The sequence below is a fragment of the Providencia sp. PROV119 genome (assembly GCF_028482435.1).
GTDB lineage: Bacteria > Pseudomonadota > Gammaproteobacteria > Enterobacterales > Enterobacteriaceae > Providencia > Providencia stuartii.
The window spans coordinates 1-54,686 of record NZ_JAMPQL010000030.1; the positions used below are offsets into that span (position 1 = coordinate 1).

The window sequence follows — 54,686 nt, forward strand, 5'->3', positions numbered from 1 at the left end:
GACATACCGTAAACAGTTAGAAATCTCTAATTTGAAGTGTCTTAATTAATGGGGAGTGGACAGGATGAAGTCATGATTAACTTGTACATCATTGAACTCCCATGCTTTTGAATGTGGATCCCAGTGTGTATCAGGTATATGAGGTATACCACTATTACAATTATAGGGGTCGTAGTTAGGCCGAATAGGGTGTCTTTTCATTTTAATTTCCTTTTATTTATTCCATTAACTATTTAAATTTATTAGATATTATTTTCAATAAACAAATAAAATAGTAGCCATGAAATTGCATAGAGTAAATAAACGAAATTTGTTTATATGTCATAGGAAAGTGTAATCGTAATGACGTTTACGATGCAGCAAAAAAGCATTTATAACGAGCTTGGTGTTCCTTGGTGGAAACGGAGCTGCCATTGGTTGTGATGATTTTTGCTCCAAATCGATGAACGTAGTGTTTGTTTAATACGTATCTCATTATCAAGTTGAAAACTTAAATAGGTGATGAGCACTGTATTCGCATCTATCTGTGCACATTGGAAATTTTCGGAGTGAATTTCCAATAAATTATTAGCTTGGGTGAGGGCTAAAAGTGTCTCTGTTTTATCGGCGCTCACACCAGAGCGGCAAAATTCTAAAAACGCTGGGTGCAGAATATTTTCAAGAAATTCTAAATTATCTCTATTTGAATAATGATGTAGCTTTTTTTCTAGCGTGATTAGGTGATCAAAGAGTTTCTGCATATCATGTTCTTTATCAAAGTTGTTCAAGCTGTCTTGCCAACCGTTCTGCTAACACCTTAATCGAGTCGGAACTATCGTGGACATGCATCGCTATTTCCATCTCTTCGGCGGCGGGGAAACCTTCTTGCTCCGTCAGGATCCGATGTTGTGGTAACTTAGCGCGTAACGGCAGTAAGCTGATCCCAAGCCCATCAGCAATGGCACTTTGAATACCTGCAAGGCTTGAACAGGTGTAAGTTATATGCCAAGGGCGCTGTTCAATATCCAGTAAGCGGAACATATCGTTACGATACAAGCCATTTTCAGGGAAAACAATCAAAGGCAAAGAATCGGCATTTAAATACTCATTATTGGCGCTCGTTAGCCAACATAACGGCTCCGGCCAGCGATAATCACTCTTAAATTCCCCCTTGCGCTGCTTAACGATAATCAAATCAAGCGCTCCTTGCTGGTAGTGTTGATATAACTGGCGACTAAGACCACTTGTGACCTCTAAACGAATATTGGGGTGTTCATGCATAAAAGCGGCGAGAGTCGGGGTTACTTGCCCTGAAGCAAAATCTTCCGGAAAACCTAAGCGCAGCGTTTGGATCACCGCATTTCCCGTGATTTTCATAAAAAACATATCGTTGAGAGCGATGATCTTCTTTGCATAACTGAAAAGTACTTCGCCGGTTTCCGTCAGTGTGAGCATACGATGACCACGGATAAATAAAGGCTGTCCAACCAAAGCCTCTAAGCGTTGGATTTGCTGGCTTAGCGTGGATTGAGTTGAGTTTAAATGTTGTGAAGCGACGGTGAAATTACCGGTTTCTGCCACAGTAATAAAGGTCTTAAGTAGAATAAAATTCAGCAATGTATTCATTTTATAGATACCTGACATTTAAATATTTAATTTTTAAATAGCATATATTTTCAGTAGATTAAATAGACGACAAAGGAGGAGCACAATGAAAAAATGGTGTTTAACGACCAAGTGGTTAGCTTATATGTTAGGTATTCTTAGTATTTCACTGATATTAATGGCCAAATCATTTGCACAAGTAGACTCATCGTCGTTGGTGACTCTTGCTGAAAAAGGGGATCTTTCTGGGGTGACTCAAGCCCTTAAGCAAGGTGCAAATATTGAACAGCGTGATTTACGTTTACGTACTCCTTTAATGGCAGCGACACATGCCAATCAAATCGAAGTGGCTCGCTTTCTAATCGAGCAGGGGGCTAACGTCAATGCCCGTGATGCAATCCAAGATTCACCTTATCTGTATGCGGGGGCCAGAGGGCTACAAGAAATTTTAGAGATGACACTAGAAAATGGTGCAGATCTAGCAAGTACTAACCGCTATGGGGGAACCGCATTGATCCCCGCTGCTGAACGCGGTCACGTGAAAACTGTGCAAACCCTAATTGATGCCGGTGTTAATGTTAACCATGTAAATAGACTTGGTTGGACGGCATTAATAGAAGCTATCATACTCGGTGATGGCAGCGAAAAATATGCCACGATTGTGACGCAACTTATCAAAGGCGGTGCTGATGTTAATTTAGCAGATGCGTCAGGCAATTCTCCATTGACGTTGGCAAAGCAGAAAGGATATAGCAACTTGGTTGAAATCCTTGAACGTTCAGGAGCGAAATAATGCAAGATAAACAATTTTTACAACAAGCTATTTCACTGGCTAAAGAGAATGTCAAAGCAGGTGGACGGCCATTTGGCGCCGTGATTGTGCGTGATGGCGCAGTGGTTGCAACAGGTGTTAATCAGATGCTTGAGCTGAACGATCCAACGGCTCATGCAGAGCTAATGGCGCTACGTCAAGCAGGCGAAACCTTAAAACGCACTCGGTTAGAAGATTGTGTGGTATATGCGAGTGGTCAGCCATGCCCAATGTGTTTAGCTGCGATGCGTATGGCGGGGATTTCGCGGATTGTTTATGCGTATTCAAATCAAGATGCAGAGCCATTTGGTTTATCGACGGAGGCTATCGCCCAATCACTGAGAGTAGAGCCACAGCAACAATGTGGGCTGACTTTTATTCAATTAAAACCCGAAAATGAGGCTCAATCCGCGCTTTATACTTTCTGGCGGGAACAACAACATTAATGGCTGGGTATAAAACCGCTTCATTAGGTTTGGTTATGACTATCGTATTAGTCGGGATCAATTTACGGCCCTTTATCACGGGGCCAGGTCCACTGATCGAGGGGATTATCCAAACTACGGGGATGACTTACCAAAGCATTTCATTACTGACGCTGTTACCGATGCTATTAATGGGGGTTGGCGCTTTAATTGTTCCTGCCTTAAACCAAAGGCTAGGTGAGCGAGTTGGGCTTAGCCTTGCGATGTTATTGTTGCTTATCGGCTCTTTATCGCGTCTATTTGTGACTAATGGAGAGCAGCTCTTAATCACCGCTTTTATTTGTGGTGTGGGAGCTGCGTATATTCAAGCGGTATTTCCGGGACTAATTAAATTACGTTTCCCACAAAAAATGGCCGCGATGACGGGGCTATACTCCGCGATGTTAATGGCGGGTGGGGCGATGGGTGCACAGTTGACCCCGATGCTTGCCAATATTTCTTGTAACGAGATGGCACAATCATGTACAACAGCCTCAGGACATTGGCAAATTGCTTTAGCATGGATGGCATTACCCGCTTTATTTGCACTAATCGCCGTTGTCGTTAATATCGATTCATCAGCCACGCATCAAAACCATGGGCGAGGATCGGTTTTTGTCTTTTTAGCGAAGCCGAGGGCTTGGCTACTCATGGTTGGTTTTGGCCTTGTTAATGCAGGATATGGAACGGTAGTCACATGGTTAGCGCCATTTTTTATTGAGCAAGGTATGAGCAGTGCTGATAGTGGTTCACTGGTTGCCTTACTGAGCGTGTTTCAAGCCCTCTCTGCTTTGTTAATTCCCATTCTTGCTTCTCACAATATTGACCGTCGATTTTGGCTGATTGTGACATTATGTAGCCAAATGATCGGGTTTACAGGGTTAGTGTTTTTCCCTCAGTTATTCGCTTTTTTGTGGGTTTGTTTAATCGGTATTGGGTTAGGCGGGTGTTTTGCATTGAGTATTATTGCTTCTCTTGATCATCTTCCGCACCCTGAGAGTGCGGGGGCATTAACCTCTTTGATGCAAGCTGGCGGGTTTATTATCGCGGCCTTTGGGCCTCTATTTGCTGCTTGGTTACATGAGGTAAGCCAAAGTTTTGCTTTGGTTTGGATAGCGCATATTTTGATGATCTTGATAACCTTGTTGTTATTTTTACGTCTTAATCCAAAGCATTACGCCAGATTATTCAATCTAAAATAATTGGCATTGCACAATTTGCAAATGATAATGATTGTTATTTTCTTATTTATTTGACAAGATAGTCAGCACATCGCCTTTGTTTCGAAAAAAATCATGCAGCAACGTTCTGAAGATAAACTTAATCAAGCGCATTCTAACCGCGAAGATTATACTGTTGGGCCTTTTGTGCGCATCAGTCGCGGTGAGTTTGTGATCCCACATGATCTGGGGATTAATGAAGAACAACAGGCAGGCCTGAAGTTAGTGGCCATACATCAAGGCGCAATGGGTTGTCGTAGCAGCTCTGGACATAATGTCGAGGTTAATTCACCCTCATTGATACTCTCTGGCAGCCAGAAAAATTACCAGCTATGCAACCTGTTTCGCGCCTGCCAACCGATGAAATATACGATGATCGATATTTCACCTGAATGGTTGGAACAACATCAATTAAAGCTACCTGAAAGCTGCTACCATCCAAGTAAAGCTCAATTATTACATTTTTCAATTCCTGCAAGTGTGCTAGCAATGACACAGCAGCTATTTGCCTGTCCTACTCATCCATCATTACATCAGCTCTACTTATGCGCTAAAGTAACTGAAATTACAGCGTTATGCTTAGATCACTTTTTACATGAGCCATCGCAAATAGCGCCTAAATTGCGTCAACGTGATATTGATAATTTGCAGATAGCGAAATCTATCTTAATGCAGGAGTTAGAATCCCCGCCTAGCTTGGATGAATTAGCGAAGCGTGTTGGTATGAATACTCGTAAGTTAACGCAAGGGTTTCGCCAACTGTTTGGTAATAGTATTTACGGTTGGTTGCAAGAGTATCGATTGGAAACGGCTTATCAGCTGTTGAGCGTCCATGATGCGAATATTTCTACCGTGGCTTATCAGGTTGGCTATACTCCCGCTCACTTCTCTGTCGCTTTTCGTAAGCGCTTTGGCATCTCACCAAATCAACTCAAAAAACGTTAGTTATTGCCGGATAGCGATAGACAAAATCCGGCATTCGAAAGTATCCCACCCCATTAATTGCTAAATTGATAACAATTATCATTTAACTTTTTAGGGTAGAAAATGTTGTCCGTTCATAATGCTAAGCGCTTAAAAGGGCTAAAACTTGCCCCTTGCGCACTGTTTTTAGCAACTGCTCCATGGGCTTTATCAGCAGGGGCAGAACAAAGCTCGCAACCTAAGCATGATGTCATGCAAGTAACAACGACCTCCAGTGCTGATGACGATTATGTGGAACCTGGCGTCACAACATTAGGCAAAATAGCCCTAAAACCAAGAGAAGTTGCACAATCTGTCAGTGTTATTGACCGCGAGCAAATCGAAAAGCAGAACCTACAAACCCTTGACGATGTTATGCAAAGAGCCACAGGGGTAACGAGTGCCCCTTACGTCAAGTTAACGACCGCCTACTATGTACGTGGCTTCCAAATTGACTCCTTTGAAATTGATGGTGTGCCAGCGTTGCTCGGTAATATGGCGAGTTCACCGCAAGATATGGCGGTGTATGAGCGTGTTGAGATCTTACGTGGCTCCAATGGGCTACTTCATGGAATGGGAAACCCTGCTGCGACGGTCAATATGGTTCGCAAACATGCACCAAAGGAAGATATGGCGAAACTCAGCTTAACAGCGGGGAGTTGGAACCGTTATCGCGGTGAAGCGGATGTTGGTGGATTACTCAATGAAGCAGGCAGTGTGCGTGGGCGATTTGTGATGGCGTGGGAGGATAAGGATTTCTTCTATGATGTATCCGATCAAAAAACACGTTTAATGTACGCGACGGTTGATGCGGATCTCACCCCTGATACTTTATTACGTGTTGGTGCACAATATCAAACTATCGATTCAGTCACCAATATGGCTGGCGTACCTATGGGGAAAGATGGTCGTGATTTGCATCTTCCGCGTAAAACCTACCTTGATGTGGATTGGGACCGTTTTAAATGGGATACCACACGCACCTTTGCTGCGATTGAGCACCAGATCAATGATGATTGGCAATACAAACTCAATACTGAATATCAACATGTTAATGCTCGCCTAATTTATGCAGGTGCATGGGGCAATATCGACCCTGAAACTGGGGATGGCGCCATGCTGATGGGGGGCGCTTATAAATTCCGCAATGAACAAATCAGTCTTGATACAAGCTTGAATGGTAAGGTTGAAGGCTGGGGGCAGAAGCATGATGTGATTATGGGGGTTAATTACTCGCATGCGAGTGAAAAGCAGTATAGCGCGGAATTTGACCCTTCACTGAATGTTCCCGTGAACGTCTATCGCTGGGATCCACACAGCGTACCAAAGCCTAATGTCGGGCCTTATAGCTCTCCAGGTGCAACGAAAACAACTCAAAAAGGCGTTTATGGTATGGGGCGCATTAAGGTTGTAGAGCCTGTCACGGTGATCATTGGGGCTCGCGATAGCTGGTGGGAATTGAAATCGCCAACGTCTAAATTTACTGAAAATGGCCGGATCACCCCTTATGGCGGTGTGATTTGGGATTTTGCAAAAGATTGGTCTTGGTATAGCAGCTATTCAACCGTTTATCAGCCTCAAACCGCGAAAACCTGGAGTGGTAAAATGCTGAAACCCGTTGAAGGGCAAACGCTAGAGACGGGGATTAAAGCGGGATTACTCAACGGTAGCTTGAACTTATCAGGGGCTATCTATCAGATAGATATCAAAAACAATCCTCAAGTTGACCCTGATCACCCGACGGGAGGCTTTGATAATTACTTTATTAGTGGGGGCAAAGTACGTAGCCAAGGTTTTGAATTAGAAGGTGTTGGCTATATTACGCCATTTTGGGATGTCTCTGTCGGCTACACCTATACAGACACCAAATATCGCGATGATAGCCAAAACAAAGGTAATGCCTACAACACGTTAACGCCTCGTCATATGTTACGTGTATGGACCAACTACGATCTTCCTTGGGATGAACGTAAATGGAGCATTGGGGGCGGTATGCAAGCACAAAGTGCTTATAGTACCACCAATGGCAATGTCACTTTACGTCAAGGGGGTTATGCACTCTTTAATACGCGTTTGGGGTATCAAATTGACGAAACGTGGAGCGCAGCGGTCAATGTGAATAACTTATTCGATCGCCGCTATTATTCAGGTCTTTTCTCTCCACAATGGAATAACCGTTACGGCGAACCTCGTAACGTGATGTTGACTGTAAAGGCTGATTTTTAATGAAATTAGTCAGTGCGATTTCCATTATTGGCACTTTAATAGGGGGAGTTGTTCTCTCCCTATTATTCGTTCGCATTTACCCTTCGGATGATCTTCTAAACCGCTTGTATGGAGCAGTTTTTCTTGCCGTTTTTTGCACCATGGGGATGTTTGTCTACAGCTTTACCGCGAGTAGCTGGCGACAAATGTTATTACGCAGTTACGGATGGTGGCCGCTTCCTCTATTGTGGTTATTGCTGTGGGGGGGAGGACAATGAAAGTCCCACTGACGCGCAGAATGTCCGATCTACATCGTAGTGCGGGTGCATTTTTGGGCGTTTTTTTATTTGTGATTATGCTAAGTGGCACTTGGAGCTTAGGAAGTGATGCTTTACGTCTTTGGTGGAATAAAGCGCCCCTTTCAGGAGAACTCCTGCCGCTATCACAATTACTAACGTTACAGCCAGAGGCTGCATTGGTGCAGTTACCTCAATCAGCCAATCCTACCATCACTTTTTGCCTTGGGATGGGGCAGTGCGATAACAGCTATAGTGCCATTACGGGCCAAGCTTTAGCGCAGAATACTCCTGCAATGTGGCTGGTCACATTGCATAAAAACCTATTTATTGATTTTCCAGGACGTATTCTGATTAGCCTATTTGGTTTTGCGTTGGCAGTACTGTTAATTAGCGGCTTTATTATTAACCGCCGCAAGCTAGCTTCGATGATGCGCTTACCGCGTCGGCTGAATTTACGCTTATTTATTCATGATCTGCATAATTGGCTGGGATTATGGTGCTATCCATGGCTAATTTTATTTGCTGTGACAGGGGCGCTTTCAGGGTTAGGTGCGTTAGGAACCGTTGGCTTGGCATCAAGTGTAAGCCCTGATAATCCACAGTTGGTCATGCAGCAATTGATGGGGGGCTTTCGTAAGGTTGATAACCACCAAGTAGTTCTACGCGAGCATCAACCAGAGCAAGTATTCGAGTGGCTTAAACAAACTTATCCCTCTTTTACGCCACAAACCTTGATGCGCCAAGGCGATTCATTGGTGATTGGTGGAGTACACGCGGGGCAACCGGGTAGTGCCAACTTTGAGCAATATCGTTTTGATTTGAATGAAGGGCGGCTTGTTGGTGTTCGAGACTCCTCTGATCACGCTTTCTGGACTCGTGCTTTTATCAGTATTCAACCACTGCATTATGGCCAGTATCAATGGCTACCAAACGTCGAAACGCTATTTAGCGTTTTGCATTTTATCGCGGGATTTAGTGGCTGTGTCTTGGTAGCGAGTGGGTTGGCAATGTGGTGTTGGCGGCATGCAGCCTCGCGGATTGCCGGGGGGATCGTTGGATGCTGTGGTGGACTGTTGCTGTCAGTAAGCGCATTGCTGGTTGTGATGTCTCTGTCATTAACATTGCCAATAAGTGCTTTTTTCCTGTGCTGGGGAGGCATTTTTATCCTCTGTCTAGTGATTAAAAATGCTCGCAAGATGCTGATTTTAATTGCTGCTTTATCAACTTTACTCTTTTTCATCGCATTTATTTTCTCGTTATGGCAGCAGCCTGCTGGCTTTAACCGTATTGATGTCATGCTGCTATTTTGTGGCTTGTTTTTGTTATTAACACTTGGATGTGTGGCTAAGTTATCTGCGACACAAAAAAGTGGTCGGAGTGGATATGAAAGATCTGTTACAGAATAAACAACTGGTGATGACCTTAGGATTGTTATACCTCGCTCAAGGTATACCGATGGGGATTGCGATGGATGCTCTACCTACCTTTTTACGACATGATGGTGGTGAGTTAAAGGTACTCGCATTTTTGCCACTTGTGGGCTTACCTTGGGTAGTAAAATTTTTATGGGCATCTTTTGTTGATAACCATTGGGGAAAACGGTTAGGACGTCGTAAGAGCTGGATTATCCCTATGCAGGTTATCGTGACACTCACCATGTTTGCACTTAGCTTTATTGGTTTCTCTGTGGAAAATGCACTGGCTTGTGTTGTATTGCTATTTATTGCTTCTTTAGCGAGTGCGACACAAGATATTGCCACCGACGGTATGGCGGCAGAGCAAGTCAGCGGCTCAATGCTATCAAAAATCAATGCCGTGCAGATAGCGGGCGTGATGGCTGGCTTTTTTATTGGTGGTGCAGGGCTGATGATTATGAGTGAGTCATTGGGTCAGCATATGGCATTAGCGATTTTGGCTTGTGTGCCGTTGTTAAGTCTGTTTTTTATTTCGTTGTGCCCATTAAAAACATCACAAGCCATTCAGGAAGATGAAAAAGCGAGCTTATTAAAAACCTTTAAGCGTCAAGGTGCACCTCGTCTACTGCTGCTAACCTTACTTTCTGCGGTGACCGCCGTTTCTGGTTTTGGTTTGGCAAAATTATTCTTAAATGATACAGGTTGGTCGCTGGCTCAGATTGGGAAAATGGGAATGGCGGGTGGCATGGTCACGTTAGTGTTAGGTTGTGGGGGCGGCGCTTGGTTGATTGGTAAAATCGGCGTCTGGCGCGCATTCTCATTTGGCCTATTATTCGCATTATTCTCATCGCTATTATGGACATTCCAGTCGATGAGCGGCGTATCAATGGCATTAGTGGCTACCTGTATCACACTTGGTTCATTATCTTCCGGTGTCACTTCTGTGGCGATTATGACCGCAGGTATGCAATTCGCTTCTCGCTATACGCAAGCAGGAACGGATATGACAGCAGTACAGAGTACTCGTGATATTGGTGAATTGGCTAGCTCAATGATGCTGGTGGGGCTAACGGCGGCGGTAGGCTATTCTGGCGGGTTTATGCTAGGGGCTGGTATTGCGTTTGTTGCATTGTTAGTCACCTTTTCTCACTATCGTTATATGAAAAAAATCGAAGCTTAATTGTCATCTTCCTGCCCACTCCTTGGGCAGGAATTGTTATTTAAAAGCGATAAGTAAAATCAACTGAAACCGTTCTACCTGGCGCAGGCATCAAGCTAAGCGCCATTGGATCAACATAGTATTCATTAGTGAGGTTAGTGACGGTAAGGTTGATATCCGCATTAGGGTTGAACTGATAATTAGCGTAAGCATCATAAGTCACGGTTGATAAATAAATTAACTGGGTTCCCGTCATCCCAACGGTATTCCATGAACGGTTTAACTTATGAGTAGGGCCGCTATTATAGATACGGCGAACGCCAATATCTAAGTTGCGTTCATCAAGTAGCCTCACCCCAAGTGTTGTATTGATGCTGTATTTGGGTGGGTTAGTGATATTAACTAACGAGGTGCCAAAGCCACCATTCACACAGTTTGGGGTATTAGGATCGCCATAAGCGTACTGACGAAAACGCTCAGCAGTTTTCGTATCACACGTTGTGGCTTCTAAATAGTAGTTACCCGATACATCAGCATAGAAGCGACCTTGATCATAAGCTAAGCTATATTCAATACCGGATGTTTTATAAAGATCCACATTCTCTATGAACCAAGAAGCGTTATTTGGGTGATAGCCTCGAGTGATCATGTCATGTAAGTCACTCTTAAACCAGGATACCTTAGCGGCAAGTTTATCTTCTTCGGTAAATAGTGAGTTTTGTACAGTTGATGCACCGATTTCAAGAACTTTGTTTTTCTCTGGTTTTAAATCAGCAGACGGCATTGAGGTCCAGTTGCCTAAAGTTGACTCAAAGATAGTTGGGTTCTTAACGGCTTCACTGTATTTAACATAGATTTGACTATTGTCATCAAGGTGAAATGCCAGCCCTACCTGTGGGCTGAAATCGCTTCCTTTCCGCTCAATAGGTTTGGTGTAAGCGTATTCTGTGGTGACTTCTTTTTTCAGATAACCTTTTTCCCCTCTTGGGTCAGGGTCATAACCATCAAAGTCATACTTTTCGCCAAGCGTTGTGTTTGCGTATGGGGTTTTCTTTAAAGAGTCTAACGTGTAGTTTCCTTGTTCATCAGGCCACCACTCCATATACCAGCTTTCAGGCCATTTGGTGAAATATTCACCGTTTTTCTTTAAGCGAGCAAACGTGTACTCTTGAGTGCGAGATTTCGCCGCATAAGCGGTGCTGTTTCTATCTCTAACATGATATTCGGTATAACGCCCTCCAACTTGAACTGTTAACCAATTCACGGGTTTATATTCTAGGGAGCTTGATAAGCTATACTCTTTGCGAACACCACTGCGCAAGAAATAGTTTTTTTGCAGATTTTCTTTTAGGACAGGTGAATTAGGGCCGGTATCTTCATACTGGAAAGCACCACCAATTGTTAAATTAAACTCACCAAGACGATTTTCGAACGTTGAGCGGTTGGTTAAATTCACGCCATATCTATCCGCTTTAATATCGGATAATAGCCCTTGTTTGTACTCTTCACTTTGTGGGTCTGGACGCTGCTCAGTACTTTGATCGAAAACAGGAACGTTACCGATATTTGCATTGTACATACGGCTGACTGAGTGGGTATACCACAATTCAGAGGTCAAATTGACCCAATCATTATCCGGATCAAAATTGTGCTTTGCTGATAATGAATCAATGGTAATTTTACTCGGGATAAATTGATTAGATTCCCCTTTGCTATTGGGGGTTGTAATCATCGATGGCATGATTTCACCCCATTTAGCGTCATAACGGCGATAAATTAACTCGAACTTTTGGGTATCAGTAAGCTCGCCAGCCCCTTTGACTAACCAAGATTCACTACGGCTATGGGTATCAAGAACCTCTTTTCCAGCAGGATAGGCGTCAATCACCGCGGCTGTTGTCATCCCCGTGCCACCCGTTGACGAATAATGGGCGTCACGATAGCGTTTCGCGCCGTTTTTACCTGCAAAATAGTTACCTTGATTACGGTAGGCGTAAGCTGCAAGTAATTGATAGCGATCCTGATCTGTTGCGATAGCGACACTACCAAAGCGGCTATTCATATTCGGCCACGGATTGGCGTCATTACTCTCTTTGGTTTTAGTATAAAAACCGGATCGTTCTGAGACCGTGTTATTGGCAAGCCCACCTCTTAAACGTACCCCAAAAGTTTCACCTTTCGGAATAACATCGGCAGGTTGTAAGGTTGTGACCCGCACCGCTCCCCCGATAGCTCCCGCGGCATCTGTCGCAAGGGTAGGACCTTTGTCGATGGTAACATGGCTAATCAAGTCGGGGTCTAAATAGCTGCGTTGCTGTACACCAGCGTAACCACGGTAAACATCAATGGATTGCTGCGTACCGTCGACAATAACGGGAACGCGGCTTTGGCCTTGTAAACCGCGAATATTGACATCTAACGCTCCGCCATTACGAATATCCCCAAGATGGACGCCACTGACGCCACGTAGAAAATCGGCAGCTGAATTACCTCGGAATCTCTCAACGGTTTTGCCATCAATATAGGACGAGGAGCCAAGCTGCAAATAAGGATATTCAGCATCTAGCTCCTTTTGTGATTTTGCGGAAACTTTGAGAGGGCCTAGTTGTGTTGGTTCTTGAGTTGCACTCTGTGCAGTCATCATGCCGCTTGCCATAAACGGACTCACACCAATCATTAATTGAAGAAGCCGAGTGACAGGCTTCATAGTGTCATTTTTCATAGCCATTATTGTTAAAGATCAATCGGTAATGAGATTGTAAATAATAATTATTATCATTCAATAAAATAACTAAACATTAACAATAAAAGATAGATTTGTACTAATGTATTGATTTAGAAAAATTATAAACATGACTAATTTGTATTTAGGCAGTCAATATAATTACATAGTGTTTGTTGGGATATTGAAAAAAAGAAGGGTGACTGTATCGGTAGGAACATATTGCTTAGAAAGGACTTTCTTAGCGTTGGATCAAAAAGAGGGGCTATATCGCATAGCCCCTCTAAGCATATTGATGGTTTAATCCGTTATGCGGTTACTGCTAATGTCTGGTGCATAACTGGGTGGAATTTACGTTTGAAGTAAATTAACCCGTGACCTTCTTCTCTCACGATAATCTGCTTCATTTCAACCAAATAAACAGAATGCGTACCAATGTCTTGCACTTGGGTTATTTCACCCTCTAGGTTAGCAAGTGCATCTTTCAATAATGGTTGTTGCAAAATACCTTTATCCCAGATGCTCCAAGCAAAGCGCTCTTCCATTGTAGAGCCTTTCATTCCCGCGAAGTGGCACGCCATCTCTTCTTGTTCATGGTTAAGGATATTGACACACAGGCGGCCATTTTCTTGAAAGACCGCATTCATAGCGCTGTTGCGGTTAACACACACCATCAAAGTGGGTGGCGTGTCCGTGACTGAACAGACTGCTGTTGCAGTAATACCGCAGCAACCTGCTGTGCCATCCGTGGTGACTATGTTAACTGCTGCACCAAGACTTGCCATCGCATCTCTGAAACGCAGGCGATGTTCATTTTCTAAAGACATATTGACCTCCTGCTGCCGATTATTTCAGCAGCGAATCTAACTTATTAATATCGTTGTTGTTATGCAGGTGTGGGCGTTTCCAACCATGCTGATCGTAATCAGACAGGCAGCGGTCAACCATATCTGTCATTGCTTTCATATTACCCGAACCATAAGCATGGCGTAGACATTGCAGACGAATTTCGTCCTGACTACCCGCATAGTTGATTTCATAAAGCTCATGACGTCCGCCAAACTCGCTTCCAATCGCATCCCACATTAGCTTTAACACCTTGATACGTTCTACATGATCCATACCGTTAGAGCCACGCACATATTTTGCCAGATACTTATCGATTTCTGGGTTGTTCATGTCTTTCACACTGGATGGTAGATATATCAAACCACTGGTGACATTACTTTCTATGATATTCTTGATTTTCGTATAGGCCATTGGTGCCATTACGCGATAAGTTTGGATTGCTTGCGTATCTGGCAGATAGGCTCCGCCTTCCCAAGCCTTCGCTTCCGAAGTCATTGCATCGGTAAGTGACCAGAATAAATTACGCCATGCTACCACTTCACCTAAGTCTGCTTGTACACCACGGAAGTCGACAACTCCAGTACATTCAAGGCTTTTTTGCAGTAAGCCTGTAATGAAATCCAATTTAACCGCTAAACGCACGCAGGCTTGTAATGGGAACAAGCGAGCGAAACCACCTTGTACAGCCCAATTACGCGCTCTATCAAAATCACGATAAATTAATACGTTTTCCCATGGGATCAACACATGATCCATGACTAATATCGCATCATTTTCATCAAAACGGCTTGATAGTGGGTAGTCAAAAGGTGCGCCTGTTACGCCAGCAACTAATTCGTATGATGCGCGTGAAATTAGTTTTACACCATCAGCGTCCATTGGTGCGACGAACATCAGTGCAAAATCAGGGTTATCCCCCATCACTTGTGCAGAGCCGAAACCGATAAAGTTGTAGTGAGTTAGGGCGGAGTTAGTGGCAACCACTTTTGCGCCGCTGACGATAATACCTGCATCAGTTTCTTTTTCCAGCTTGATATAGACATCTTTTACTTCATCAGCAGGTTTATGGCGATCGATTGGTGGATTAACAATCGCATGGTTAAAATAAAGCCCACTTTCTTGAATACGTTTATACCAATTACGCGCGTTATCAGCGAATTGGCCGTAATATTCTGGGTTAGCCCCTAAACAACTGGCGAATGCCGCCTTATAGTCTGGAGTGCGTCCCATCCATCCATAGCTTTGGCGTGACCAATCAGCGATGGCGTCACGTTGTTGGCGCAGTTCATCGGCGCTGGTGGCGAAACGGAAGAATTTGTGTGTATAGCCGCCGTTTCCGGTATCTGTTCCCCAGCAAAGGCTGTCATGAGTTGCTTTATCATGGAGTGCATCATATAACTGTCCTATTGAAGCGGCTGAATTACGAAATGCTGGGTGAGTGGTGACATCTTTAACACGCTCACCATAGATATAAATTTCACGGCCATCTTGTAGGCTTTTTAAATATTCTTGGCTGTTAAATGGGCGTTTGGCATCTGAGCGAAAATCTTCTGGTTTCATGTCTACCTCGTTATCTCACAAACAGCGCCGGCGCATCATAGGGTACATATTTTCGCTGGCATCTGGATTATGTTAATTTTATGTTTATTTTGTGTTTCTTAATTGAAGCTTTTTATTTAAAAATAAGAAAGAGACTTTAGAAAGGATCGCTGGTACTTTTCGTTGAAAAAGAGAGTTTATGATAAGAATGTGATCACGGTAGTATTTTTAATATTAACAAATGATCGATACACTATGAAAATAATCATTTAATTCAATAAATTAAAATTTATTAACTACTTAATGAGTTTAAATTTTACAGGATTTTTTGATAAAAAAACTACCAATAAAAATTGCTTTATCAGTGATTTTTAAAAGAAAAAGTACTTTTCCTAGGAAGAAAAAAAGGTGTGCTGATCTTTCTCTATCGAGAACCGATGACAATAATAAAGTTAACAAAAAGTTGCATTGCAAGACGTTGTCGGTGCTAAAACTTCTCTTAGGTTAAGCGTACTACAATAGCGAAGATTGAGTTTTCGATATGTAGCACGCTGAGTTCCAGTAAGAGAAGCGCTAGGCGATATGGTTTTTTTTCAATAAAAGATCTATCGATTCATTGATTAAGTTACCAATGTGCAAGTAGTTATCCATATTTCTATCGCCATTTCGAAAACAGATTTTAGATTTTATTTCTGAATACGAACCTAAAATACTCGTTGGCTGCTCTGTGCTATGTCCTTTTTGGGTGACAAATTGATGGTTTATAGGGAAGCTTATCAAGGAGGCTGAAATAAAGTTATCGGGGCATTTTGTTGAAGAAACGATCAGCAAGTTTAAGGACATCGAGGCGAGCTGGGCAAACAGTTCCTCTGAGCTATCCACCGTGACTATTAAGTTAATATTAGGGTCACTTGCTAAGACGGCTTCTGTAATGTAGGAGGCAAAATACTCTGGTAATGAATCAGAAATGCCAATATGAAAAGTTTTTATATTATTATTTGTAGATTGCTGTGCAATGGCTTTAATTTCTTCTATCTCTTTTAAAATAATCTTGCTGTGCTCTAAGATTTGTAGACCCAAAGGTGTAAAGTTAACCCGACGGGTGGTTCTTTCTAGCAGAAAACAGCCGAGTGTGTTTTCTAGTTTACCAATCTGAATACTTAAGGTTGGTTGAGCTACATTGCAATATTGAGCCGCTTTTTTAAAGTTAAGAAACTTACCTAATGCGTTTAAATACTCGAAATCTCTAATATTCATTTTGTTGCCTCTGCTGTGGTTTAAAAATCAAATTTCGTTGTTATTGTCCATTGCTTACATGACTGAGAATGAGTACTAATAAAAATTAAACAAAAATCATTAAAGTAATGGGATAATAAAACATCTGTTTTCAATGAAGTCAGTTTTACTTAGCTGATGACTAAACTCATTCATAATGAAATCTCGAATTAATCCATCATTGTTAAGGTATTACATAGGAGATATCATTATCAGATAAGTTTATTCAGACAGAGGTAAAATATTTCTCAATACGACCCATACTTTTTTAATAAAAAAGAATTAGCATGATTAATTGTAATCTTCTTATTCTGTTAGCAATAAAAATCCAATCCTGATTTTTAAAGTTGTTATATCTATTTGAATAACAAACAAATATAAAAAATAAAGAACAAGATCTCGCATTAGGCATATAACTAAAAATCAGACTAGCGATTGGATTTTGTTGATTCATAAAATCTACCCTATAAATAGGCGTTATGATTAAACAGTTTCTACCGAATCTTTCAACCAGCGATGAAACTGTGAGCCAAATGTTTGATGCTGACGACTATATTCAAAGAACGCTTTCATATACCCCATTTTATCGCCACAATCATGAGAACGCCCCTTTATGTGATAACCTTCAATAGCATGGGTTTTCAGAAGCATGGATAATGCATCCGTCAGTTGGATTTCATTACTCTTACCAATAGGGGTTTTTGCCAGCAATGGCCAAATCTCTTTACTTAAAACATAACGGCCAACAATAGCTAAGTTTGATGGCGCACTCTCTTTATGTGGTTTCTCTACAATCGCATAGATATTATTAAACTCTCCGCTATGAGTAACCTCATTATGGCAATCTACAATCCCGTAATTTTCGACATGCTCGATATTGACTTGTTCAATTAATATTTGGCTTTTTCCTGTCGAGTAAAAGCGGTCAATCATTGCGGGTAAATTATCAGATGCGTAATTACAAGCATATTCATTAATAATGACGTCTGGTAAAACAACAATAAAATCATTATCACCAATAAAAGGCTGAGCACATAATATCGCATGGCCTAGACCGCTTGCACAGCCTTGTCTAACATGCATAATTTTTAAATTTTCAGGGCAAATACCATTTATTTCATTGAGTAATTGCTCTTTCCCTTTTTGTTCTAATAACGATTTTAATTCAAAAGAGGTATCAAAATGATTTTCAATTGAATTTTTAGATGAATGAGTAACAAATATAATTTCATTGATACCCGCCATATAACATTCTTTTATTATGTATTGTATAATAGGTTTATCTACAAGAGGTAACATCTCCTTAGGTATCGCTTTTGTTGCTGGTAGCATGCGAGTACCTAACCCCGCAACAGGTATGACAGCTTTCAACATATATAATCCTTGATAAATAAAATATTTATTATAATCTTTACTTGTTGAGTGTAGTTTTCAACTAAGTACGGTTTTAAATTTTATTAGTTAAAACAGCTATATAGTTAAACCTAAATACATTTCTTTATTTGATTTCCTCCTTGTTTTTTCGCATGGTATAAGGCTATATCGGCATTTTTTACTAAACTCCCTAAACGCTCACCATCACGCGGGTATTGTGCAATGCCGACACTAATATTGATATTCGATACTTCTCCTTCTAAATGGCAATATGAACAAGTCCCCATAAAGTGAACCAGCTCCCAAAAGATAGATTCTGCATGATGATGATGTATGTCATTCACCATTAACACAAATTCATCGCCACCTAATCGAGCAAAAATAACCTCACTCGGTAAGTGTTTTTTTACATTTTTAGTGAACTGTTTTAATAGTCGATCACCATAACCATGACCAAAGGTATCGTTTATTTTTTTAAATTTATCAATGTCAATAAGCGCCAAATAGCATTCTGTTTTACTATTTTTGGCTAATTTAAGAGCTTCTTTGCCTTTTCTATAAAAACCATATCTGTTTAATAGTCCAGTTAGAGGGTCATGGTATACTTGGAAAGAGAGTTTATTCTTAGCTGCTATTAGCCTTGTTACTTCAGATAAAATAAGACAGTAATGATAGACATTGTTGCTATTTTCTTCTATCTCCATTAATCTAGCTATAAAAAATATTTTTTTATTTTCTTTAGTTATAAAAATAATATCTTCAGTGTTACTATAATTAGAAATAAAATCAAGACTGTTTTTTTCTAAAATCAACTGATTATTTATTATGCTTGGCTTATATCCAATAACATCTGCACGATTGTAGTTGTAAGTTTCTAAGAAACGTTGACTAACATATGAAACTCTTCCATATATATCAATTAATAAAAAAAGACAGGTTTGACCAATGATTAAGTCCAATGAGATTTTTTCATTTTTTATTGATAACTCTTTGGTTTTATTAATCATGATAATTTATATTTGATGAATCTATTTAAATAAAGCATAACGAAATATGAAAATATCTTCAGTTGCATTTTCATTCCACAATACAGGCACTGATTTATTACCGCCTTGCGATGTTAACCACTGAGTATATAAGCCTTCTAAAATACTAGCGCTAGCTCGACGCCATTTTTTATTGACCGATTTAGGCGCGTGAGGCCACGCACAATGCATAATAAGCAATTCACTATTTGCGGGTGCCATTTTAACAAACCCCCAATTGAACACTTCTAGAACAGTATTAATATTTTTTTCTAATTGACTTAATGTACTTGAATTCTCAATAGTGTGTAATTCACCAAGCTGTTGCCCAATTCGCCGTAGCGTTTTACAGCCTTCATTAGTTTCACCTGACGAAAACTCATAAAATAAAAAATTAATTAAATCATGCCAGCCTGTTTTATAACCACGTTGTAAGTAACTATCTTGGTCAAACATCATTTTTATTTTCCTAGTATATCTTTGTCGAATAAATATTTAAAGTAAATATTAGCTTTTGTCTCATCATAATTACCAAAAGTATTATAACTAACATTCGCTCCAATAAATGAAGATGGTGATATTTTATAGTTAGTCTCTACGCCAAAAGAATAACTTATGCCATTTTTACTGCTCTTTTTATAGTGAGTATCTATATATTCATCATTATCTGTGTAACTGTTTAATTCATCTTGTAGTTGTCTATCTGTAGGGTAATAATCTGCACTTTCAGTCGTGTACGATTGATATCCAACAGTGGAGTTTAATTTTACTGATAAATTATCTAATTTTTGCTCATAAGAAATAGGCAATGAAACTGCAATATATTTCTGTGGGCTGAAATACCCTGCATGCCCTAATGTATAATAATTAAGGTTTTTATCAAATCCCATATAATGAATATTAGCGCCTAATTTTAGAGTTTTATTATTTTCATTTATTCCATAAATATAAGAGCCAGCATTGAGATCAACAGATTGGTTATTAGGAACGTGGGTACCAATATACTTATTAGCGGCAACTTTGGCATAAGTACCATAATGGCTATTATCCCATGCGTATTGTGCTGACAGCGTATTGCGTGTCACGGCTCCCCATGTTCTACCTGTTACACTATCTTTAAGCCCACTGTATGAAAGTTGGCTATCAGTTACCGCTCGCCGTTCGGCTGCTAAAGTTAATTGGCTATGTGGTGAGGTGTTAATTGACCATTCAGCTCCGCCAACTAAGGAAACAATTAAGCCATCACTATTGGTATGCCCGAAATCCAATTGAAAGTTATCGCCTTTCAATAAAATATTTGATTCTAAGCCTTGAATTGAACGGCTATTAATTTCATCGGCATGTACATTAGCGCGTGAAGCACTTTCAACTAGGCTACGGCGATTGGCTCTCGTTAACGCTCCACTGCCCACAAGGCTGGCATTTTCAGCGGGAGTTTTGCCTGAACTAATAACCGAAGGGGATACGCTCAGCGCTAACTTAATATTATCAAGCAGTGGAAGAGAGAGTGTGAGGGTCTCTTTGATTTCGGTAAATTTGCTTAATCCTGACTCCCCTGAGTGGCTGTTTACCTGAATGGCATTATTCAATGCGACAGATGTTTTTTGCTGTAAATCTGTAAGCATCATTTCAATATGGTCTAATTGGGCCTTTTGGCGAGGATTGTGCTGAGCGTGCATGAGTATTTGCCCAGCTAATGGGTGATTTACTGGTAAATAAGTTGGCTGTTCTTGCGGCTGAATTAATCCCCATTGTGCTGTTTTTAATAATTTGAGTGCTTGGGTATTATGACCTTCCAGCTCAGCAAGGCGAGCCGACAAAATCAGGTAATCGGTTTTGTTGGTTGCCTTGATCTCTGCAAAATATTTTCTTGCTGTCACACTGTCGTCATTGTTAATTGCTAGATCAACTAAGCCTATTAATGCATCCTGATTTTTAGGGGAAATAGCTAATAGGTATTGATAAACATCACTCGCTTGCTCGGGTTGATCATTTGATTGATAAACTCGGGCAACAGCTAATAAGAGTTGGCTATTATTCGGATCATTTTTTATTTCTGGCGCTAATATTTCCCAAGCTTCGTTGAGATGACCTTTTTCGCGAAATAAATCGGCTTGTTCGCTGAGGTAGCCCGCTCTAATGTGATTTAACTCTTTTTCGCTGGTTGTGGCGAGTAAAGCCGGGGAGTTCATCAAGCTCTCTGCTTCTGCAAAGTATCCTAAGCGGCGTAAGATAAGGATTTGCTGTGTATAATCTTTTAGGCTTCCTTGTGGCTCAACGGATAGGTTTTGATGGATCACATTTAGCGCCATTTGACTATCACCCGCATCTATATATAGCTGAGCAAGGCGGCCAATATCGGCTGGGTTCTGAGGTAATGATTTAATATTTATTTTTAGGGTATTTAATGCTGCATTGTGATTCCCACTATCAATGTAGTGTTGGGCAATATCAATTTGTTGATTAAATTTAGCGCGATGTTTAAGCTCAGTTATTTCTGCCGTTTGTGATCCACTAGGAATTTTATGAATTAAATTCAATACATCCTTCCAGTGATTTTGCTCGCTTGCCAAAATGATCGCGCTATGCCAAGTTGCAGGTGAAGGATAGGTTGCAACCAAATTATTCATCACTGCATTTGCTTTATGATGATCACCTTTTTTAAGTAGCAGTCTGGCGTAATCGAGGTGCAGCCAAGCATTTTGAGGATCTTTATTAATGGCTTGTGTGAGAATATTTTCCGCTTCATTCACTAAGCCATTATTAAGTGCTTTTTCTGCATTTTTTCGGTATTGCTCACTGAAATTTATTTTTTGCTGATAATCATAGCGCTCAGTAGGAGAGAAGGTTTGTAATAATAGCTCTAATTCTTGATATTTTTTTTGTTCGTTAAATAACCAGACTAGCTGCTCTTTCACTGTTTTATTATTAGGGTAGTTTTGATGAAGCGTCCGATATAACGACTCTGCGCTAGCATAGTCTTTTTTATCACGATAGGTTTGTGCTAGTAATAAATTGAGAGCAAGTTGCTGCTGTGGGTCACTCACACTGGTACTTTTAAGTAAGCTAATTGCGTGATCAAATTGCTGATTACGCGCTAATTGTTTAACTCTATCTAGTTGCGAATAGTAGTTAATATTTTTGATATCTTTTAACCATTGGGCTCTTTTATGATCCGTTGTGTTATTAGCCGCTTCACTTAATAACTTCTCTGCTTCTTGATAGTTTTTTTGACGGAGCGCCACGTAACCCAGACCCGCAGTGGCATCGATATTTTTAGGATCATTTGTTAGCGCTTGTGTGAATTTTTGCTTTGCTTGTTCAAGGCTACCTCTATTTAATAGCGTAAATCCAGCACGAATATCACTGTTACCAATGCGATTGTTATAGTGTTCCATTACAAGGCTATCATTTGGTGATAAATTCATAAAATGCTGGTAAGCGGGCAGATCTTTTTCATCGGGTTGTAACCATAGTAGTGCTTGCTTCAATGAATTGACCACCGCCTTATCTTTATTTTCGATCTGGATGAGCTTTTGAATTCCCTCTCGCCTTGTTTTCTCTTGATAGGTTAATACCGTTGCAAGAATACGCTGTACCTTCTCATCTGATGGTGTTTGCTGTGCTATTTTTCTTAGCTCAGCGATTGCTTTTTCTAGGTGTTTTTTACTGCCAGCGAGTGTTTCATAATATTCAATCGCTAAGTCACCACTAGGTGGATTATGTGTAAATAATTTGTCATACGCCTGTATTGCTTGTTCAATCTGACCTTGTGTTGCAAATTCTCGGGCTTTTTTGAGTATCTCATCGGAACGATTTTCACGGGGCGAAAACTGGGCTAATTGTGAAAGCCGCTGATCGTCTGGGGCATATTTTTTGAGTTTATTAACCCAGAGAGCCGCTTCTTGTTTTTTACCTTGCTGAATTTTGTAATATGACATTAGATATAATGCTTCAATATTATATTGCTCAATGGCAAAAACTTTACTCAGCGCATCGTAAGCAAGGTCATAGTTAGATTTACTGTGCCAATAATTGGCCTTTTCTAATAGAACTTTAATGGCTGTTTCATTTTCTAATGATCGAGCTAACGTCGATAGTGGGTATGTACCACAGAGCAAAGTAATAAATACTTTTATTAATAAGCTATTTTTCATTTTATTTTTTCATCCTTGATAGACGTTTGGATTCATGGTTTTTTAATCTTTTAAACAAATACAAACTCATAAGGAATAAGGTGGTAAATAACATAGCCATTAATAGAAATAAATGTTGGCTAAAAAACCAAAGGACTAATGTGTGTAGCGGTAATTCGCCTGATAAAAATGATGCATTAACTCGCAGAACCTTAACATCATCAAAATCATTAAATAGCAAGATATCACCCGATTCGAGTTGTTGTCTTCCAGGCTTATCAATATCATCATGGAGTTTTTTCAGTTGTTCACTGTTAGTCGCAGTTAAAATGGTCACGACTTTGTTGCTAGACCAAGGTGATGGGAAGCTGAGTAATCCTCGCCATTTTTGTGAATTTATTAAAATATTGTTTGCTTCTTCAAATTGATTTTTCCATTCTCCGAGTAGAAGCAGTTTCAGTTTCTGCAATAGAGAAGGGGGCATGACTTGTAATTGCCCATAACTATAATGATAAGAGGTATCTTTTATTAGTGGCTTGAATGCTGCGATCTCTTTTAATTTAGAGATTGCAATAATATTCGAACTCGTGAGTTTTAAATTATTTTGTGGTTTTGTTGTATCAGTGAGTATGGTGACCTGACTAACCGGAAAGCCAGTAATGCGTCCTGCTTTTTCCATTAAATGAAGCATTAATGCGATTTCTTCTTTAGCTGGATTTTTGGTTAATAAAATTACGGTATCTGATAAATCGGCATATTTCGTAAATGGGAATAGGCCATTTAAAAACCAAGCCGTATTTGGTAGCTCCCCAAAATTGGAAATATTACTGAGATCAAATGTAGAGCTAGACAATATTTGATTAACAATCTCACCATTATTACGGATATTACAAGGCGTTTCTTGATGCGGTGTGATATTAAAATAAAAGCTTAGTCTGTTTTCACCAAATAAGCTTGCGCTATCAAGATAAAGTGTTGTGCTGTTGTCGTGGTTATTAGTAAAAAACTCCGTGATTGGACTAATAATGCTGTGTTTTTGAGCAGAAATATTTTTTAAAAATTGATAGTTCAATGCGATAGTTAGCATCGAATGCTTCATATCAATCCAATTTTTACCATCAAACGTATAGTCTATTTTCACGGGGATTTTGTTCCCTGATAACATGAATACATCAGGTGGAAGGCGAAAAATAATGTTTTTCTCTTCATTCCAAAACAAGCGGGATTGCAGGGCGTCGCGACTTTTAATTATTTGGCTGAAAGTGATTATTTTTTTCGCCGAAAGCCAGTTAGGGGCATCATAAGCTTGCCGTTTTTGTACATGATAGTTGGCGATAGCCATATCGCTGCTGTCAGGTAAATCAGGTGTAAAGAGTTGGTAAGCGGCCTGACGCAGCTCATGTGCATGACGTCCACTAATGACCAAGATTTTGTATTTCTCGTTTACAGGGTTATCTATAATTCTGATATTTGGGCCTTTAGCCTGATTAAAGGAGATCCCTGAAATGGTCTCATCCGCCATTGTGAATAAAACAGCATGCTTTTCCGGTAATTCATCAAGATAAACATTGAAATGGTTCCCTTTTTCCCCACTTTTGATGCCAAAAATAGAGGCTACAATGGCAGAGGCCATTAAGGTATCTGGGGTCGGTGAAGCGGCATAGATAAAAGCAAGTTCATTGCTATTCATTTTTAAAGGATCTAAAAATGGCCGAGGAAAATCCATGAGTGATTTACGCGTATTCATTAATACCCCTTTTAATGCCATTGAGGTTAAAGGGGAAATCTCAAGATTAAGATCTTTTAAGTCTGGGCGCTGGCATGTCCACTCATTATTAATGATGTCATCATTACTAATGATCTGAAAGTTTAAATTGTTCTTTGAAGAGAGAATGGCGTTTGGTACTTTTAAAGTAAAAGTCGATTTATTTTCATGAAGTTGAGATAACGGTATCGAACCTAAAGACTGATCATTTAGCGTTATTTGTAAATTATCCTTTTCGATATTTTCAGTTTCTTTGATTGAAATGATTAAGCGTATTTCTGCATTTATAACAATAAAATCATAGGGCAAAGTAAAACTAATACCAGATTGGAGTTTATCACCACTTAAGGTCAGGCCGTTTATGAGGCCAATTTTTTTCAAGGTAATTTCTTCAGCGGTAGTGTCTATAACATCGCTATTTTTTATTAGCCCATTATTTAATATAAAGTCTAATGGCGCAGAAACTTTTTTCTGTGTATCCACTCTCTCTACGGCAAATGCGGCCGTATGACTTATTAATAACGCGTAAGCGATAAATATTAATTTCAGGCGGTTAAACATGATGCTGCTCTTTACTATTTTGTTTTGAAAGCAAAATGGAATTATCCGTGGCCTTCTTATCTTTACGGATAATGAACAATTCAAATGCACATTGCAGCACGTCGATAAATGACCTTAATGGTTTGTCGTTTGCATGTTTAGGTTTAAACCAAGCATCTGCTCGAGTTAATACAACACGTACAACATCACGTCGAATAGCATGAGTTAAGTGAGCAAATTCCATTCTTAATTGCTTATTATCAATCCATGCTTGCTGGATCGGGATAAATGCTCTTTCTTTGCCTATACCAATGGCAATTTGTGTAATAAATGCCTGTGTAACATTATGCTCAAATGGGAAGTTAAGTCTTGCCCCACTCATGGAGAGATCAATGGACTGAGTTTCTATAACGCTATTATCAGAAAAATAAACGGTCACAGGGATTGATGCAGGAACCCTCGTGGCTCGACGTAACTGTTTGGTCTCTTTTGCTACCGATATAGAAGCGAGGACAATCAGTAAGCTATAAATACCCCATATAAGGTTAATCACAATGACACCGTTATCAATATAATGATATAGACCCATAATCCATTTGAATAAGGCAATCCCAATTGCGGCGACTAAAAGTACGGCGACAATAAGGAGCGGGCGAACGGCCGTGTGATCAAAATAGTTTTTATCTGTTAAATCACCTTTATCAGTAACATTAAATTTACCGAGTTTTGGCGATATTAAGCTCATCAATGTTGGGAGTATTAAATGAAAAGCCATCACTGTTTCATAAATTTCCCCCCAGAAAGAATAGCGATAGCTACCGACAAGTTTTGAATTGACATAGTTAGAAGTAATCAAATGAGGTAGCGCATAAGAAAATATGAGTGTTGCGGATGATGAGATAATATTTAAATCAAATAGAATAAAAACCAAAGGGGATAAGAGGAAAATCGCTCGAGGTAGCCCATACTGAAAATGTAGCATGGCATTTAAATAACAGATACGTTGTGTAAATGTCAGACCTTTACCTAATAGCGGGTTATCGACGCGAAAAATCTGTGTCATGCCTCGTGCCCAACGTATACGTTGGTTAATGTGCAAAGTTAAGCGTTCAGTCGCTAAACCCGCTGAAAGAGGAATATCTAAGAAAGCGGTATTCCATCCCTTACGCTGCAATTTAAGGGCCGTATGGGCATCTTCGGTAACCGTTTCTACCGCAAATCCATTTGTCTCTTTTAAGGCACTACGGCGAATTACCGCACAAGAGCCACAGAAAAACGCGGCATTCCAATTATCGTTACCTTGCTGCACTGGACCATAAAATAGCGCACCTTCATGCGGCGCTCTTTTAGCCGCACTTAAATTACGTTCAAAGGGATCTTTAGAGTAAAAATAATGGGGGGTTTGGATCAAAGCGAGTTTTTCATCGACTAAAAATGCCCCTACTGTTGCTTGTAAAAATACGCGTGTCGCTACATGGTCGCAATCAAAAATACAAATCAGTTCACCATGCGTTTTTGTTAATGCATGATTAAGGTTTCCTGCTTTTGCATGGTTATTATCAGGGCGGATCATATAGCCAACTTGAATATCTTCAGCTAACTGGCGAAACTCATCTCGCTTCCCATCATCTAATATATAAATTTTTAATTTATCTTTAGGATATTCGATACACTGTGCAGCAAGCGCTGTATCTTTGACGATATCAATACTTTCATTATAGGTTGGAATAAATAGATCAACCGTTGGCCATAATGAAGTATCTTTCGGTAAGGGGGCGATCGTTCTTTTTAATGGCCAACAGGTTTGAATATAACCGAATAATAGAATAGCTAATGAATATAGTTCCGCAATAAATAGTAATGTTCCTAAAATCAGCTCAATATAAGAATCAAAATAAAGGGTCGTTGTTGCCCGCCACCAGATATAACGAGAAGTACAAAGTAGTGATATTAATATCAAGGCAAGCTGTAGCTTTTTATTTTTAAATATTCCAATAAAGAATGTAAATACAATTAATACGCCTCCTAATAGAAACTGTTTATCACTATCTAGAGGAATGATAATTAATAAAATAAATAAGAATAACAAAAGTATAGACGTAACGATTTTGAGTGTTTTTTGCATATCACTAACTCATAATGAGGTTTTATTATACTATAGGTAAATGAGTATTTTATTTTTTACTAATACTTGAAAAGAGTTCACTCAGTATAACAAGTTGCTCCGTATGAGAAGCTGAGTCCGCTGTATTATGGTAGTGATTATTTTTATAATTAAGGAAATGAGAAAACTCATTAATTGTTGAGTAAGACTCATTTGGTTGGGTTGGCTGGGGCTGAGTCGTTGATTCAGAAACCACTTCAATTTTCTCAGGTAATGGGAGTTCTTGCTTAATAGCCATATTAGATAATGGCTGTTCATCCTTGGATTGAGTGGTTTCTTCAATTTCAAGGAAAGAAAAATTATCCATTTTAAGCTGACGGCTTAATGAATTTAAATCATCGTACATAGTTAACCTTCACCCTGAGAATAACAAACACCATTACACGTAGAATGAGTGATTTTTACCATGGTCTTTTAGGTAAATCATCTTATTTTGATATAATATTTAGTTATAGAATTAAGTAAAAATACCTAATTGATTAATATGTAAATAATCTATAGAGATACGTTATATAACATCCTGATTTAATTTTAAAATATGATGTAATTGTGAAATTTGAATAAATAGTAATTGTTAATTTATTTCATTTTAATAGTTATTATTAATAAATAAAAATGACAATGAAAAATAGAAAATACGCATTGATTATTACTTATAGATATTAGTAATGAACAATTTATAAATAAAGCAGTTTATTAAACATTTTTATTATGGTTATTGCGATAAATAGCAGAGAAACGCGTTAATAGACAGCGTTAAAATTTTCAATAACCACGTGTCATGATTAAGTTTAACTATCATAGATTAGTGGATATTTTTATCTCGCCATTGGCTAGGGGAATCCCCAACTAAACGGTTAAAGAAGCGTGCAAAGTAAGCCGGATCTTTAAATCCAAGTTGGTAGGCTATTTCTGATACAGGGCTGTCACAAAACAATAGCATACGTTTCGCTTCTCGTAATATGCGGTCAAAAATCAGGCGCTTGGGTGGGCGGTTAGCGAAACGTCGGCACATATCTTTGAGACGAGATTCGGTAACACCCAGTTTGTCTGCATATTCGGGAACAGAAAGGTGCTCATGGTAGTGTGAATCAATAAGCTGGTTAAAACGTTGGAATAGGCGATGTTCTCCTCTTACACCACTAACTGGGTGGTCATCAAGGGGAATTGAGCGTAATAGGAAAGTAAATAGCGCTTGAGCTAAAGAGGATAATACCTGATCGCGTCCGGCGTAGCTATTAGCCGATTCGCGAGCCATTAGTGCCCAATAGTGATTAAAAGTTTCAAGGTCATCGGGTTTATCAGCAACGGACAAACAAATCGCAGGAATAGAGACTAAATCAGGGTTAGCAGGGTAAAGTGATTCTAATAAAGGGATGATTAAATCTTGGCGAACGGTCAGCACGTGCCCATCTGTATCTTCTTGAGTAAAAAAGGCATGAGGAACAGAAGGCGGCGTTAGAATAAATAAAGGGGCTTGGACTGAATAACGTAGGTCATCAAGTTGTAATGTGATATGACCTGTTTCAAGGTAGTGCAACTGAAAAAAGCCATCATGTCGATGTGCTTGCATATCACGGCCAAAAAAGGCGGCCATATTACCGAATGTTTGGTAATGAACATCATCATTCCCTTGTGTTTCATCATAATCTTTACTGATATCAATATTGGTTATTAATGATGACACCACATTCTCCCTTTACTCTGTTGGTTTCGAGCCGCAATACAGAGGATTGCGGCTCGACTATTTTGTTATCTTTGAATATTACGGTGTTGCTCTAGGACGTGAGCTCTTCATGGGAATAAATGCGACTAATAGCGCCCCAACGACCAACAACCCAGCGACAAAGTACAGCCCTGAATTGAAGCTACCTGTTTGGTCTTTTAGCCAACCAATCAGTAGTGGGCTGACCGCTGAACCAATATTACCTGTTGCGTTGATAACAGCAATACCAACAGCACGAGCACGTAAACTGATGGATTGGTCTGGCGTGGTCCAGAATACAGCCATTGCGGTAAATGAACCTGTCGATGCCATAATGATACCAATTAATTGGATGACAGGATGATGTGTCAGTGCCGCTAATACCCAACCTGCCGCTGCAAATAGGTAGGGGAGTGCGGTGTGCATTTTACGTTCTTGTAATCTGTCAGAACGCCGGCTCCAATACACCATACCAAGTATAGTACAGAACTGAGGGATAGCCGTCAGTAGGCCTATCATGGCGTTACTACTGCCTTCATTAAAGCTCTGCATAATTTGTGGCGTCCAGATATTAATGGCACTGAGCGTATTGGTCAGGCAGAAATAGGCCACGGTATACATTAAGACAACAGGGGTAAAAATCTCTTTCCATAAGCTAGTATTCTGTAATGCCGTATGGCTTTTCGAACCGTGCGGCTGAACCAATTCTAACTTATCTTGCTCCATCATTTCTTGAAGACTCTCTTTGTCTTCTTTCGTTAGCCATTTTGCTTTATCTGGCGAATCATCAAGGTAGAACCAGACCAGCACGCCTAAGATCACTGAAGGGAAACCTTCCAGCAGGAACAGCCACTGCCAGCCTTTTAGGTTTAAAATACCATCCATTTCGAGGATGTAACCCGATGCTAGGGAACCAAATGCCATTGTGACAGGTATGGCCACCATAAATAAAGCGTTAGCACGGGCGCGGAAATAAGCAGGAAACCAGTAAGTTAAATAAACTAGGATACCCGGTAAAAAGCCAGCTTCGGCGACGCCGACTAGCATCCGCAAAATATAGAGGCTTGTCGGGCCTGTTGCGAACATTGTGGCTGTTGAGGCGATGCCCCACAGTACCATGATGGTGGCAATCCAACGGCGGGCGCCCACAATACCCAACATAATATTGCTAGGTATCCCAAAAATAACATAGGTTGCATAAAATAGTGTGGCAGCAAGGCCAAACATCGTTGATGTCAGACCAATGTCTTTCCCCATAGTCAGACCCGCAAAACCGATATTAATGCGGTCAAGGAAAGAAAAAACAAATAATACAAATAAAAAGACAATTAGGCGGCGAAATAATTTTTTAATTACGCGTTGTTGTGGTTCAGTTAAATTTTTATGCTGTTCAGCAGGATTTTTTTCAGCAACATTGGATAAATTGCTCATTTTGTAATTCCCTCATTTATATGCATTTAATGCTATTATGGGTACAAAAAGCTCTTAGGCAGCCATATAACATGTCTGCCCCGTAGGTACAGGGTTGTTAATGTTGTTTTCCCTTAGCCACCAGATTGATATTTGTAGGGTAATTGGTTTGCCATATTCCAAGTTGTTTCATTATTCGCTCTTGCTTATCTATCCGAGTCACACAATAATCCATGCTCCTCGGCGATTTTTGCTTAGCGCTTAGAGACAAACTCGAAGTATTTACAACCGAAAGATCGAGTTATCTTAATGGCTTTGGGTGTTTACTACTGTATTGCAAATCACTAATACACACTGGGTGTGTTAGATGTCACTTCAGAAACGGTATTGCCAAAGCGAGCCGCTAATGCTTCTGCGCTACGCGCTAGCAATGTTGTATCCACACCAACCGCAACAAATAGTGCACCTAATTTTAAATAATGTTCAGCGACGTCTGGCGCTGCCATTAAAATACCAGGGGCAATACCCGCAGCACGAATTTGGACAATAGCCTTTTCGATGACTGCCTTCACTTCGGGATGATTTGGATTACCTGAATAGCCCATGTCTGCACTGAGATCAGCTGGCCCAATAAAGACGCCATCGATCCCTTCGACTTGTAATATTTCCGAAAGATTATTGATAGCTTCACGGGTTTCGACTTGCACAATGACACACATCTCATCATTGGCCCGTTGCAGATAATTAGGAATACGATTCCAACGTGATGCACGTGCTAGAGCGCTCCCCACACCGCGGATCCCCGCCGGAGGGTAGCGTGTGGCGCGAACAGCTTGCTGTGCTTGCTCTGCATTTTGCACCATAGGCAGTAATAATGTTTGTGCCCCAATATCCAATAACTGTTTAATAATGACAGGATCATTCCAAGGTGGACGTACAACCGGCTGCGATGGATAAGGTGCGATTGCCTGTAATTGAGTTAATATTGTTTGTACATTATTAGGAGCGTGTTCACCATCAATCAGTAGCCAGTCAAAACCTGCTCCAGCCACCAATTCAGCACTATATGAGCTGCATAGCCCCAGCCATAAACCGATTTGTGGTCGACCTTCTTTTAGTGCATGTTTAAATTTATTTTGTAGGATATCCACGATGATCTCCTTATACGAAGCGGCAACTGACGGAACCCATCACGCCGTAGTCCACATGAAATACATCCCCTTTACGAGCAGGAACCGGTCGAGTAAATGAGCCACCTAAAATGATTTGGCCAGCTTCTAGTTGGACGTTGTGTGGCGCGAGTTTATTTGCCAGCCAAGCAACCCCGTTTGCAGGGTGGTTAAGTACCGCAGCCGCGACGCCAGACTCTTCAATAACACCGTTACGGTACAGCAATGCACTGATCCATCGTAAATCAAGGTCGCGAGGTTTGATTGGTCTCCCCCCTAAGATCACCGCCGCATTCGCCGCATTATCTGAAATGGTATCGAATACTTTGCGTGGGCGCTTTGTTTCAGGATCAATACCGTGGCAACGGGCATCAATAAGCTCAAGTGCCGGTATGACATAATCAGTTGCGTTATAAACATCAAACAGGGTGCAGTTTGGGCCACTTAAGGGTTTTGCTAAAACAAATGCTAGCTCAACTTCAATACGTGGAACGATAAAACGATCTGTTGGAATTTCACAACCATCGTCAAAAAACATATCGTCGAGAAGTGCACCGTAGTCAGGTTCATCAATTTGAGAACTAGCCTGCATAGCTTTCGATGTTAAGCCAATTTTATGGCCTTTCAGTGAACGACCTTCAGCGATTTTTAGGCCAACCCATTCACGTTGAATAGCGTATGCGTCTTCAATGGTGATTTGTGGATGATCCAATGAAATCTGACGGATCTGTTCACGTGTTTTCTCGGCCTGATTAAGGCGCTGTGCAACTTGCGATATGACATCTTTTTGTAACATGCGAGTATTGCTCCTGTTGAACTCTGCTTATCACGCAAGAAACGTTGGGCGCTTTCTAACCCGCACTGCCAGATGGCAGTGCGCTAATCTGTAAAGGTCAAATTAGTTTGTAGATAGCCCACCGAAGCAGAGATATTTCACTTCCAGATAGTCTTCAATTCCGTAACGTGAACCTTCACGCCCCAGCCCTGACTGCTTAATGCCACCAAATGGGGCAACTTCATTTGAGATAATGCCTTCATTGATACCGACCATGCCGCTTTCGAGTGCTTCTGCAACACGGTAGATGCGGCCGATATCTCTAGAATAGAAATAGGAAGCCAGACCAAATTCGGTATCATTTGCTAAATCAATGGCTTCTTGTTCATCGCGGAACTTAAACAGAGGCGCCAATGGACCAAAAGTCTCTTCTTTGGCGACGATCATAGATTCGGTGACGTCTGCTAATACGGTTGGCTCGAAGAACAATCCGCCTAATGAAGCAGGTTTACCGCCTGCCAGTACGCGTGCGCCTTTAGAAACCGCATCTGCAATATGCTCGGTGACTTTATCAACCGCAGCTTGGTTAATCAGAGGGCCTTGTTGTGAATCGGCTTGAGTTGCTGGGCCGATTTTTAGCTCAGTGACTGCTTTTGCTAAGCGTTTAGCAAATTCATCATAGACGCCTTCTTGAACTAAAATACGGTTAGCACAAACACAGGTTTGCCCGCTGTTGCGGAATTTAGCCGCTAATGCGCCCTGTACGGCGGCATCAAGGTCGGCATCGTCAAACACGATAAAAGGCGCATTGCCACCGAGCTCCAATGATAGCTTTTTCACTGTATCGGCACATTGCGCCATCAGTAATTTGCCAACACGTGTGGAGCCAGTGAAAGTCAGTTTACGAACAACAGGACTTGATGTGAGTACACCACCAATGGCTTTTGCATCTGTACCTGGCACGATGTTGAACACCCCTGCTGGGATACCAGCTTCTTCACCTAATGCTGCTAGTGCTAATGCTGATAATGGGGTCTCAGCCGCAGGTTTCAGTACCATCGTACATCCTGCCGCCAGTGCTGGGCCAACCTTACGGGTGATCATGGCATTTGGGAAGTTCCATGGCGTAATCGCAGCGACCACACCCACAGGCTGTTTAATCGTCACTAAGCGGCGACCAGGAAGTGGAGATGGGATTGTTTCGCCATAAACGCGTTTACCTTCCTCGGCAAACCACTCAATAAAGCTTGCACCATAGGCGATTTCACCCATTGATTCTGTGATGGATTTGCCTTGCTCCCAACTGAGTAGCTCTGCAAGCTCTTTTTGGTTTTCCATCATCAATTGGAACCACTTATTAAGAATTTGGCTACGCTCTTTGGCACTTTTAGCACGCCAAGCGGGTAGGGCTTTTTCCGCAGCATCAATCGCTTGTTGGGTTTGTGCTGCACCTACATTACTGACTTTTGCAATGACTTCACCGTTCGCAGGGTTAGTGACATCGAATTGACTATTGTCGTTGGCGTTAACCCATTGACCGTTGATATAAGCCTGCTGGCGGAATAAGGTAGAATTGACATTGATACTCATTTTTCTTTTTTCTCCGAAGGCACTGAGACTAACTGTGAGCGGACATTTTTAGCCGAGAAACGTTGGCTTGTGAAACTTAATCCGGCACAGACAGCCATAACCAGTGCCATAGCAAATGGGGATTCATCCTGTAGTACAGAAACTGCAACACTTGCCAGCGCCGCCAATGCAAATTGAATCGAAATAGCAAGCGCACTGGCGCTACCGGCAATTTTTCCTCGATGCTGCAATAACAGTGATAAGCTATTTGTACCGATAGCATTGACCATCGATAAAAACAGCACCACCAGAATAACAATAATAGGCAGGCTTTGCTGGTAGAAAATGAGTAGTAATAGCCCAAACAGTAATTGCGCACCACTTTGTAGGCAGAGTATGCGAGTTAAACTGTATACTTTGAGTAGTCTGACATTCAGTAGTAATACCACTATCATCCCGAGAATATTACAGCCGAATAATAAACCGTAGTGTTGCTCCGATACGCCAAAATAGTTGATATAAACAAAGGGAGAGCCGCTGATAAAGGCAAACATACCCGCAAAAGAGAAGGCCATCGTACCGATAATACTCAGTGCTTCTCTATCGCTTAAAACTTGAGCGTAATTTTGAAACGCGACACTGAGTAAATTTTTAGATTCTTTCTGCGGTGTCAAGGTTTCAGGAAGCAAGAAGAAAATACAACTTGCAGAACAAAGACCTATCAGTGCAAGAAGATAGAAGATCGCTTGCCACTGAAAGTGAATTAATAAAAAGCCACCGAGTAGGGGAGCCAGTAAGGGCGCTATCATAGTGACTAACGTCATCAAAGATAAAACTTTAGGCAGTTCACCTGTTGGGTAAACGTCTCGAGCAATGGCTCGTGCCATGACAATGGCGGCTCCACTACCGAAGGCTTGTAACGCACGAAAAGCAATTAATGCGTCAGCCGAAGAGGCTTGCGCGCACAGTAAACTTGCGAGCGTAAAAATAGTTAGGCCACTTAACAGCATCTTACGGCGACCAAGAATGTCGCTGAGTGGCCCATAAAACAACATGCCAATACAGAAGCCAGCAAAGAATGCGCCGAGTGTATACTGCATCTGCCCTTGGCTCGCCTGGAGGTCATTTCCCATTTGCGGCAGAGCAGGCAGATACATATCTATCGATAATGGCCCAAATGCAACCAGTGACCCTAATAATGGGATCAAGTAGCGAGGGATCTGTTTATCGAATGGCGTCGGCATCAGGCTTCCTTATTTAAATAAAGCGTGAACATTGTTTTGTTTGTAATTCAACACGGGATCAAGCTCTTCCATGGTAAATGATAGAGCGAGATACCTATCACTCATTAACTGAGCAAAGTGTTCTTTGATGAGGGTAAATAGCATCTCACCTGTTTTTTGACGATCTTCAAGAGAACGCCCTGAACCAATTTTGAGTGTCATATGGACAAAGGCGTAATCATGTTTACCATCAGCCATCTGCCAAGTATCTAACCAAATAGCACGGCTACGAATGCCGCCTAAAGGAAAAATACCAGTTCCTGCTAATGCACTATTTACCTTGGAAAATAGCTCAGGCAAATTCGCTTGTTCACGGATATTGTCGGTACACTCAGCAATAAAATGCGGCATGACGACTCCTTACGCACTGACTTTTTGTTTATCGGTGATATAGCTTGGCAACGGGAAAATAGCGTTAATTTGTCCGGTACCTGAACTGGCGAACAAATCGGTCAGCACTTCAACTTTTTCTGCATATTTATCCCAACCTAGCATGCCTAATAGCATCACCGTATCGTGCATATGACCTTCGCCATAACAGTAGTCAGCGTATTCCGGCAGCATCTTACAGAACTCACTAAAACGGCCTTCACGCCACAATTTGACGACACGCTTATCCATTTGCTCATCAAATTCACGGGTATAATTGTTCATCCCTTCTTCTGCACGATGGTCATCAATAAAGCGATGCGATAATGAGCCACTCGCGAGTACAGCAACCGTGCCATCATATTTTTCGATGGCTGTGAGTACGGCTTCGCCTAATTTACGGCTGTCTTCAAAACTGTGAGAGGTGCAAAATGCAGAAATAGAGATCACTTTAAAGTGGCGATCACTATTCATATAGCGCATAGGAACTAAGGTGGCATATTCTAACGTTAGGCTTGGGATTTCGTGGGATTGAGCACGAACGCCTAGTTTACGGGCTTCTTCACCGATCATGCGACCAAGCTCGGAGTTACCATCATATTCATATTCCATATCACGAATAAAATGAGGGAGTTCGTTACTCGTATAGATCCCTTTAAAGTGATCGGCACAGTTGATGTGATATGCACTGTTAACTAACCAGTGAGTATCAAAAACAATAATAGTATCAACACCAAGTTCGCGGCAGCGGCGGCTGATCTCTTTATGACCGTCAATGGCGGATTGGCGGCAGCCATGATGTTTGCCGGGTAATTCTGACAAGTACATGGATGGAACATGCGTTATTTTTGCCGCAAGTGCTAATTTACCCATAAGTTTTTACCTCCCCCGTGATATTTCGAGCTGTAGCGTGTGAGTGATTTTTCGCTACAGCCCGAATTATTTAGGGCATAAGTTAGATTAAATATTTATTATTGAATTTCCAATAAACTAAATATCTCAATAAATTAAACACCCCAACGAGGAATGTTGTGATCCCCGAAGGAAATACAAACGTTCTTCATTTCTGCAAAAACTTCAAAGCTATATTCACCGCCTTCACGACCAACACCAGAGGCTTTAACGCCACCAAATGGTTGACGTAAATCACGTACGTTTTGTGTATTAACAAACACCATACCGGCTTCAATGTTGCGTGATAAGCGAAGGATCTTGCTGACATCTTGTGTCCAAATATAAGATGCGAGACCATACTCAACATCATTTGCCATACGTAGGCCATCTTCTTCTGACTTGAATGGGATCAAGCAGGCAACTGGCCCAAAGATCTCTTCTTGCGCAACACGCATACGGTTATCGACATCTGCTAATACGGTCGGGCGTAAGAAGTTACCATTTTTCAGATGTGCAGGTAGGTCGGTTGGCTTGTCTGGGCCACCAGCCAGTAATGTTGCCCCTTCTTCTACACCAAGGCGAATATAGCCGGATACCTTGTTCCAATGCTGTTCACTGATCAGTGCACCAACTTGTGTTTTTGGATCCGTTGGGTCGCCGACAATTAGGCGATTAGCGCGCTCAGCGAAGCGCTTAACAAATTCAGGGTAGATACTTTCTTGGATGAAAATACGAGAACCGGCAGTACAACGTTCACCATTAATTGAGAAAATGGTAAACAGAGCCGCATCTAATGCACGTTCGATATCGGCATCTTCAAATATCAGAACAGGGGATTTGCCGCCAAGTTCCATCGAATATTTTTTCAGACCCGCGTTTTGCATGATCACGCGGCCTGTTGCTGTTCCACCAGTAAAGGAAACGGCACGAACGTCATGGTGTTTGACTAGAGCGTCACCTGCTGTGCTGCCGTAACCTTGCACAACGTTAAGTACGCCAGCAGGGATCCCCGCTTCTAATGCCAGCTCACCTAAACGGTTTGCTGATAATGGTGACAGTTCAGACATTTTTAAAACAGCGGTGTTACCTAGGGCTAAACAAGGTGCTGTTTTCCATGTTGCCGTCATGAATGGCACGTTCCAAGGGGAGATCAGTGCACAGACACCAACAGGTTGGATCAGGGTGTAGTTCATCATTTTGTCGTCAACAGGGTAGGTACGACCATTCATCTGTTGGCAGACTTCGGCAAAAAACTCAAAGTTATGTGAAGCACGAGGGATCAACACATTTTTGGTTTGATGAATTGGCAAACCTGTATCCTGAGTTTCCATTTCTGCAATTTCAGGAACGTTTTGGTCGATCAATTCACCAAGACGGCGCATCAAACGAGCACGCTCTTTCATTGGCGTATTAGCCCATTTAGGGAATGCCTCTTTGGCTGCCGCAACGGCTTGATTTATTTCATCTTGACCACCAGAAGCCACTTCAGCGAGTACTTCACCTGTTGCAGGGTTGGTGGTTTGGAAATATTCTTTGCTGGCAACATTTTTGCCATTGATCCAATGGTTAATCTTAGTCATTACACTCGTTCCTCATATTCTTTTTCGCTGACAATATAGTTAATCAGCCGGCCTACACCCTCAACTTCAACGATCACTTCATCACCAGGTACGACATCAGAAAGGCCTTTTGGTGTTCCTGTTGCGATCATGTCACCCGGTTGCAGTGTCATAAAATCACTGAGATAGGAAATTAAAAATGGGATATTGAAAATGAGATCAGCAGTGGTTCCTTTCTGGCGCAACTCACCGTTTACATAGGTATATAGCGCAAGGTTATGGGGATCTTTAACCTGATCTTTATCGATAACCCATGGACCGATAGGCGTTAAAGTGTCACGGCTTTTAACACGCAGGTTGGGGCGATAGTAATTTTCTAAATAGTCACGGATCGCATAATCATTACATACGGTGTAGCCTGCAACATAATCCATCGCATCTTCTTGTGATACTTTGTATGCCGCTTTACCAATGACCACAACAAGCTCTGACTCATAATGCATATAGTCAACATTATCGGGGCGCACTGAAACTTGGCGATGGCCTGTTAATGTGTTATCTGCTTTGATAAAAATCAGAGGCTCTTCAGGTGGCTTGAAATCAAGTTCAGTAGCATGGTCGGCATAATTTAAGCCCAGTGCGAACAGTGTGCCTCTAACAGGAGGTAACCATTCAACATTAGCATCATCGCCTGCAATAACTTGGCCATTTGGTAATGTGATTTGCTCGTTTTCACCAACCGTAACGGAATACTCAGTACCTTGGTAACGAATTTTTGCGTGTTTCATTATTGTCCTCCTGCCACAACAACGTTATTGCTTAGGCTCGGAAAGCCTTCTGCTTGAACAGTGACTTCATCACCAGGCTGAATGGTGACGCGTTGATGAGGCGTGCCCATCAGTATCACATCACCCGCTTTTAACGTGGCAAATTCACTGAGTGCGGCAACTAACTCACTGGCATCACGAACCAGATCTTTTGTAGACCAACGGTCAGCTTCTTTACCATTGATGAGGGTGATAATGTCGACAGGGGCAGTTAATGTTGTTTCAACCATTTCCCCAATAGGGCAGAAACTATCACAGCATTTTGCTTTGATAGCAGGACGATAAAATGAGTCTTCAGGTAGGCTGACTTCATTTGCTAATGCAAAGCCCGCAATATAATTTTTGGCTTCTGACTGGCTGACTTTACGTGCATCTTTACCAATAACCAGTGCTAGCGTTGCACCACTTTGCACCACTTCACCGGCAGGGTGCAAAATAGGCTCCCCTGAATTGATCCGAGTATTACGCGGCTTTATAAACCACACAGGTGTTTTTGGTGGGGTTTTATAAGGGGCTTGCCCGAATGCCTCATGCCAGTGAGCCACTTGGCTTTGATGATTGAGGGCAACGGCAAATACAGTGCCTTTCATTGACAACTCCTTATTAGGAAAACGATGATTTCGAATGATTGTTAATATATTAATAATGTATAAAGTGGTAATTGGCAATAGGCTAGAGAAATTGTTAATTTTAATTGTGATCTCTTTAACATATTCAGAAGGTTTTTATGTAACCTATTGATATTCAGTATTCTGATATTTTTTTTGAATTTTTATTGTAACTTTTTATTAACTTTTTGGTTTGCTGTTGAATTGTTTACTCATTAATATTTTGGGGTTTTTCTTTGTGATTGTTATTTTACCGTGCTAACCTTGGTTTTAAGTGGATAGAATAGGCTATCACTAAGGGTAAATTTGCGGTGTAAAGGCGCAATAGATTGTGTAATACCAATTTAATTGGTATTAAATAAACATTTTAGAGTGGTGAGTTTTAAACTTATGCATGAATCATTGACAATTGCATTATTACAGGCAAGAGAGACCGCGATGGGGTTCTTTCGCCCTATTTTAAAGTCATACAATTTGACTGAACAGCAATGGCGTATTATCCGAGTACTTGCCGATAAACGCTCTATTGATTTCCATGAGTTATCAGTTCAAACCTGTATTCTTCGTCCAAGTTTGACAGGGATTTTGACTCGTATGGAGCGGGAAGGGTTAATTTTTCGCTTAAAGCCACTCAATGATCAGCGTAAGCTCTATGTTTCTCTGACGCCTAGTGGTCAAACATTGTACGATAAAGCACGTCAAGAAGTGGAAGAGGGCTATCAAAAAATTGAGCAGGCATTTTCTCAGGAGAAAATGCAACAATTAACCGCACTGCTGGATGAATTAATTGCTTTAGAAAGCCCTGATTACAGCCATATTGCGGATAAAAAAGAGAGCGCTTAGGGCGAATTTCGCATGTCGTGGGCAATAAATAAATTGCCCCCTAATCAGCAACATTCTGATTAGGGGGCTTTTCGTTGTTTACTTACCTAGTAGATGTAGGAAGTGAATATGTTTTTCGTACTGGTCGAGAATATCATGGATGACCTGTTCTTTGGTCCAGCCCATAACATCATAGTCTTGCCCACCTTCTTTAAGGTGAACCTCTGCACGATAATATTTCTGCTCTTCGCTTTTTTCATCATCGCTCTCTGTTCCCATGCCAGAAAGGGCAAAAGAAGGTTGGACATAGTAGCGCAAGCGAACTTCGTATAGGAAGTTCATATCCTCACCTAAATCGACCTCGAAGCCAATCCTATCATCTTTATCATTATAGATATGGCAAGTCGTATTCTGCTTCTCAAGCTCCTCTGAGACCATTTCCATCGATGGATGAACAACCTCACCGAGAAAACGTTTTACTTGGTTACGTTTTGGGAAATACGCGATATTACGTAAGCGTCGTTGCCATGGAATTGGATTGCGGCTCGCTGTCGGAGCAATTGTGGCTAATTGTTGGCTATCACGTTTATAAGCATCAATACGCAATGCTTTAAATAAGCCATAAATTGCTGCTAATAGTACCATCGCAAACGGTAAGGCGCTGGCAATAGTTAAGGTTTGTAGTGCTTGTAAGCCACCTGCAAGTAATAATGTGATAGCAACGATACCCATTAAGCCAGCCCAGAAAATACGCTGCCAAACTGGGGTATTTGAATCACCACCCGATGCTAAAGTATCAACAACCATTGCCCCAGAGTCAGCCGAAGTGACAAAGAAGACGACCACCATCAGCATAGCAAAAAATGACAGTACGGTAGAGAAAGGGAAATAGGTTAAAAATTCAAACAGGGCGAGTGAAACATCTGATTGCACTGTTTCTGCCAGTTTAACGGCATCTTGGTTTTTAATCAGGTTAATGGCGGAATTACCGAAGAACGTCATCCACATCAAGGTAAAGCCAGCAGGAACAAATAGAACGCCGGTGACGAACTCACGAATAGTACGTCCACGTGAAATTCGCGCGATAAACATCCCAACAAATGGCGACCAAGAGAGCCACCAACCCCAATAAAGTAATGTCCAACCACCTAACCAATCACTGGATTTAGGCTCATAGGCATACAAGTTAAAGGTTTTGTTGACTATCTCGGATAGATAACCACCTGTGTTTTCAACAAATGATTTCAGTAATAAAACGGTTGGTCCTAAGATCAACACCAGTAGCATCAATATAAAGGCTAAACCTAAGTTTAATTCAGAAAGAATGCGGATCCCTTTATCTAGGCCTGAAACCACAGACAGCGTCGCAAGGCCAGTAAAGACAACGATCAGAATAACTTGTACGGTTGGGCTAACAGGCAGACCAAACAGGTGATTCATCCCTGCATTAACCTGCAATACGCCAAAGCCTAATGATGTCGCAACCCCAAAAACAGTACCGACAACCGCGAAAATATCGACAAAGTGGCCAATAGGGCCATAAATACGATCACCAATAATAGGATACAGTGCGGAGCGGAGGGTCAGCGGTAACCCATGGCGGTAGCTAAAAAAGGCTAAAATCAGCGCCACAATGGCGTAAATCGCCCAAGCGTGTAAGCCCCAATGGAAGAAGGTCAAACGCATTGCCTCTTTCGCGGCTTCAACCGTTTGCGGATCACCGACTGGTGGGTTGAGGTAGTGCATTACAGGCTCTGCAACACCAAAGAACATTAACCCTATCCCCATACCTGCGGAAAACAGCATGGCAAACCAAGACACATAGCTAAAATTAGGTTGTGCGTGATCGGGGCCGAGTTTTATCTGTCCATAACGAGAGAGTCCCAGATAAGTCACACTCAAAAGAATGATAGCGACGGCTAGAATATAGAACCAGCTAGCATTATTGAATAGGTTTTGTTGAAGATGACTTAGATGAGATTCTGCTACTTCCGGCATGATGGCGGCAAAACCAACAATAACCATAATCACAAGTGCAGAGGTATAAAATACCGGGGGACTAATTTTTGAGCGATTTTTTTTAGAATCAGTATCGTTTTGACTCATAACAACCTTCTTTGATTTATTTTATTTTTGACATACCAATAATCTGTTGGGTATGCAACGCGCTGTCCTTCTTAATGAAACAATGAAATTGCGAAAGGGTTCCCAGTGGGGAAACAGTAGAAAGAACAATAATGAAACAGTTTGCAGAGATAGCGATAAAAACGGTTATTGCGCCCGTTGCTATCAAATGTTTTTTTAGCTGTTATTACTCCATTTGCGAAAAAACCGGCGGATATATTGCCATATATCGAGACTGGTTTCAAATAAACAGGAAAAACCTCTATGTTTTCATAAAAATATAGCCTTATAAATCACATTATTAACTATCATTGTTGTTATCTTTTTAACTATTTAACAAAAAGTTAGATAAAAAGCTTAGAAAGGTTAATTAAATTAACATTAATATTCGGATTTTAGGTAGAAATAAATATTGGTAGAGTTTCGGTGTTATTTAGGAATAGGGCATATTCACCGTAACTGACTATCTTTACTCCCTCGGCGATTATAACCACTAAATGTGGCACTTTTTTGATCGGCGGCATTTTGGCAAGTGATACAGAGCTGTACGCCAGGGAGTGCCTTGCGGCGGGCGAGAGGAATAGGCTCACCACATTCAACACAGTATTCAGCACTTTCGCCTGAATGGAGTTGACTGCGAGCCTTAGCGATAGCGTCATCAAGAGTGGCATCAATTTGTTCTTGAACCGCATTTTCGTTAGCCCAACCATTTGCCATAATCACCTCGTACAAAAAAGCATCACTTTATTGATCATAAGGGGTGATATGGAAAATTCAAGGCGTTAGAACTTAAATTAACGGTAGAACCATATAGATATGATCCATACCATCTTCGTCATACATTTCGCCTTGTGTGTGATAGCCTAATGTTTCGTAAAAGGCGATTGCGGTATGTTGTGCAGATAGTCCTACAGCATGAAATTGGTTCTCGATAGCGTACTGCTCAACAAATTTCATTAACTTACGTCCAAAGCCTTTGCCTCGATATTGTTTAAGTACCGCGACTCTGCCCACTTTTATCACTTTGTCGGCTTGTAAAATACAACGTAGTACAGCAACAGGGCTATTTTCTAGGTATAGCACCACATGTAATGCGTCATCATCATATACATCTACATCGATTTCAGCAGGAAAGCCTTGTTCATGGGTAAAAACTTGTTGGCGAAGCGCGAAAGCGTGATTAACGATTTTAGGATCAGTATACCCAAGGCTATATCTCACTTGCATGTTGTCTCCAATTTATAAGGTAACGTGTTTATATTATTTCGGTTTTAAATTGTTATACCAGAATTGAGGGGGAACAGGACATGGTTTTGTGTGCTTTACTTTCTCCGTATAAAAATATAAAAAAAAGCAGGCCAGCGTAGACCTGCTTTGAGAATAAACCGAGTTATCTAGCACAGATAGTTATTTGTTTTCTGCTTTTAATTCTTCAGTTTTATTTTTGGCATCAGTCGCTAGTTCATCTGCTTTATTGATTGAGTCTGTTTTCACTTCTTGGCTTTTTTCTGCTATTTTATCATTTGTTTCTGATAGCTTATTTTTTGCCGATTCAGTTAATTCATCTGATTTTTTATCAGCCGCATCTTTTAGCTCTTTAGCTTTATCAGATAGCTCATCTGCCTTAGCTGAAGCTTGTTTTTCAAGTTCGTTAGCTTTCTCTGTGGCACTATTTTTAAATTCAGAGATTTTTTGCTCGCTAGCCTTTTTTAATTCATCGGCTTTCTCTGTAGCGCTCTCTTTAAGCTCAGCCGCTTTTTGCTCGCTAGCTTCTTTCAATTCATTAGCTTTCTCTGTAGCGTTCTCTTTAAGCTCAGCTGCTTTTTGTTCGCTAGCTTCTTTTACTTCTTTAGCCTTATCTGCAATTTCATCCGCTTTTTCTGAAGCTTGTTTTTGAAGGTCATTCGCTTTTGCTTCTGCACTATCCTTAAGTTCGGCTGCTTTTTGCTCACCAGCATCTTTTAATTGCTCCACTTTTTCTTCAGTTTGTTTCATCGTTTGATCTGTCTTTGATGAATCATCACAACCTGCCGCCATAGCGATAATACCTGCTAGAATAAGAGAACTTAATATTTTCTTTTTCATAAATATTTCCTTTAGCATGATGTAAGTGGATACGGATCTGCTATCAATAGCATGTTATAAATATAACTCATATTTTTAATAATTAAAAATCAGTTGTCTCTGAAAGTTACCTGAAATAAAAAGGTAGCATTATCAGCAAAATAGTGATTTTAATGCTTGATATCAATATTTAACTTAATAAAAAAGACGAGCTTTATTATTTCGCTATAATTAATCTTGGATATTAGCAAAAAAATAATATGCTGGTTTATTTAACTAAAATTCATAAAAACGTGAGTATACGAAAGGAAGTCTTATATGAGTTATTACTATATGCTTGTTGTAGTCAAGTTTATCATTGGTTTTGCCATTGTTCTTACTCATATGAATTTGTCTGGGAAAACGCAGCTGTCACAGATGACACCTATTGATTTTATTGGGAATTTTGTGTTGGGTGGAATTATTGGTGGTGTGATTTATAGCGATACAATCCCATTATATCAGTACATCACTTTACTCTTTATAGGTGTGTTTTTTATATCAGGGCTAAACTATTTAACTAAAAAATTTAACTTTATTCGCAACGTGACTATCGGCAATCCTATCCCTATTATTAGTAAAGGAAACTTTATTATGGAAAATATATTAGAAAAAGGGAATAAAATTGATATTTTGAATATATCCTCAAGAATTCATGCACAAGGGGTTCATTCATTCCAAGAAATCTATTATGCCCAGATTGAACCAGATGGGCAATTAACGGTTATTTGTGATCCAACAAATATGCCATCAGTGATTATTATGAAAGATGGTGTTGTTAGGCTAAATGAATTGCAATCGATAGAAAAAGACGAAGAGTGGTTAAATAAACAGATGGTTAAACATGGGATCGATAAGCCCGAATCTGTTTTTCTTGCTGAGTTTTGGCAAGGCGAAGTCAAATTTATTCGGCAAGATGGCAAAATTCAGTAACTATCACGTTTCTTAATAAAAAGATGAAGAGCCGCTAAAGGCTCTTCATCTTAGGTAGAAGATGCTTTACTGACAAATTATTTTTTCAAATCATCATACAGCATCAAAGAGGATTTATTCTCAGGGTCACCAATGTAACGCGGCTGTGGTTGGTATTCGTCACTAAATAGGCTTTTCTGAGGAGTGTAGCCTTTATAGTTAAAGCCCGCGAGATCAGACCATGAGTAGATAAAATCCATGGTGCTATAAGGCCTATCGGTTTTACTGTTCAAATTAAAATTATGGCTTTGTAACCATTCAGGAGATTGCCATACTAGGAATGGAACATTGTAGATCACACGACTTGGTTTGCCTTCACTACGACCTAAAGTTTCATGAGGAGGTGTATCAAAGACATCTTCACCATGATCAGAGAAAAAGACTAAAAAGCCATTTTCTTTTGATGAATCAAAATCTTTAATTAATGTGGAAACAATATAATCATTGTAGTGTTGTGCGTTGTCGTAAGCATTGTAATCTTCGACTTGGCTCTCTTTGAGGTTACTTGGCACCAGACTATCTTTACCTTTAAAGATGGCTTTATCTTCAGGGTAACGGAACTCATATCGCATATGGGTTCCAAGTAGATGAACAACAATAAATTTTTTCTCAGCAGGGTCGGCCAGAGCTTCTTTAAACGGGGCTAGCACAACTTCATCGTAAATACGTGAACTTTGGGCCATATCGTTATTTAAGTAATATTGTTTATCTGTTTGTCGAGAAAAAGCAGTTAATAGCGTATTACGCTCCGTCATTGTCTGTTGGTTTGTGATCCAAAAAGTTTTAAATCCAGCTTGCTTCATCATATTCATGATTGAAGGGCGCGAATTAAATAACTCGGGCTCAGTTTGAGAGGCAAACGTGAGAATTTGCTGGAGCGCCTCTATTGTATAAGGACGAGAGGTCACGACATCGTTAAATACAGACAAATTATCGGGATACTGTTGTTTTAGCTGCTCAAGCTCTGGTGTTGTTGGGCGTTTATAACCATATAAGCTCATCCTATCGCGACTTGTTGATTCACCAATGACCAAAACAAAAGTTCTCGGCGTATTGCCGTTAGCATCGATAAAGTTTTCTAATGGCGGGATCTTACTGTTATCACGGATCAGTTCTTCCATATTGGCTAACTGGTTTTTATAGAGAAAATAGCCACTAACAAATTGCCAAGGCGCAGCATAGGCAAGTTTACTATTCACATAAGACATGACATTGGCGAACGGCCTATCTTGTTTAATTCCTTTATTATAATAAGGTACGCCAAATAAGATGATTAGCACGAGCAAAGAGACACCACATCTCGCTGACACTGGCATGGTCACTGGTTTTAGTCGTGACCATAAGAAAATCGCGACCAGAGTATAAATCAATATAACCGCGATAACTTTAAAGCTAATGTATTGCCTTAAAAATTCACCTGCTTCATTTGTATTTGTTTCAAACATCACAAACATGACGCTTTGTGAGATCTGATGCCCATAGACGACAAAATAAGCGAGTGCAATGACAGATGAAAGCCAAAGAATGATACCGATAATGCCGGCAACTAATTTGATCCTTCTAGGGAAAAAGAGCGCAGGGATTAACCAGAGTGTGCTGTACAGTAAAGAGTCTCTTAATCCGACGGTGTTACTTTGTCCTGTAACAACAACATAGATTTGGAGCAATGATGAGAAATACCAGAAATAGATGAGCAACCACAGTAAAGCTGTCCAGCTAAATCTCTTTGCTTGCGTAGAATTAACCATAATTTATTGAACTCTTATTCTTAAGTCATGTTAGGTAATAAGAAAAAACGCCAAAAATCGATTTTTAGATATTATCTTAGAAATTAAGTTCAATAAAATAAACAACTAATAATTGATGAGATTTGGTTGATATTTGGTTTAATTTTACACAGGAAATAAAGTCAAATTAAGATAGCTTCAGTTTGATAGTTAGGCTTTTTTTATATTTTATTTCTCCTAAGTATAAAAATGGAACTGTATCAGTTGATATAAGGATATGTCGGTTATACCAATAAAATCAACCGAAGAACGGCATTCTAACTAACATCAATGACCAACATGTGTTATATAGACTTTATGTAATCTTATCTGAGCAGAGGGTGAAGGAAAAATGTCAGATAACGCGTTTATTGCTTTTCTGAAATCATCCTTATTTATCCGTTTAATCATCTCAATACTTATCATTTTTGATGGTTTTATGATTATTAAGCCTGTATTGGGGGCTTATACTGACTATATTGATTGGCGAGCGAATGGGTTTAGTGAGTGGCTTAAATCTCTCGGCTTTATGAAGTTGCTTGATATCCCTCGTTTTTTGTTAGGAATTTCATTGATATTTTTATCTTTTTTCATGCTTAATGGCGCCCGAATCGCATGGGTGTTTTCACTGCTTTTACTGGCCATTATTTCGTTTGTTGATTTAAAAATTGCAACGGAAAACCTTCATCAAGGTTATTTTTCGCTGGTCCTTTTTTTGGCGTTGAGCTTTTTTTGGAAGCGTTATCATCATCACAGCTTAACCAGTGCGGGATTTGTGGCGATAACTTGTATCATTGCATTATTGCTTTATTCCATTTTTGGCACACTCTATATCGGTAATGAATTTCTACCCGTCGTTAAAGATGGAACCACGGCATTTTATTTCGCGTTAGTTTGTATGACGACCGTCGGTTTCGGCGATATAGTGCCAGTCTCTACAGATGCTCGGGTATTTACTGTTACGGTCATTATTCTTGGTATTACAATTTTTACAACATCAGTGGTTTATGTTGTAGGGCTGTTAGCTAAAGGAACAAAGGAAATTGTTCGCAAGAGGTTTTCTTATATGAAAAATCATTATGTTGTAATTGGTAGTACGCCAATGGCGGTAAGCATGTATGAAGGGTTAAAAAATCGCGAACTGCCAGTTGCGGTGATCTGCCAAGAAAGTCATCGCGCACATTATCCTGAGAAAGATAATATCGTCACTGGTGACCCTACAGATACAGCGCTATTAGCCGAATCGAATGTTAAACAGGCAAAATATGTATTAGTGATGACAGATAGCGACGCCTTAAGTACTTTCGTGCTCTTAGGGATAAAACAACTTGCTGGTGAAGGTGTAAAAACGGTGGTATTGGTTAACCAAGAAAGCAATATAGATAAAATTCGCCTGCTTAACCCCGACATGCTGTTTTCATTATCTTCTTTAGGGGGCGAAGTTTTGATGAAAGTGCTTTGCGGTGAAACAATATCAAATGACAGTATTAGTGATATTCTGTTAAATAAAGTGGCGAAAAACGAATAACAGGAATAAAACACTATGTTAACTGCCGAGCAAATCAGTTGTCAGCGGCAAAACAGGATGCTTTTTCAAAAGCTGGATTTCACCGTATTGCCCGGCCAAATTTTACAAGTTGAAGGGCCTAATGGTGCGGGTAAAACGACCTTATTACGTATGGTGGCTGGGCTGTTAAAACCCGATGAAGGGGATATTTTGTGGGAGCAATATTCGATTCATCAGTTAAAAGAAGATTTTACTCGTCAATTACTTTACTTAGGGCACAAGCCAGCCGTTAAATCACTACTCACTCCTTATGAGAACCTACAGTTTTATTATCAGATGCAGCATCGCCATCCTGCCGGGGATAGTTTGTGGTCGGCTCTCGAAGAAGTGTCACTCATTGGCTATGAAGATGTTCCTGTTGGTCAGTTATCAGCGGGGCAACAAAGGCGAGTGAATCTTGCAAGGTTATGGTTAAGTGAAGCTCCTTTGTGGGTGTTGGATGAGCCTTTTACTGCTATTGATGTCGTAGGCGTGAAACGTCTTACCGAACGCTTTCATCAGCATGCTGAACAAGGTGGGATCATTCTTTTTACTTCTCATCAAGCTATGTCGGGGCATTTTGGATCCTTAAAACTGACGGGCGGATATGAATAATGTTTTGGCTAGTGATTAAAAGAGAACTAAAAATAGCATTTAGAAGTTTTTCTGAATTGGTAAACCCATTATGGTTCTTCTTAATTGTTATTACGTTATTTCCATTGAGCATAGGGCCTGAGCCTCAGTTATTAGCACGTATCGCTGTTGGCATTTTTTGGGTAGCCGCGGTGCTTTCTTCTTTATTATCGCTCGAACGTCTCTTTAAAGATGACTATCTGGATGGTTCGTTAGAACAACTGTTGCTCGCACCGCATCCACTATTTTTAACGGTATTAGCTAAAGTGATTGCTCACTGGCTGGTAACTGGAGTGCCGCTAATCTTACTTTCACCGATAGCAGCTTTAATGCTCTCTTTTGACGCGAATACCCTTTCTGTACTTGCAGGTACTTTGTTGCTAGGTACACCGATCCTGAGCTTTATTGGTGCAATAGGGGCTGCTTTAACGGTATCTCTGAAAAAAGGGGGAGTACTCGTGAGTTTACTGGTGCTGCCGCTGTATATTCCTGTGCTCATTTATGCAACGGGAACAATGGAAGCGTATAGTTTTAATATGCCTTTGGGGAGTTATTTTGCGATTCTAGCTGCATTGTTAGTGGGGAGCGTGACATTTTCGCCTATCGCAATTGCCGCAGCATTAAAAATTAATATCAGTCATAATTAAACACGGTACCCAAAAACATCACTAAGGCGGTTGCACTATTTTTCAATCAGCTCCATCGTTAAAAGCAAATTAGAGTCGGGGGATAGCAATCTTCATCGTGATAAGCATAAAGCCAGAAGTGAGATTCAATGCTGGCTTTATGCTTTTTAATTATGCGGCGAGTGAAATAGTAGGTATCTATAGATCAGTATGTAATCTATTTAATTAGGCACCAAAGTTGGGGCCAATGATATCAATCGCATCCGTACAAATTGCATCAACTCCCCAGTTTAAAAGTCGCGAAGCACGCGCAGGGTCATTAACGGTATAAACTAAAATGCATAAGCCAGCCTCTTTTAAGCGTTTTACGCGTTTTTCATCCAATAATGTATGATCTAAATGGATGGAGACACAATCAAGCTGTGTTGTAAGGGTTTGCCAATCATCTCGCCATTCATCTAATAATAACCCTCTCGGTAGTTCAGGAGCGTATTGTTGAGCCGAAATTAGTGCTTCAATTGAGAAAGATGAAATCAATGGGGCTGTTTGCCCTTGCCACAGTTGACGAGCTGCAAGTGCAACAATTTGACCTGTTTTAGCTTCCAAGCCTGTCGTTGGTTTGATCTCAATATTTGCCATCATGCCATGTTGCTGACAACGTTTTGCGACCTCAGAGAGTAAAGGCAGCCGCTCTTTGGCGAATTCTGGACCATACCAGCTTCCAGCATCGATATTTGATAATTGCTCCCAATTTAATTCGCCTGCAATACCATGACCATCACTGGTGCGCTCAAGAGTATCATCATGTAATAAAAAGATTTGATCATCATGGGAAAGTTTGGCATCAAACTCGATCATGGTATGTCCATATTTTGCGCCAATATCAATGGCTGCGAGTGTATTTTCAGGAGCAAGTCTGCCACCACCACGATGGGCAACAATTTTAGGATAAGGCCAAGAGTTCATAATGTTGTCTATTTTCCTATTAAAGAAATACAACGGCTTTTTAAAGCGGTGTGACCAGTATTATAGCCGAATGTCACATTATATTACTCTTTAGCAGCTGTAAATGAAGATTAGCTCTAGAGGTAAGTTATCTATTTACAGAAAAGCGGGTGTTTATGAGAAAAGAATTTTCAAAAAAAACGATATAAAAGCCTATATTTGTTTTTTTATTGGTATTTTAATTTTATTCATTACTCTAATAATGAGTATCTGAAAATGTGATCTTAGCGCCTTTACCGAAATTGTTTCGTTTTGTAGGATACTTAACTTAAATTTAAGTATCGCAGTTGGATACATTGATACATCGAACAACTTATTTATCTGGTTGCTTATTACTGGTTATTGTCGAGGTTTAATCGTGATTTTCTACTATTAGCCATGACTCATTCGCGATGAATGGTTTTTATCAATAGTAGTTTGTGGCGCGGTATGATCCTCAAACGGAGCATGTATGTCCACTCAAAACTCAAGTAAATCCGCTAACCCACCTCCAGTCAAAATGACACCAGCTGGCAGGGCTTATGCGGAACAAGAACGCCGTACCGCGAAGCGAGATCCCTTCTTGAAAGCATGGTATAACGGGGAATTAAACTCTGGTTTGGTGTTTAACTGTCGTATCGATGGGCTTCCCGATGACACCTTTCAGGTTACCGAATTTGATCTACAAGAGGGGTTGTCAGAACTATTTACTTTAACTCTTCATGCGGTCAGCTCCCTACTTGATGTGGATTTCCATGATATATTAGGCGGGGCTTCTTCCTTGACTGTGAAACGGGATGGGATAAAAATTCGTGAGGTACAAGGCTTATTGGCAAGCGCCGAGAATCTGAATACCGATGGAGTGAAAACATAGTATAAATTTGTTATACGCCCAGAAATGTGGGTGATGACTCTCAAGCAAGACAGCCGTATTTTCCAAGATACCACCGTACCAAAGATATTAGAAACCTTGCTGAATGAATCGCACATTAAACACGATAAATTGTTTTATCATCCCGAAGAGCACCTTGAACGCCCGTACATTACCCAAAAGCGTGAAACGATGTATGATTTTTGGTGCCGCCTCGCCGCCGAAGAAGGGATTACCTTTTGGTTTGAGGAAGGCCCGAAACTGTTTTACAGCGACCGCCATTTAGGAATGACGGCAGGGATTACCCTCACTTATAACCCGCAAGCCGATACCGATACTACCGACAGTACTGCTACTACATGGCGCTATGCCGAGCAGCTGTGCAGCGATATTCGTATTGATAAAGATTACAATCAACAGCGACCTTCTCACCCGCTCAGCCATCAAGTCGTTGGTGACGTGCACCACCAACACGAAGTGTTCGAAAGTTATGGTCGCTTCCAAGAAGACGCGGAAGGGGAAACGTTCAATCAAATTCGTTATGAACAATCGCAAAATAACCGTCAAATGGGGCACGCCAGTACCAACTGTTTTGCCTTGCACCCCGGTAAGATGTTTACTTTAACCAATCACCCCAATGAGCGTATGAATAAGCGTTGGCAGGTGGTCAGGGTATCACATCACGGCGTACAACCCCTTGCCGACAACAGTGGCGGCGAAGGAACGCAGTTGTCCAACAGTGTGTCGTTTATCCCAGAGACGCAAGAGTGGCGACCGCCGTATCGTTATAAACCGACTGCTGATGGTGATGAGTTAGCGACAGTTGTGGGGCCTCCGGGAGAGGAAATCTATACCAACAGCAAAGGGGAGGTGGTGGTCTATTTCCATTGGGATAGACGCGGCACGCCCGACCACGGCGCCTCCTGCTGGGTGCCAGTGTCACACGGCTGGAGTGGCAATGGCTATGGGTTTATGAGTATTCCTCACGTCGGGCAACAGGTTTTAGTCAGTTACCTGAATGGGGATATTGATAGGCCGATTGTCACGGGGTGCACCTACAATGGACGCAATAAACCACCGTTAAATTTACCCAACGAAAAAACGCGTACCACCTTTAAAACTTGTACTCATAAAGGCGAAGGGTTTAATGAATTGCGTTTTGAAGACAAAGCCGGATACGAAGAAATCTATTTTCACGCACAGCGTGATATGAATGTGCACATTCAAAACGATAATCACACTCATATTCAGCGGGACAGCAAACAGCGCATTGACCAACATCGCTACGCTGAGATTGCGGGTGATGACCACCTCCATGTCAAAGGCACGCAAAAAGCGTTAACCGAAGGCGATGTTTTTCAGCAAGTGCTGGGGGCTTACCATCAGCAAGTGGATGGTGCATTGGTCAGTGAAAGCGGACAAGAAACCCATCTGAGCAGCCAAGGCAAAGTGGTGATTGAAGCCGCCACCGAAATCACGCTTAAAGTCGGTGGCAGCTTTGTGCGCATCACCCCGAGCAATGTGTTTACCTCGGGCAATGTGGCGATTGGTGACAGTGGAGGCGGCTCAGGGCAAGCGGTCAATCTTCAGCTCCCTGACGGGGTGGCTCCGTTTGCACCTCCGCCATACCCCATCAAACCGTACTGTGCGATGCAAGCTCAAGCCACTGGCAGTTGGGTGATTAAACCCAACGGAGGCAATGCATGAGACCGACGCCTTGGACAACGTGGTTGAGTGAGCCTCACCGTGACCCGGTGTATTTACTGCTCAATACCTTGGCGCAGCCCAACCCGACGGATGTGCTGTTTGCCAACGATTGGATCGAACAGGCGTTTCCGCTGTATAACGGCACCCCCTTGGCCCATTTAATCGCACAAAGTCCGTGGTTGGTGAAATTGAAACCGAGCGCCGCCGTCCCACTCGGGCAGCTGCTTGACCGCAAAGGCTTCAGTGACCCCAGTTGGGGCTGGGCTTACCGCAGCCCGATGGCGTGGGACGCGCAGTTACACCATTGGCAACAACGTCAATTAGTGAAACTGGATGGCGAAATGGTGGTATTACGCTTAATGGACAGCCGCATCGCCAATATCTTGATACCCAGCATGCGCGAAGCGGATTGGTATGTGTTGATGAACCCGGTGCATGAAGTGATGCTGGATACTGACACACAACCTGTCTGCCTGATATCGCCCGCCCGTGACCGTCCGCCGCTGATACCCGAGCTGAAAGTGCACCCGTTTACCTTGGGTGAGCATTTACAAACGGCGTGGGAGAACTCTGAAACGTGCATCCAACTGATGGCAGAAAACCTCGCTTGTGAATTGTGGGAGAACCAACCTGATAACGCACTGGTGCTCGACACCCCTGTAGGGCAATTGCACGAACGCTTGGTCGGTTGGTTGCATATCTCCCCCATATTAGCCGGTAACGTCGCCACACGCACCCTCGCCCAGTTTACCGACTATGCCCAACAATTGGGCTGGATACCCTCGACAACGGAGCCGTCATGAGTCAAAAAACAGAATCTTGCATTATCTGTGACAACTACCGATTTTGGATTAA

Annotated in this window: 45 protein-coding genes and 1 pseudogene; 15 read left to right on the plus strand and 31 right to left on the minus strand. The window is 41.1% G+C overall.

Annotated features, from left to right (window positions below):
• Nucleotides 1-45 precede the first annotated feature (45 nt).
• The 3 genes from PSF11_RS19070 to PSF11_RS19080 all read right to left on the minus strand — a co-directional run bounded on the left by PSF11_RS19070 (nucleotide 46) and on the right by PSF11_RS19080 (nucleotide 1,605).
• A complete protein-coding gene (locus PSF11_RS19070) occupies nucleotides 46-201 on the minus strand; it encodes a hypothetical protein (protein WP_158514048.1) in 156 nt (51 codons plus the stop codon).
• Between the two features lie 170 nt (nucleotides 202-371).
• The gene (locus PSF11_RS19075) at nucleotides 372-740 is read right to left on the minus strand and encodes a nuclear transport factor 2 family protein (RefSeq protein WP_223854846.1); all 369 of its coding nucleotides are present in this window, start codon (nucleotides 738-740) and stop codon (nucleotides 372-374) included.
• A gap of 13 nt (nucleotides 741-753) precedes the next feature.
• Nucleotides 754-1,605, minus strand: a complete 852-nt coding sequence (locus PSF11_RS19080; protein WP_014656753.1) for a LysR substrate-binding domain-containing protein — start codon at nucleotides 1,603-1,605, stop codon at nucleotides 754-756.
• Between the two features lie 85 nt (nucleotides 1,606-1,690).
• On the opposite strand from PSF11_RS19080, the gene PSF11_RS19085 reads away from it, so the two are divergent.
• The 8 genes from PSF11_RS19085 (at nucleotide 1,691) to PSF11_RS19120 (ending at nucleotide 10,141) form a co-directional block, all read left to right on the plus strand.
• A complete protein-coding gene (locus PSF11_RS19085) occupies nucleotides 1,691-2,377 on the plus strand; it encodes an ankyrin repeat domain-containing protein (protein ID WP_072502509.1) in 687 nt (228 codons plus the stop codon).
• Nucleotides 2,377-2,841 carry a nucleoside deaminase gene (locus PSF11_RS19090; RefSeq protein WP_061064707.1) on the plus strand — a complete coding sequence of 155 codons (465 nt, stop codon included), beginning with the start codon at nucleotides 2,377-2,379 and terminating at the stop codon, nucleotides 2,839-2,841. The genes PSF11_RS19085 and PSF11_RS19090 overlap by 1 nt, the downstream gene beginning before the upstream one ends.
• Nucleotides 2,841-4,061, plus strand: coding sequence for a cyanate transporter (locus tag PSF11_RS19095; protein WP_072502508.1), 1,221 nt, complete (start codon nucleotides 2,841-2,843; stop codon nucleotides 4,059-4,061). The genes PSF11_RS19090 and PSF11_RS19095 overlap by 1 nt, the downstream gene beginning before the upstream one ends.
• Nucleotides 4,062-4,154: 93 nt before the next feature.
• Complete coding sequence (locus PSF11_RS19100) at nucleotides 4,155-5,024, plus strand: helix-turn-helix domain-containing protein (protein ID WP_004927282.1); 870 nt, start codon at nucleotides 4,155-4,157, stop codon at nucleotides 5,022-5,024.
• 102 nt (nucleotides 5,025-5,126) lie between these two features.
• Nucleotides 5,127-7,268 (plus strand): TonB-dependent siderophore receptor, encoded by a 2,142-nt coding sequence (locus tag PSF11_RS19105; protein ID WP_014656749.1) that lies wholly within the window; start codon nucleotides 5,127-5,129, stop codon nucleotides 7,266-7,268.
• Nucleotides 7,268-7,525 (plus strand): hypothetical protein, encoded by a 258-nt coding sequence (locus tag PSF11_RS19110; RefSeq protein ID WP_014656748.1) that lies wholly within the window; start codon nucleotides 7,268-7,270, stop codon nucleotides 7,523-7,525. The genes PSF11_RS19105 and PSF11_RS19110 overlap by 1 nt, the downstream gene beginning before the upstream one ends.
• Nucleotides 7,522-8,952 (plus strand): PepSY-associated TM helix domain-containing protein, encoded by a 1,431-nt coding sequence (locus tag PSF11_RS19115; protein WP_036941739.1) that lies wholly within the window; start codon nucleotides 7,522-7,524, stop codon nucleotides 8,950-8,952. Before PSF11_RS19110 ends, PSF11_RS19115 begins: the two co-directional genes overlap by 4 nt.
• On the plus strand, nucleotides 8,930-10,141 hold the full coding sequence (locus tag PSF11_RS19120; RefSeq protein WP_072502507.1) for a RhtX/FptX family siderophore transporter: 1,212 nt from the start codon (nucleotides 8,930-8,932) through the stop codon (nucleotides 10,139-10,141). Before PSF11_RS19115 ends, PSF11_RS19120 begins: the two co-directional genes overlap by 23 nt.
• Before the next feature lie 40 nt (nucleotides 10,142-10,181).
• Here PSF11_RS19120 and PSF11_RS19125 read toward each other — a convergent pair whose 3' ends face one another.
• The 22 genes from PSF11_RS19125 to PSF11_RS19230 form a co-directional block, all read right to left on the minus strand.
• A complete protein-coding gene (locus tag PSF11_RS19125; RefSeq protein ID WP_225829622.1) occupies nucleotides 10,182-12,842 on the minus strand; it encodes a TonB-dependent receptor domain-containing protein in 2,661 nt (886 codons plus the stop codon).
• Between the two features lie 308 nt (nucleotides 12,843-13,150).
• On the minus strand, nucleotides 13,151-13,669 hold the full coding sequence (hpaC, locus tag PSF11_RS19130) for a 4-hydroxyphenylacetate 3-monooxygenase, reductase component (protein ID WP_004927299.1): 519 nt from the start codon (nucleotides 13,667-13,669) through the stop codon (nucleotides 13,151-13,153).
• A gap of 19 nt (nucleotides 13,670-13,688) precedes the next feature.
• A complete protein-coding gene (gene hpaB / locus PSF11_RS19135; protein WP_004927302.1) occupies nucleotides 13,689-15,251 on the minus strand; it encodes a 4-hydroxyphenylacetate 3-monooxygenase, oxygenase component in 1,563 nt (520 codons plus the stop codon).
• Between the two features lie 552 nt (nucleotides 15,252-15,803).
• On the minus strand, nucleotides 15,804-16,487 hold the full coding sequence (locus PSF11_RS19140) for a LysR family transcriptional regulator (protein ID WP_004927309.1): 684 nt from the start codon (nucleotides 16,485-16,487) through the stop codon (nucleotides 15,804-15,806).
• Between the two features lie 501 nt (nucleotides 16,488-16,988).
• Nucleotides 16,989-17,879, minus strand: coding sequence for a UTP--glucose-1-phosphate uridylyltransferase GalU (gene galU / locus PSF11_RS19145; RefSeq protein ID WP_004927318.1), 891 nt, complete (start codon nucleotides 17,877-17,879; stop codon nucleotides 16,989-16,991).
• 110 nt (nucleotides 17,880-17,989) lie between these two features.
• The gene (locus PSF11_RS19150; protein WP_036941727.1) at nucleotides 17,990-18,886 is read right to left on the minus strand and encodes a sensor domain-containing diguanylate cyclase; all 897 of its coding nucleotides are present in this window, start codon (nucleotides 18,884-18,886) and stop codon (nucleotides 17,990-17,992) included.
• A gap of 21 nt (nucleotides 18,887-18,907) precedes the next feature.
• Entirely contained in the window at nucleotides 18,908-19,363 is a 456-nt protein-coding gene (gene bcsD, locus PSF11_RS19155; RefSeq protein WP_004927325.1) for a cellulose biosynthesis protein BcsD, read from the minus strand.
• Nucleotides 19,364-19,365: 2 nt separating this feature from the next.
• Entirely contained in the window at nucleotides 19,366-23,061 is a 3,696-nt protein-coding gene (locus PSF11_RS19160; RefSeq protein WP_052127974.1) for a cellulose synthase subunit BcsC-related outer membrane protein, read from the minus strand.
• A gap of 1 nt (nucleotide 23,062) precedes the next feature.
• Nucleotides 23,063-25,366, minus strand: coding sequence for a cellulose biosynthesis cyclic di-GMP-binding regulatory protein BcsB (locus tag PSF11_RS19165; RefSeq protein ID WP_072502505.1), 2,304 nt, complete (start codon nucleotides 25,364-25,366; stop codon nucleotides 23,063-23,065).
• On the minus strand, nucleotides 25,359-27,470 hold the full coding sequence (bcsA, locus tag PSF11_RS19170; protein ID WP_072502504.1) for a UDP-forming cellulose synthase catalytic subunit: 2,112 nt from the start codon (nucleotides 27,468-27,470) through the stop codon (nucleotides 25,359-25,361). The genes PSF11_RS19165 and bcsA overlap by 8 nt, the downstream gene beginning before the upstream one ends.
• 49 nt (nucleotides 27,471-27,519) lie before the next feature.
• On the minus strand, nucleotides 27,520-27,855 hold the full coding sequence (locus PSF11_RS19175; RefSeq protein ID WP_004927336.1) for a hypothetical protein: 336 nt from the start codon (nucleotides 27,853-27,855) through the stop codon (nucleotides 27,520-27,522).
• A gap of 459 nt (nucleotides 27,856-28,314) precedes the next feature.
• A complete protein-coding gene (gene hpaA, locus PSF11_RS19180; RefSeq protein WP_004927338.1) occupies nucleotides 28,315-29,199 on the minus strand; it encodes a 4-hydroxyphenylacetate catabolism regulatory protein HpaA in 885 nt (294 codons plus the stop codon).
• 75 nt (nucleotides 29,200-29,274) lie between these two features.
• Nucleotides 29,275-30,645: a 4-hydroxyphenylacetate permease gene (gene hpaX, locus PSF11_RS19185; protein WP_272682872.1), complete on the minus strand. Its 1,371-nt coding sequence runs from the start codon at nucleotides 30,643-30,645 to the stop codon at nucleotides 29,275-29,277.
• A 323-nt stretch (nucleotides 30,646-30,968) separates the two neighbouring features.
• Nucleotides 30,969-31,775: a 4-hydroxy-2-oxoheptanedioate aldolase gene (gene hpaI, locus PSF11_RS19190; protein ID WP_014656738.1), complete on the minus strand. Its 807-nt coding sequence runs from the start codon at nucleotides 31,773-31,775 to the stop codon at nucleotides 30,969-30,971.
• Nucleotides 31,776-31,785: 10 nt separating this feature from the next.
• Nucleotides 31,786-32,589 carry a 2-oxo-hept-4-ene-1,7-dioate hydratase gene (gene hpaH, locus PSF11_RS19195; protein ID WP_004927346.1) on the minus strand — a complete coding sequence of 268 codons (804 nt, stop codon included), beginning with the start codon at nucleotides 32,587-32,589 and terminating at the stop codon, nucleotides 31,786-31,788.
• A 102-nt stretch (nucleotides 32,590-32,691) separates the two neighbouring features.
• The gene (locus PSF11_RS19200; RefSeq protein WP_004927350.1) at nucleotides 32,692-34,158 is read right to left on the minus strand and encodes an NAD-dependent succinate-semialdehyde dehydrogenase; all 1,467 of its coding nucleotides are present in this window, start codon (nucleotides 34,156-34,158) and stop codon (nucleotides 32,692-32,694) included.
• Nucleotides 34,155-35,381: a Bcr/CflA family multidrug efflux MFS transporter gene (locus PSF11_RS19205; protein WP_004927355.1), complete on the minus strand. Its 1,227-nt coding sequence runs from the start codon at nucleotides 35,379-35,381 to the stop codon at nucleotides 34,155-34,157. Before PSF11_RS19205 ends, PSF11_RS19200 begins: the two co-directional genes overlap by 4 nt.
• 9 nt (nucleotides 35,382-35,390) lie before the next feature.
• Entirely contained in the window at nucleotides 35,391-35,771 is a 381-nt protein-coding gene (locus PSF11_RS19210; RefSeq protein WP_004927358.1) for a 5-carboxymethyl-2-hydroxymuconate Delta-isomerase, read from the minus strand.
• A gap of 9 nt (nucleotides 35,772-35,780) precedes the next feature.
• Nucleotides 35,781-36,662 (minus strand): 3,4-dihydroxyphenylacetate 2,3-dioxygenase, encoded by an 882-nt coding sequence (gene hpaD, locus PSF11_RS19215; RefSeq protein ID WP_004927362.1) that lies wholly within the window; start codon nucleotides 36,660-36,662, stop codon nucleotides 35,781-35,783.
• A 134-nt stretch (nucleotides 36,663-36,796) separates the two neighbouring features.
• The gene (hpaE, locus tag PSF11_RS19220) at nucleotides 36,797-38,263 is read right to left on the minus strand and encodes a 5-carboxymethyl-2-hydroxymuconate semialdehyde dehydrogenase (protein WP_004927363.1); all 1,467 of its coding nucleotides are present in this window, start codon (nucleotides 38,261-38,263) and stop codon (nucleotides 36,797-36,799) included.
• Nucleotides 38,263-39,030 (minus strand): fumarylacetoacetate hydrolase family protein, encoded by a 768-nt coding sequence (locus PSF11_RS19225; RefSeq protein WP_004927367.1) that lies wholly within the window; start codon nucleotides 39,028-39,030, stop codon nucleotides 38,263-38,265. The genes hpaE and PSF11_RS19225 overlap by 1 nt, the downstream gene beginning before the upstream one ends.
• Nucleotides 39,030-39,659: a fumarylacetoacetate hydrolase family protein gene (locus PSF11_RS19230; protein WP_004927370.1), complete on the minus strand. Its 630-nt coding sequence runs from the start codon at nucleotides 39,657-39,659 to the stop codon at nucleotides 39,030-39,032. The genes PSF11_RS19225 and PSF11_RS19230 overlap by 1 nt, the downstream gene beginning before the upstream one ends.
• Before the next feature lie 408 nt (nucleotides 39,660-40,067).
• Here PSF11_RS19230 and hpaR point away from each other — a divergent pair, with 408 nt between their 5' ends.
• Nucleotides 40,068-40,520, plus strand: a complete 453-nt coding sequence (gene hpaR / locus PSF11_RS19235) for a homoprotocatechuate degradation operon regulator HpaR (RefSeq protein WP_004927374.1) — start codon at nucleotides 40,068-40,070, stop codon at nucleotides 40,518-40,520.
• 78 nt (nucleotides 40,521-40,598) lie between these two features.
• Here the strand turns inward: hpaR and PSF11_RS19240 are convergent, their stop codons facing one another.
• From PSF11_RS19240 to PSF11_RS19255, 4 genes are all read right to left on the minus strand, one after another.
• Entirely contained in the window at nucleotides 40,599-42,605 is a 2,007-nt protein-coding gene (locus PSF11_RS19240) for a BCCT family transporter (RefSeq protein ID WP_072502503.1), read from the minus strand.
• Nucleotides 42,606-43,073: 468 nt separating this feature from the next.
• Nucleotides 43,074-43,340: a DksA/TraR family C4-type zinc finger protein gene (locus PSF11_RS19245; RefSeq protein WP_004927380.1), complete on the minus strand. Its 267-nt coding sequence runs from the start codon at nucleotides 43,338-43,340 to the stop codon at nucleotides 43,074-43,076.
• 72 nt (nucleotides 43,341-43,412) lie between these two features.
• The gene (locus PSF11_RS19250) at nucleotides 43,413-43,850 is read right to left on the minus strand and encodes a GNAT family N-acetyltransferase (RefSeq protein ID WP_004927383.1); all 438 of its coding nucleotides are present in this window, start codon (nucleotides 43,848-43,850) and stop codon (nucleotides 43,413-43,415) included.
• 180 nt (nucleotides 43,851-44,030) lie between these two features.
• The gene (locus tag PSF11_RS19255; protein WP_036941715.1) at nucleotides 44,031-44,708 is read right to left on the minus strand and encodes a hypothetical protein; all 678 of its coding nucleotides are present in this window, start codon (nucleotides 44,706-44,708) and stop codon (nucleotides 44,031-44,033) included.
• Nucleotides 44,709-45,005: 297 nt separating this feature from the next.
• On the opposite strand from PSF11_RS19255, the gene PSF11_RS19260 reads away from it, so the two are divergent.
• Nucleotides 45,006-45,659, plus strand: a complete 654-nt coding sequence (locus PSF11_RS19260) for a DUF421 domain-containing protein (protein ID WP_014656734.1) — start codon at nucleotides 45,006-45,008, stop codon at nucleotides 45,657-45,659.
• A 77-nt stretch (nucleotides 45,660-45,736) separates the two neighbouring features.
• On the opposite strand, the gene PSF11_RS19265 is transcribed toward PSF11_RS19260, so the two are convergent.
• Nucleotides 45,737-47,446, minus strand: coding sequence for a phosphoethanolamine transferase CptA (locus PSF11_RS19265; RefSeq protein ID WP_004927389.1), 1,710 nt, complete (start codon nucleotides 47,444-47,446; stop codon nucleotides 45,737-45,739).
• 370 nt (nucleotides 47,447-47,816) lie between these two features.
• Here PSF11_RS19265 and PSF11_RS19270 point away from each other — a divergent pair, with 370 nt between their 5' ends.
• The 3 genes from PSF11_RS19270 to ccmB are packed head-to-tail and all read left to right on the plus strand — an operon-like array spanning nucleotide 47,817 to nucleotide 50,290.
• Nucleotides 47,817-48,992 (plus strand): ion channel, encoded by a 1,176-nt coding sequence (locus PSF11_RS19270; protein ID WP_040132859.1) that lies wholly within the window; start codon nucleotides 47,817-47,819, stop codon nucleotides 48,990-48,992.
• A 15-nt stretch (nucleotides 48,993-49,007) separates the two neighbouring features.
• Nucleotides 49,008-49,625: a cytochrome c biogenesis heme-transporting ATPase CcmA gene (gene ccmA / locus PSF11_RS19275; RefSeq protein ID WP_072502502.1), complete on the plus strand. Its 618-nt coding sequence runs from the start codon at nucleotides 49,008-49,010 to the stop codon at nucleotides 49,623-49,625.
• A complete protein-coding gene (gene ccmB, locus PSF11_RS19280; protein WP_004927397.1) occupies nucleotides 49,625-50,290 on the plus strand; it encodes a heme exporter protein CcmB in 666 nt (221 codons plus the stop codon). Before ccmA ends, ccmB begins: the two co-directional genes overlap by 1 nt.
• Before the next feature lie 204 nt (nucleotides 50,291-50,494).
• Here ccmB and ugpQ read toward each other — a convergent pair whose 3' ends face one another.
• Nucleotides 50,495-51,235, minus strand: a complete 741-nt coding sequence (gene ugpQ, locus PSF11_RS19285) for a glycerophosphodiester phosphodiesterase (RefSeq protein ID WP_072502501.1) — start codon at nucleotides 51,233-51,235, stop codon at nucleotides 50,495-50,497.
• A gap of 490 nt (nucleotides 51,236-51,725) precedes the next feature.
• Between ugpQ and PSF11_RS19290 the strand changes: the two are divergent.
• Nucleotides 51,726-53,831: pseudogene (locus PSF11_RS19290) on the plus strand (type VI secretion system Vgr family protein).
• Nucleotides 53,828-54,634: a DUF4123 domain-containing protein gene (locus tag PSF11_RS19295; RefSeq protein ID WP_053110075.1), complete on the plus strand. Its 807-nt coding sequence runs from the start codon at nucleotides 53,828-53,830 to the stop codon at nucleotides 54,632-54,634. The pseudogene PSF11_RS19290 and the gene PSF11_RS19295 overlap by 4 nt, the downstream one beginning before the upstream one ends.
• Nucleotides 54,635-54,686: the final 52 nt, after the last annotated feature.

Coding starts and splice junctions, on each gene's coding strand:
- PSF11_RS19070 (WP_158514048.1), bottom strand. CDS start 201: ATGAAAAGACACCCTATTCGGCCTAACTACGACCCCTATAATTGTAAT.
- PSF11_RS19075 (WP_223854846.1), bottom strand. CDS start 740: ATGCAGAAACTCTTTGATCACCTAATCACGCTAGAAAAAAAGCTACAT.
- PSF11_RS19080 (WP_014656753.1), bottom strand. CDS start 1,605: ATGAATACATTGCTGAATTTTATTCTACTTAAGACCTTTATTACTGTG.
- PSF11_RS19085 (WP_072502509.1), top strand. CDS start 1,691: ATGAAAAAATGGTGTTTAACGACCAAGTGGTTAGCTTATATGTTAGGT.
- PSF11_RS19090 (WP_061064707.1), top strand. CDS start 2,377: ATGCAAGATAAACAATTTTTACAACAAGCTATTTCACTGGCTAAAGAG.
- PSF11_RS19095 (WP_072502508.1), top strand. CDS start 2,841: ATGGCTGGGTATAAAACCGCTTCATTAGGTTTGGTTATGACTATCGTA.
- PSF11_RS19100 (WP_004927282.1), top strand. CDS start 4,155: ATGCAGCAACGTTCTGAAGATAAACTTAATCAAGCGCATTCTAACCGC.
- PSF11_RS19105 (WP_014656749.1), top strand. CDS start 5,127: ATGTTGTCCGTTCATAATGCTAAGCGCTTAAAAGGGCTAAAACTTGCC.
- PSF11_RS19110 (WP_014656748.1), top strand. CDS start 7,268: ATGAAATTAGTCAGTGCGATTTCCATTATTGGCACTTTAATAGGGGGA.
- PSF11_RS19115 (WP_036941739.1), top strand. CDS start 7,522: ATGAAAGTCCCACTGACGCGCAGAATGTCCGATCTACATCGTAGTGCG.
- PSF11_RS19120 (WP_072502507.1), top strand. CDS start 8,930: ATGAAAGATCTGTTACAGAATAAACAACTGGTGATGACCTTAGGATTG.
- PSF11_RS19125 (WP_225829622.1), bottom strand. CDS start 12,842: ATGAAAAATGACACTATGAAGCCTGTCACTCGGCTTCTTCAATTAATG.
- hpaC (WP_004927299.1), bottom strand. CDS start 13,669: ATGTCTTTAGAAAATGAACATCGCCTGCGTTTCAGAGATGCGATGGCA.
- hpaB (WP_004927302.1), bottom strand. CDS start 15,251: ATGAAACCAGAAGATTTTCGCTCAGATGCCAAACGCCCATTTAACAGC.
- PSF11_RS19140 (WP_004927309.1), bottom strand. CDS start 16,487: ATGAATATTAGAGATTTCGAGTATTTAAACGCATTAGGTAAGTTTCTT.
- galU (WP_004927318.1), bottom strand. CDS start 17,879: ATGTTGAAAGCTGTCATACCTGTTGCGGGGTTAGGTACTCGCATGCTA.
- PSF11_RS19150 (WP_036941727.1), bottom strand. CDS start 18,886: ATGATTAATAAAACCAAAGAGTTATCAATAAAAAATGAAAAAATCTCA.
- bcsD (WP_004927325.1), bottom strand. CDS start 19,363: ATGATGTTTGACCAAGATAGTTACTTACAACGTGGTTATAAAACAGGC.
- PSF11_RS19160 (WP_052127974.1), bottom strand. CDS start 23,061: ATGAAAAATAGCTTATTAATAAAAGTATTTATTACTTTGCTCTGTGGT.
- PSF11_RS19165 (WP_072502505.1), bottom strand. CDS start 25,366: ATGTTTAACCGCCTGAAATTAATATTTATCGCTTACGCGTTATTAATA.
- bcsA (WP_072502504.1), bottom strand. CDS start 27,470: ATGCAAAAAACACTCAAAATCGTTACGTCTATACTTTTGTTATTCTTA.
- PSF11_RS19175 (WP_004927336.1), bottom strand. CDS start 27,855: ATGTACGATGATTTAAATTCATTAAGCCGTCAGCTTAAAATGGATAAT.
- hpaX (WP_272682872.1), bottom strand. CDS start 30,645: ATGAGCAATTTATCCAATGTTGCTGAAAAAAATCCTGCTGAACAGCAT.
- hpaH (WP_004927346.1), bottom strand. CDS start 32,589: ATGTTACAAAAAGATGTCATATCGCAAGTTGCACAGCGCCTTAATCAG.
- PSF11_RS19200 (WP_004927350.1), bottom strand. CDS start 34,158: ATGAGTATCAATGTCAATTCTACCTTATTCCGCCAGCAGGCTTATATC.
- PSF11_RS19205 (WP_004927355.1), bottom strand. CDS start 35,381: ATGCCGACGCCATTCGATAAACAGATCCCTCGCTACTTGATCCCATTA.
- PSF11_RS19210 (WP_004927358.1), bottom strand. CDS start 35,771: ATGCCGCATTTTATTGCTGAGTGTACCGACAATATCCGTGAACAAGCG.
- hpaD (WP_004927362.1), bottom strand. CDS start 36,662: ATGGGTAAATTAGCACTTGCGGCAAAAATAACGCATGTTCCATCCATG.
- hpaE (WP_004927363.1), bottom strand. CDS start 38,263: ATGACTAAGATTAACCATTGGATCAATGGCAAAAATGTTGCCAGCAAA.
- PSF11_RS19225 (WP_004927367.1), bottom strand. CDS start 39,030: ATGAAACACGCAAAAATTCGTTACCAAGGTACTGAGTATTCCGTTACG.
- PSF11_RS19230 (WP_004927370.1), bottom strand. CDS start 39,659: ATGAAAGGCACTGTATTTGCCGTTGCCCTCAATCATCAAAGCCAAGTG.
- hpaR (WP_004927374.1), top strand. CDS start 40,068: ATGCATGAATCATTGACAATTGCATTATTACAGGCAAGAGAGACCGCG.
- PSF11_RS19240 (WP_072502503.1), bottom strand. CDS start 42,605: ATGAGTCAAAACGATACTGATTCTAAAAAAAATCGCTCAAAAATTAGT.
- PSF11_RS19245 (WP_004927380.1), bottom strand. CDS start 43,340: ATGGCAAATGGTTGGGCTAACGAAAATGCGGTTCAAGAACAAATTGAT.
- PSF11_RS19250 (WP_004927383.1), bottom strand. CDS start 43,850: ATGCAAGTGAGATATAGCCTTGGGTATACTGATCCTAAAATCGTTAAT.
- PSF11_RS19255 (WP_036941715.1), bottom strand. CDS start 44,708: ATGAAAAAGAAAATATTAAGTTCTCTTATTCTAGCAGGTATTATCGCT.
- PSF11_RS19260 (WP_014656734.1), top strand. CDS start 45,006: ATGAGTTATTACTATATGCTTGTTGTAGTCAAGTTTATCATTGGTTTT.
- PSF11_RS19265 (WP_004927389.1), bottom strand. CDS start 47,446: ATGGTTAATTCTACGCAAGCAAAGAGATTTAGCTGGACAGCTTTACTG.
- PSF11_RS19270 (WP_040132859.1), top strand. CDS start 47,817: ATGTCAGATAACGCGTTTATTGCTTTTCTGAAATCATCCTTATTTATC.
- ccmA (WP_072502502.1), top strand. CDS start 49,008: ATGTTAACTGCCGAGCAAATCAGTTGTCAGCGGCAAAACAGGATGCTT.
- ccmB (WP_004927397.1), top strand. CDS start 49,625: ATGTTTTGGCTAGTGATTAAAAGAGAACTAAAAATAGCATTTAGAAGT.
- ugpQ (WP_072502501.1), bottom strand. CDS start 51,235: ATGAACTCTTGGCCTTATCCTAAAATTGTTGCCCATCGTGGTGGTGGC.
- PSF11_RS19295 (WP_053110075.1), top strand. CDS start 53,828: ATGAGACCGACGCCTTGGACAACGTGGTTGAGTGAGCCTCACCGTGAC.